Raw genomic sequence first — 54,452 nt, 5'->3', positions numbered from 1 at the left:
CGGGCGGACTTTATCTCGTCTGGATCGCGTGGAAGATCGGCACGTCCCGCAGCCTGAACGAGGGTGCTGCCGCATCGGTGCCGATGAGCTTTCTTGCCGCCGCAGCCTTTCAGTGGGTCAATCCCAAGGCTTGGGTAATGGCCGTGACCGCGATGGCGACCTATACGGATGAGGGGCAATATCTCGTCACCGTTTTGATCGTCGGCGTGGTTTTCGCCGCAGTCAATCTTCCCAGCGTTTCGACCTGGGCGGGCTTCGGCTCGGCCCTGCGCGACTGGCTTTCCGTTCCCGTGCGGCTCAAATGGTTCAACATCACCATGGCCGTCCTTCTCGTCGTCAGCCTCTGGCCGATGTTGAAATAGGGGGTCTCCCTTCATCCCTGTGCCTGGCGCATGGATGTGGGGTGGGGGTATAGGTTATTCTACGCAGGGAACTGGCGGTAACATTCCTCGGCGATCTTCTGCACCTCGGCGCGCGTCAGTTCGGCAGAAACCGCATAGCCGAGTTCGTTGTCGATCCAGTAAAAGGTCTCGACGCCATCGGCGCTCGCCATGCGGAAGCTGGTGGTGCGGTTTTCCTCGTTGTGGCCGACCAGCACCGTTACCCGACGGCCGGTCTTGTCCTGATACATCAGCATCGCCCCTGGCTTGCCGCTGACGGGGATCAGGCGCCCGCCGACGAGATCATATCCGATCTTGGAAAGATCGGGGATGGCGAAGGGATAACCGAGCCTTTTGCCGAGCCATGTTGCAAGGTGCTGCTGCTGTTCGGCTCCAACTTCAACGGGGTGGCGCACCTCGCTTGCATAGATGAGATAGGCCGATTTCGCCTGCGCGGGAATGTCAGTTGTCACCGATGCCAGAACCACGTCCTGCGGCGTGGCGAGCGGCGGCGGCACAAGCCTTCCGGCTGCGGCACCTGCCGCGAAGATCAGCAACACAGCTGCCGTTCGCAGAAGAACCGGTTTCAGCCGCCACGCGGGTGCCTGTTTTCTTTCGGCAAGCATCGCGGTGTCGTGCGGATGTTCGGCGGCATAGGCGGCGAATGCGGCTCGCAGGGTTTCAGCCTGTTTTTTCCAGTCTTCCACACGCTCCCGCTCCTGCGGCCTTTCGGTCAGCCAGGCCTCGACAGCCGCGCGGTCGTCGTCGGACAAAAGCCCATCGACATAAGCGTGCAGATCGTCTTCGGTAATGGCATCGGGCCTTTTCATCGTGGTCTCCGCAGGGGAATGATATTGTCCGCCGCCAGGTGCTGGCGCAGGGTTTCGCGGGCGCGGGAAAGTCTGGACATGACGGTACCCACCGGGATCGACAATGTCTCGGCTGCCTCCTGATAGCTGTAGCCTTCTACAGTCACCAGCATCAGCACCGCCCGCATCTCTGGCGAAAGCAGCCCGAGCGCGACGTGCAGCCTATCGTTTTCCAGCGTGTCGCCGAGTGTGTCGGCAACGGCCAAGCTTTCATGGCCGTCGAGACTTTCGGACGGGTGACGTTTCGCGGCGCGGTGGCGGTTGCGATAAAGATTCGTCATTATCGCATAAGCCCATGATTTCAAAGCCGTTCCGTGCCATTGCCTCTTGTTGGTCAGCGCCTTTTCCACGCAGTCCTGCAAAAGGTCCTCGCCATCGGCGTCGGAGCGGGAAAGGCTGCGGGAATAACGCCGCAGCATGGGTATCAGCGCCAGCATCTCCGCCTCGAAGGAGCCGGCTGCGGGGGAGAGGCTCCCCCGCGTCTTGCCATTCATGCCATCATGGTTTTGCGGCATCCCATACACCGTTCATACCGTCGCCGGTTGCATCGCCTTTTTTCATGTCCTTGGCCCAGTAGTAGAGCGGCATGCCGTCCTTTGCCCACTGCATCTTGCCGTCCTTGCGCGTCACGACGGAATAGGCGCCTTCGGCCTTGTCGCCAGTGGCCGCGAAGAACGGCGGCCAGTTGGTGGCGCACTTGTCATAACAATTGGATACGCCCTTCTTGTCGTTCTTGAAAGTGTAGAGCGTCATGCCTTTTTCGCCTGCGAGCACATTGCCTTTGGCGGTCTTGACCGTTTCGACCGCGGGTGCCGCATAGGCCGTTCCGGCAAATGCCAGAACGAGGGCGGGAACGATAAAGCGGATTTTCATGGACATATCCTCCTTGGTTCGGGCGGCTTCTGCCGCCAGCACATCAAAAGACACCGCAGGTCACTGCTTTATTCCCTCCGCCGGTGCGATTTTTTAAACTTATCCGTTGAGCTAAGTTTTTCGCTGTGATAGTTAGTCTTATGGATAACTATTCAGTGCCACTTGACGATATCTTCCAGTCCCTTGCCGATCCGACACGACGGGCCGTGCTTTTGCGGTTGGGCAGCGGGGATGCGAGCGTCGGCACGCTTGCCGAACCTTTCGCCATGGCCCTGCCGTCGTTCATGAAACATATCCGCCAGCTGGAAGGAGCGGGGTTGATCGTGACGCGCAAGCAGGGCCGGGTGCGGTTCTGCTCGCTGGAGAAACAACGGTTTTCGATGATCGAGGGCTGGCTTTCGCAACAGCATGCCATCTGGGAAGGCCGGACGGACCGGCTTGAACAGTTCGTCATGGCGCAACAGGACAGAACCTCCGATAAAGGGGAGAATAACAAATGACCGACACTTTCAATCCCGATCTCGACCTGAAGATTTCAAGGATCATCAGGGCGCCGCGCCGGCTCGTCTGGAACGCCTGGGTCGACAAAAACAGCCTCGAACAGTGGTGGGTGCCGCATCCCGGCCAATGCCGTGTCGAGAAAATGGAGCTTTTCCCCGGCGGCGCTTTCGAGACCCGCTACAGCGAAGACGGGAAGGCATTTGGCGATCACATAAGTGGATGTTTCCTGGCGGTGGATGATGAGGAGCGGCTGATCTTCACCGACGCGTTGACGGCAGGCTTTCGGCCGTCCGCCCGCCCATTCCTCACCGCCGTCATGACGTTTCGCGACCATCCCGAAGGCATGGAATATGTGGCCTATGCCATGCACAGAAACCCTGAAGATCGCGACAGGCATGCGGAGATGGGCTTTTTCGACGGCTGGAACACGGTTGCCGAGCAACTGGCGCAGCTTGTCGAAAGACAGGCGGTCAATTGAGGCGCATCAACCGAACAGGGCAATATCCGGCTTGGTCAGCATCAGCCAGATGATGCCGAGAACCGCGAAGAAAGCCGGAAAACCGCAGGCAAACCAGATGCGGTAGAGACGGAACCATTGCGGCGGCAGGGCCTCGTCCGCAGCGACACAATCGCGGGCGATGTCGCGCAGTTTGATCTGGATCCACACCACCGGCAGCCAGAAAATGCCGGTGAAGACATAGAGGCAGAGCGAAAGGGCGATCCAGCCTTCGCTCAGCGGCCAGCCGATGATGCGCGCCAGAAAATAACCGGTGACCGGCTGGATGATCGCCGCCGTGGCGGTGAAGATGGTGTCGGCGATGACGACCGTGCCCGAAACATGGGCGATCAGGGCCGGGTTTGCCGTCCGCCGCGCCATCACCATGAAAAACGCTATGCCAGCCCCGGTGCCGAACAGCACGGTTGCGCCGATGACATGGGCGAGCCGCAGAAGGTCTTCAGGTGTCATCAGCGTTCATCCAATGTGGCAAGGGCGACAAGTGTAAGCGCGATGGAGGGCAGGACCTTGACGAGGGGGCCGAGCGGATCGAGCCACAGACCCGGCTCCAGCAGACTGCCACCAGTCAGATAGGCGGCGGTGACCAGGAGCATGGCGATGAGCGCTTTTCTGGCAAGTGGTCTTATCAGGACGGTGACGCCCAGGGCGATATCGATGAGGCAGGTGGTGAGTGTGAGGGTGACGGCCGGCACTTGCGGCATGAAGGGCAGGAAATGCGCCGCCGAGCTGTCGATATCAAGCAGCGGTACGAGGCCAGACAATAGCCAGAACAGCGACAGGCAGAGAATGAGGACGGGTTTGAGCAGATATGATCTGGCAAACCACAGGTCCTGCACGCCGGAAGGGTGAGCTGCCAGCGTGTCCCTCAAGCTCTTGAGCGACGTCGTCGCTTTTGGCGCGCTGTTCTCCGTCACGATACCTTCCGACATCACCCTCATGGCGGTTGAGCGCAACGGCGACCGCCAGCCGAGCTTTCCCGCAATATCCGCCGTGAGGGCGACGGGGCGCATGAAGGCAGCCGGAAGATTTAGCGCGGGAGCAGGGGCGAGGCCGAGCCATTGCCGGTGCGCAGCGACCACGCCTTGCAATGTCAGCGTTTCGTTTGCTGCCCACTCGATATCGCTACCTGACGGGATTTCGCCATCTATTGCCGCGCTGACTGCCAACGCGACATCTTCGACTGCGACGGCCTGTACAGGCATCTTGCCGTTTACGAGCGGCACAGCGAAAGGGAAGCTTGCAAGCGCGCGCACGAGTGCTGTGCCGCCATGGGCGTTGCGGCCGACAACCAGTGCGGGGCGGAGAATGACAAAGCGCAGACCGCTTGCGGCAAGTGCCACATCGGCGCGGCGTTTGGTGGCGAGGAAGGGCAGTTGGGAAGCGGCTCCGGAAGTGCGAGCCGATATCTGGATCACCAGTTTGCCGCCCGCATTTACCGCTGCCCGGTAGAGCGCCAGCATCGCCTTTTCCTGCGTCGCGGCAAGATCATCCGACAGGCCGTCCTGAAGCGCACCTGCGCAATTGACGATGGCGTCATGGTCGCTAACCAGTGCCGCCCAGTCGGCAGCGCTGGTCATACGCGAGAGATCGGCCGGAACCCAGCTGGCGAAAGGCCATTTATCTTTGGCGCGCGCAATGGTGCGAGCCAGCCCAGTAACGGTGTGACCTTTGCCGTGAAGGCTGCGGATCACTTCGGAACCGATGAAACCCGTTGCGCCCAGAATCAATATCTTCATGGGCGGCATGATACCCGCCATGGTTTAAAAACCAGCCGTGTTTTATTGCCGCATTCTGATAGTGTGATTCATCTTTCGTTCTTTTTCTGTTGCGCACGGTGCTCGAATCCTGCGATGAGGGCGCATGTTATTTTCACCGCAACAGGACGAAGCGCTCAAGGCTGTTTCCCGCTGGCTGAAGGAAGGCCGGACGCCGGTTTTTCGGTTGTTCGGTTATGCCGGAACCGGCAAGACGACGCTTGCCAAACATTTCGCGGAAAATGTTGATGGTGAAGTGCTGTTTGCGGCCTTCACCGGCAAGGCGGCGCAGGTGCTGCGCTCGCGCGGGGCGACCAATGCCCGCACCATCCATTCGCTGATCTACCGCCCGCGCGGCGAAGAGACCGTGGAAGACGAGGAGACGGGCAAGACCTCGGTCGCGCCAATGTTTTCCATCAACCGCCAGAGCCCGCTCGCCAAGGCGGCACTCATCATCATCGATGAATGTTCGATGGTGGATGAGCAGCTCGGCAAGGATCTGATGAGCTTCGGCACGCCGATTCTCGTGCTCGGCGATCCCGGACAGTTGCCGCCGGTTTCAGGCGGTGGCTTCTTCACGGAGCAGGAGCCTGATTACCTGCTCTCCGAAATCCATCGGCAGGCCAAGGACAATCCCATCATCCACCTTGCCATGGATGTGCGGGAAGGCCGCGAGATCATGCGTGGCGATTACGGTGCCGCGCAGGTGATTTCCAAGTCCGAGGTGACACAGTCGCTCGTGCTCGATGCCGATCAGGTGCTCGTCGGCACAAATCGCACGCGCCGTCGTTATAACCAGCGGCTTCGCGAGCTGAAGGGATTTACGGCCGATTATCCGCAATCCGGCGACAAGCTGGTTTGCTTGAGGAACGATCCGGCCAAGGGCCTGCTGAACGGCTCTCTCTGGCAGGTCATGAGTTCGTCGCGCGAGACGGTGAAACCCGGCATCAACCTCATGATCCGGCCTGAAGACGACGATATGGATCGCGGCGCGGCCAAGATCAAATTGCTGAAGGCGGCTTTCGAGGATGTGGAAACGGAAATTCCGTGGACCACCCGCAAGCGTTATGACGAGTTCGATTTCGGCTATGCTCTGACCGTGCATAAGGCGCAGGGTTCGCAGTGGAACAATGTGGTTCTCTTTGACGAGAGCTATGCCTTCCGCGATTCGCGCGAGCGGTGGCTTTACACCGCCATCACCCGCGCCGCAGAAACACTCACAATCGTTCGCTGAGATAGAGCATTTCCGGTGAATAGCGGGACACCTTCAATGCTCCATTTCTTTTGTCTGCGCATTGTCCGGACGGAAAACCGCTGTGTAGTTTTCGTGGAAATGCTTTGTTAGGCGCGGATGACACCGAGCAGAACCGCTTTGGCGACCGCCTGAAAGCGGTTGCTGGCACTGAACTTGCCGATGATCTTCGCCTCCAGTTCGTTGAGGTCGTTACCTGAAAGGCCGAGAGCGCGCGCGAGCCTTACCGGGGCGTACCCCTCCGCCATCAGTTCCAGGCATTTTCGCTCGTTGTCTGTCAGCGCGATATCCTTGCCCGGTGCCCGCTCAGCCGCGTCGAGGCCATCAGCATCGTTATCGGTGGCGAGCAGTTCCTCGATCTGCTGGGCCTGGCGCTGAAGCGTGGAGCGTTCCGCGGTCAGTTCTCTTTTTCGCTGCCGCAGCGCGGAGTGGAATATCTCGTCCGCTTCTTCCTGCGAGAGAGAGCGGGCAAGTTTTTCCATGATGTCTGTAATGGCTGCGACGGAAATGCCGACTTCGCGACAGACATTTATCACCGCCATGCGTTGCACGTTGCGATGGGAATAAACCCGCATCTGGCCGATGCGTTTTGAGGTCAGCAGCGCCTTTTCTTCGTAAAAATGCAGGGTCCGGTGCGTTACGCCGAAAATGTTGGCCATGTCGGCGATGGGAACCGGTTCGGCGGGCAGGGAGGAGGGCAGGCTTATATCCGGTAAAAAGCTGCTGATCCTTAGATTGGGTTTGTCCTCGTCGCCGTGTTCAAACGGCATCCTGCCATTCTGCATCGTTTCCCCCTTCGCGCGTTTTGACAGTGTGCCTGCTTTTTATGGCATTCGTTACTTGTTCCCCACCGCAGATCTGTCTTCTGATCAAGACATTTTGCCGATGCTGCATGAGAACCGTAACCTGTATTGCCTGCTTTCGTTCCCGTATCCTTAAAAAATTTTATCGGCCTCCTTGCGGTCGGCGTCAACCTGCGTGAAACAGGATGTCAATTCCGAACCGGAGCCTCGATGTCATGCCCGCAAAACTTTCCGTCAATCTGAACGCAATTGCCATGCTGCGCAACCGTCGCGATCTCCCATGGCCGGATGTCGCGCATTTCGGGCATATTGCACTTGCTGCGGGTGCTAGCGGGCTGACTGTACACCCTCGGCCGGACCAGCGCCATATCCGCTTTTCGGACCTGCCGGTGCTGCGTGCGCTCATCGATGACAGTTTCCCAAGCGCGGAATTCAACATCGAAGGTTATCCGACCGAGGATTTTCTCGTTCTGTGCGAACAGACACAGCCTGAGCAGGTGACGCTGGTGCCCGACGATCCGTCGCAGGCGACATCAGACCATGGCTGGGATTTCCGCAAGCACGCGGTTTTCCTGAGAGAAGCCGTTGGGCGCCTCAAGGCCGGCGGTATGCGGGTTTCGCTTTTTGCCGATGGTGACGGCGAGCGCGAAGCGGTGGAGCTGGCGGCTGAGACGGGTGCTGCCCGCATCGAGCTCTATACCGGTCCCTATGGCGGCTGTTTTGACGATCCGCAAAAGGGTGACGCGCTTCTGGAAAAACTCGGACAGACGGCGGATTACGCCGCAGCGCTCGGGCTTGCCGTCAATGCCGGGCACGACCTGACTGTAGCAAACCTGCCCAAGCTTATGAAACGCATACCTTATCTTGCAGAGGTCTCCATCGGTCACGGGTTGACGGCGGATGCGCTGGAATATGGCATGGCTGAAACAGTCCGGCGTTTTTGTCGCGCCTGCGGTCAGGCTATTTCATAACCAAAGTCAATTTTTTTGCCTATAATCTGCTTGCGCATGCTCCGTGCGCGAGCTTTTAAAGGCAGAGACACATGCAAGAACATCACGTTGTCGTCGTGGGTGGAGGCTTCGGCGGCTTACAAATGGTACACGGGCTGGAGGGGGCCCCTGTCCGCATCACATTGATTGACCGCCGCAACCATCATCTATTTCAGCCATTGCTTTATCAGGTTGCGACGACGGCTCTTGCGACATCCGAAATCGCCTGGCCGATCCGCCATCTTTACCGCGACCGCAAGGAAGTGACGACGCTGCTTGCGGAAGTGAACGGCGTAGACCGTGACGCGCGCACCGTGCATCTGAGTTCCGGTCAGGTCATCGGCTTCGATACGCTGGTGCTGGCCACCGGCGCCCGTCATGCCTATTTCGGCCGTGACGAATGGGAGCGTGCCGCTCCCGGCCTCAAGACGCTCGAGGATGCAACGACGATCCGCCGCCGCCTGCTTCTGGCTTTCGAGCGCGCGGAACTTGCCACCAGCGAAGAGGAACGGCAGGCGCAGCTGACCTTCGTCATCATCGGGGCAGGCCCGACGGGTGTGGAAATGGCGGGCATGATCGCCGAGCTTGCCCACAAGGCGCTGCCGCCGGAATTCCGCAATGTGGATACCAGAAAGAGCCGCGTGCTGCTTGTCGAGGCAGGTCCGCGCGTTCTGCCGGTTTTTACGGACGATCTTTCGGCCTATGCCAAGCAGGCGCTTGAAAAGCTCGGCGTCGAGGTTCTGCTCGGCACACCGGTGACGGCCTGCACCGATGAGGGTGTGACGGTGGGTGAGACCTTTTATCCGTGCCGCACGGTGGTCTGGGCCGCCGGCGTGCAGGCGTCTCCCGCTGCAAAGTGGCTGAATGCTGCTGCCGACAGGGCGGGACGCGCTATCGTCGGGCCGCATCTCAATCTGGAAGACGACCCCAATATCTTCGTCATCGGCGATACGGCCGCCGTCAATCAGGAAAACGGCAAACCGGTGCCGGGCATTGCACCTGCAGCCAAGCAGCAGGGCGCCCATGTGGCAAAGGTCATCAAGGCGCGGCTATCCGGAGAGCCGGAGCCCGCGCCGTTCCGCTACAGCCATCAGGGTAATCTGGCGACCATCGGCAAACGCGCGGCGGTGATCGATTTCGGCAGGTTCAAGCTCAAGGGCGTGCTTGCTTGGTGGATCTGGGGGCTTGCCCACATCTACTTCCTGATCGGAACGCGCTCGCGGCTGGCCGTGGCGTGGAGCTGGCTGTGGATTTACCTCAGCGGCCAGCACAGCGCGCGGCTTATCACCCAGAAAGAGACGTTGAAGGACGAGGCCTGAGGGCAGGGCGGGTAAAGGAAAGCGCGGGAAGCATTGGCTTCCCGCGCTCGCATTTACGGTCAGTGCGCCAAACCATTCCTCCGTCACGCCGTATTAAGTCCGGGGTGACGGAGTGCGGATGTGGCGAGCTTGTGCCAATCCAAGGCTCAAGCGTCGAGCGATGCCATGTCGATGACGAAGCGGTAGCGAACGTCGCTCTTCAGCACGCGCTCATAGGCTTCGTTGACATCCTGGATGTTGATCGTTTCGATCTCCGAGACGATGTCATGCTCACCGCAGAAATCCAGCATTTCCTGGGTTTCCTTGATCGAGCCGATCATCGAGCCGGAGAGGCTCTTCGCACCGATGATGAGCGAGAAGGCGTGGACCGGGATCGCATGTTCCGGTGCGCCGACCACGACCATGCTGCCCTTGGGCTTCAGGAGGCCGAGATAGGCGTTCCAGTCGATTGCGACACCTGCCGTGCAGATGATCAGGTCGAAGGTGCCGGCCAGCTTTTCGAAGGTCGAGGCGTCGCTGGTGGCGTAATATTCCTTCGCGCCGAGCTTCAGTCCGTCTTCCTTCTTCGACAGGGTCTGGGAAAGAACTGTGACATCCGCGCCCATGGCAGCGCCGAGCTTGACGCCCATGTGGCCAAGACCACCCATGCCGACGATTGCGACCTTCTGACCGGGACCGGCGTTCCAGCGGCGCAGCGGCGAGTAGAGCGTGATGCCTGCGCATAGAAGCGGCGCGGAAGCGTCGAGCGGCAGGTTGTCCGGGATCGACAGGACATAACCTTCCTTGACGACGATCGAGTCGGAATAACCGCCATGGGTGGCTGTCTTCGTATTCGGATCGACATCGTTATAGGTCTGGACGAGGCCGGGCATGTAGTGTTCGTTGTCGAGGTCGCGGGTGGCGCAACCGACGCAGGAATCGACGAAGCAGCCAACGCCGACATGATCGCCGACCTTGAATTTCGTGACCTTGGAGCCAACGGCTTTCACGACACCGGCAATCTCATGGCCGGGAACGATCGGGAAGACGGCATTCTTCCATTCGTTGCGGACGGTGTGGATGTCCGAGTGGCAGATGCCGGCATATTTGATATCGATGACAACGTCGTCATCGTTAGGCTCGCGGCGTTCGAAGGTGAACGGGGTAAGCGGCTTCGACGCATCGGTCGCAGCATAACCTCTTGCAATGGCCATCTGAATATCCTTTCGGGAGTTGGGGACGGCGGAATATGCAATGGATGGGTGCCGGGGCGTTAGAGCGATCCTCCGAGCTTCTTGCACGATCCTGCAAAAAATTGCGGTGGGCTATTTGCGGAAACTGGCCCGGCTTTCTAGATAATGCAAACAGACACGCTGCTTCCTTCCCTAAAGGGTTTCCCAGATGACCATGCCGTTCAATCTCTATCAGGAGATCGCCTCCATCGCCGCACGGCATGCCACCCGCGATGGCGAGGTCCAGACGGCAATCGAAACCCTCGGCATCAGCCGGCGGTCCACACCCAGCGCGCCGTGCCACGGCAGCTATCGTCCCTGTTTGGCAATGGTGATCCAGGGGTCGAAAAGCGTGCAGCTGGGAACGGACACCATCAATTACGGGGCCGGCGACTATCTTCTGACCTCGCTCGACCTGCCGGTTGCCTGGCGTGTGGTGGAAGCGAGCGAGGAAGTACCGCATTTTTGCATCGGGCTTGCGATCGACAGCGAAAAGCTGCTCGACCTTATGAGCCGCATGCCGATCGAGCGCCCTCAGGAGCCGGTAAGCGGCCAGCGCGGCATCGTGGTGAACGCCGCCACACCGGAGCTGCTTGATGCGGCCATCAGGCTGATGCGCCTGCTTGACCGCCCGGCGGATATTGCGGCCATGGCGCCGCTGATCGAGCAGGAAATCCTCTATCGAATCCTGACGGGACCAGCGGGTGGGCAGCTGATGAACATCGTCGCTGCCGGAAGCCATGGCAATCGGATCGCCCGCGCCATCTCCTGGCTGCGCGAGAATTTCGCGCGCCAGCTGCGTATCGAGGAACTTGCGGAGCATATCGGCATGAGCGTGTCGTCTTTCCATCACCATTTCAAGACGATCACGGCCATGACCCCCATTCAGTACCAGAAGCAGTTGCGGCTGCATGAGGCGCGCCGGCTGATGCTGCTGGAGCGCCTGGATGCAGGCACGGCCGGCCATCGCGTCGGTTACCAGAGCCCTTCGCAGTTCAGCCGGGAATACAGCCGCTTTTACGGGATGTCGCCCTCACGCGACATCGACGCCTCGCGTGAGATAAGCGCGGCCGGATAAAGCGGCATTATGGTGCGGCGCATCCTGCTGCCGCATCGCGTCAATTCGTACATCACTGTGAAGAAAGCGCTTGACGGGCAAGCTGCCTCCGCTTAAATGGCGCTCGAACCGTACCGTACGGTACATTAATCGAGCCTCTGGAGTGGAAATAAGTGGCCTCCGACCCGATCACAGCGCAGGAATTTTCGCCGCGCCAGAACGCCGTTCTGGATCAGGCATTGCGTCTTCTGGTCGAGGGTGGCGAGAAAGCGCTGACGACCTCCGGTCTTGCGCGTGCGGCCAACTGTTCCAAGGAAAGCCTCTACAAATGGTTTGGCGACCGGGACGGCCTGCTGGCTGCGATGATCACCTTCCAGCAGAGCAAGGTTCGCACTTTCGAGAAGGCGGGCGATCGCGTGTCTGCGCCGCAGCTTGCCGATCATCTCGAGGTTTTCGCACATGATCTGCTTGATGTGCTGGCGGGCGATGTGTCGCTGGCGCTCAACCGTCTGGCGATAGGGCAGGCGAGCCGTGATGGTTCCAAGCTTGGCGATCTTCTTCTGGAACGTGGCCGTCGCCAGATCGACCGCCGCGCCCGCGGGTTGATCGAGGCGGGTCGCCGTTCGGGTTACCTGCGTTTCGATGACGCCGAAGAGGCGTATCGCAGTTTTTACGGCCTCATCGTTTCGGATCTGCATGTGCGCATGCTGCTGGGCGAGGCGCCTGACAAGGATTTTTCCGCCCGGGCAAAGAAGGCGGTGGTCGCCTTTCTAACACTCTACGGCACGGAAAAGGTACATTCGGAACTGGGCGGCAAGGTCGCCTGAGGTTCCGGTTCACACAGAGACAAGCATTAGGGAAGGACCATAAAATGCGCGTTTATTATGATCGTGATGCGGATCTCAATCTCATCAAGTCCAAGAATGTCGTCATCGTCGGCTACGGTTCCCAAGGCCGCGCCCATGCGCTGAACCTCAAGGATTCCGGCGCCAAGAACGTCGTCATTGCTCTGAAGGCCGGTTCGCCGACCGTCAAGAAGGCGGAAGCCGACGGCTTCAAGGTCATGACCGTTGCCGAAGCCGCCAAGTGGGGCGACCTTTTGATGATGGCGACGCCTGACGAATTGCAGGCCGACATCTACAAGGCCGACATTGCCGGCAACATCCGTGACGGTGCGGCGATTGCTTTCGCACACGGCCTCAACGTTCACTTCGGCCTCATCGAGCCGAAGGCTTCGCTCGACGTCGTCATGATCGCACCGAAGGGCCCCGGCCACACGGTTCGCGGCGAATACCAGAAGGGCGGCGGCGTGCCCTGCCTCGTTGCCGTTCACCAGAACGCTTCCGGCAACGCACTTGAACTCGCTCTCTCCTACGCCTGCGGCGTTGGCGGTGGCCGTTCTGGCATCATCGAAACCAACTTCAAGGAAGAGTGCGAAACCGACCTCTTCGGCGAACAGGTCGTTCTGTGCGGCGGTCTCGTAGAACTCATCCGCGCCGGTTTCGAAACCCTGGTCGAAGCCGGTTACGCACCGGAAATGGCCTATTTCGAATGCCTGCACGAAGTGAAGCTGATCGTTGACCTGATCTATGAAGGCGGCATCGCCAACATGAACTACTCGATCTCCAACACGGCCGAGTGGGGCGAATACGTGACCGGTCCTCGCATCATCACCGCTGACACCAAGGCTGAAATGAAGCGCGTTCTTCACGACATCCAGACCGGCAAGTTCACGACCGAGTGGATGCAGGAATGGAAGGCCGGCGGCGCACGCTTCAAGGGCATCCGTCGCAACAACGACGCCCACCAGATCGAAGAAGTCGGCGCAAAGCTGCGCGGCATGATGCCCTGGATCGGCAAGAACAAGCTGGTTGACAAGGCCGTCAACTAAACTTCATTGCTTGACAGAATATTGGAAGGCCGGGGCGGGAGCTCCGGCCTTTCTGCATTGGGCCTGGCTAGGATCACACGATGGCGTCGGCTTCCTCGATAATGACCGATACGGGAAAGTGATCGGAGAAACCACCGAGATTGACGTTTTTGACTGCATCGCCTTTCGACAGGCCGAAGCGGATCGGCCCCTCATTCTTGCTGTGGCTGACCATGGCGGCAATGGCTTCAATTTTCGCGGTTTCCTCGCGCACCGCGAAGCCGCTGCTCCCGTTCAGAAGCGATCTTGAGACGAGGATCTGGTCGAAGATATTGGCGTCGCCGTTGAAATAGAGCGTGCCATAGATCGTTCTTGCCGAACCGACTGAATCCACTACCTGCTGGCGCAGGTAGTTCCAGGTGAGATTGTAGAACATAGCCGATTGCGAGCTTTCGACATCGTCGCGCTCGCGGGTGGAATTGGCGTGATAGCGCAGCGATGCATCGGAAGGGTCGTCGTTGAAATCGCCGAAGGCGACGACGGCGATGTCGTTTCCTTTTTCTTCCCTGATCCGCTGGTGCCAGTAGCCAAGCGTCTCACCGGCGGTCATGCGAAAACCGGCGCTTTCCACCGCGCCGCCGGAGCGCGACGGCCAGTGATTGGAAAGGGCGATAAGCTGGCGTCCGCCCTTGGTGATGAAGGTGCATTGGGTAATGTCGCGGGTACCGGTGCGGCGCATCACGAAATGGCTGAAAATCTCGGTTTCGTTGATCAGTAGCTTCTTGCTGTCATAGATGAAGGCCGTATCGATGCCGCGCTGGTCCTTGCTGGAATCTGCATGCACCACACGGTAGGCGCGCTCAGGCATGAGGTCGTTCAGATGTTCCGCAAGCGTCTCCAGAACGAAACGGTTCTCGACTTCGCACACGCCGAGAAGATCCGGCCCGGCGCCGCCGATCTGCCTTATGATCAAACCGAGTTGCCTGAGCTTGGTCTTGAACAGATCTTCGGTCCAGCCTTTCAGATCGTTCTTCAGCCGCTCGGCAATCCAAGGTTCGCGCGCCGGATACCCTTCCGGCGCAAACAGGTTTTCGACATTCCAGAACGCCAGGACATATTGGGTCATGATACCTCACACCTCCGGTTGGTTTTACAAAACCTAGTGGAAGTTTTTGCCACAACAACTTGAAATTGTCATGACGGGTTTAGCACGCGACCCAATTTGCCGTTCGATCTTATTTGCCCGGCGGGATGACGCCCTTCGTCAGCAGGAAGCAACCGTAAAAACGGGTCTCGCCTGTTGTGATGACGCAATATGCTTTTTTGGCCTGTTCATAGAAGGCGAAGCGTTCGATACCATACATGGGGGCGGATTTTCCCTCCGCCGCGTCTATTTCCTTCTGCACTTCGACCTGTACGGGTTCCAGCTGGTCCGGCGCGCCCATCACTTCCATGCGTCCGACCGAAGGCTGCAGCGGCGTGTCGAGTGGCAGCACCGAGAGGATCGCCTGCATGGCGCGGGCGGCGGAAATGTTGTCCATGCGCAGCACCTTGCCGACCGTTGTCTGGCGAGCCACCGAATCGGAAGGGAAGTTGGTGTCGGAAATCACCAGCGTATCGCCGTGACCCATGGCGCGTAGGGCGTGAAGAACATCGGCATTCAGCGCCGGGTCGATATTTTTCAGCATGTCGTCAAACTCCCATGATGCTTTCGCCGTGTCGCGGCGCGTGGCCGCAATCCAGCCGGAAAACCTTGCCGCGTCAATCGCAAACGGAAGATTGTGAAGCTTTGCGCAAGGGTGTATTTGGCTTTGTCCGCCAAAGGCGGGCCCAAATGCGGGTAACATGCAGGGAGGCAGAAATAATTCGAAAAACTGATAAGTCAGTATTGCTGACGTATCGACATTTCTGTAAAGATGCACGCATAAAAACGACACAAGAGGAAACGTACCCATGCTTGATTGGGAACAAATTTTCGCCACGCGCTCTTCGCGCATGAAAGCGTCTGAAATCCGCGAGCTGCTGAAGCTGCTCGAGCAGCCCGATATCATTTCCTTTGCCGGTGGCATCCCGGACCCGGCTCTTTTCCCCGCAGAGGAGTTTCAGCAGGCTTATGCGGAAATTTTTTCGGGTTCGCAGGTTAACTCGGCGCTGCAATATTCGGTGAGCGAAGGTTACAAGCCGCTGCGCGAATGGCTGGCGGGCGAAATGGCCGAGATCGGCATTGAATGCACTGCCGACAACGTCTTCATCGTTTCCGGTTCGCAGCAGGGTCTCGACTACCTCGGCAAGCTGTTCCTGTCGCCGAAGGATACCGCGCTGGTAACCTGGCCGACCTATCTCGGCGCACTTTCCGCCTTCAATGCCTATGAGCCGAATTACGACCAGCTCAATCCCGGCGGTAACCGCACGCCCGAAGCTTACCGCGAAACCGCGGCAAAGCTCGGCGGCGCGGTGAAGTTCGCTTATCTCTCTGCCGATTTCTCCAATCCGACCGGGGAAACCGTTGATCTTGCCGGTCGCGAAAAGGTTCTGGCGCTGGCCGACGAGCTGGATATCGCCGTCATCGAAGACGCCGCCTATCAGTCACTGCGTTATGATGGTGAAGCGGTTCCGCCGATCATGGCGCTGGATATTGCCCGCTCGGGCGGCATCGAGAACACCCGCACCATCTATTGCGGCAGCTTCTCCAAGACGCTCGCACCCGGCCTTCGCGTCGGTTACATCGTTGCGTCTGCGCCTGTTATCCGCAAGCTGGTGCTGATGAAGCAGGCCGCAGACCTGCATTCCTCGACGATCAACCAGATCGCCATCGAACGTGTCGCTTCGCGCGGCTTCGACAAACAGGTCGCCAAGATCAAGGCTGCCTACAGCGCCCGCCGCGATGCGATGCTGGCTGCGCTCGACAAATACATGCCGAAGGGCACGCGCTGGACCAAGCCGGAAGGCGGCATGTTCATCTGGGTCACCCTGCCGGAAGGCATGGATGGTGCCGCACTGCTGGCAAAATCCATCGCAACGGAGAAGGTCGCCTTCGTTCCGGGTCGCGCCTTCTTTGCGGATGGCTCGGGCACGAACACGCTGCGCATCAGCTTCTCCTGCGCCAATGAGGCGATGATCGAGGAAGGCATGAAGCGGCTTGGCCGGTTGATCGCGACGGCGCAGGCGGAGACGACCGAAGTGGTTCCGGCGATTTGAGGGTTGCGAGGTTTTCGGCAGCGACGGGGAGGCGGCTTACCCCCCTCTGTCCTGCCGGACATCTCCCCCACAGGTGGGGAGATCGACCCGTGGTGAGGTTTCGCCCATCTCAACGTTCGAAAATTAAGTGACGAAAGAGCGTCTTGCCGATCTCCCTCCTTGTGGGGGAGATGCCCGGCAGGGCAGAGGGGGGTAGGCCCCGGTCTCCACCTTGGCCACCGAGATCACCCCCCCCTAAAATCCTGCCTGTCACATACATGTTATGCAATCATGTTTTAGCGGTCCCACGAAACAACAGGGACTGGACCTATGAAAACGCTGCTTTCCGCTTTTACCGCCATCGTATCGCTCGGCTTCATCGCCACCGCTGCCAATGCTGCCGACCTGGTGCTTTATACCAGCCAGCCGAACGAGGACGCGCAGGCGACCGTTGATGGTTTCAAGGCCGCCAATCCCGGTATCGAAGTCGAATGGGTGCGTGACGGAACGCCGAAGATCATGGCCAAGCTGATGGCTGAGATCAGCGCCGGCAATCCGGTTGCCGACGTGCTCTTGATCGCCGACACCGTCACACTCGAGCGCATGAAGCAGGCTGGCCAGCTTATGGCCCACAAGTCCCCGGAAGCGAAGAACATCGACGCCTCGCTCTACGATGCGGACGGCTATTATTATTCCACCAAGCTCATCACCACCGGCATCATGTATAACACTGCCGCTGCGATGAAGCCGACGAGCTGGAAGGATCTTGCCAAGGCGGAAGCCAAGGGTCTCGTGACCATGCCGAGCCCGCTGACCTCTGGTGCGGCGCTGATCCACGCGCAGACGCTGGCCGCTGCCAACGGCCTCGGCTGGGACTATTACAAGCAGCTGAAGGCCAATGAAGCCATTTCCGGCGGCGGTAACGGCGCGGTGCTGAAGTCGGTTGCATCAGGTGAGAAGGCTTACGGCGTTGTCGTCGACTACATGCCGATCCGCGAAAAGGCGAAGGGCGCCCCGGTGGAGTTCGTCTTCCCGGAAGAGGGCGTTTCGGCCGTGACCGAACCGGTCGCGATCCTCAAGGGTACCAAGCATGAGGAAGCCGCTAAGAAGTTCGTCGACTACGTGCTTTCGGAAAAAGGCCAGCAGGGCTTCGTCAAGCTCGGTTACATCCCCGCGCGCGCTGACGCTGGCATGCCGGAAGGTTTCCCCGCCCGCGACAAGCTCAAGGTCCTGCCGCTGAACGCCGCGGACGCGCTGAAGAATTCCGAGCAGGATCTGAAGACCTTCTCCGATATTTTCGGCTCCAAGGGCTGATATAGCGGCATGTCCCGATCAAGTGCCTATGGAAACAGCCAGCCGCGCTGGCTGTTTCCTTTTGTGGTGAGCGTCGTTTTTGCGCTGAGCGCCCTGCCGCTCGGGCGGCTCGCCTATGCCGGCATTGTTTCGTCACTCAATGGTGACATATGGCGATTGCTGGCTGATCCCGCCCTTTGGGATGCGGCGCTGAACACGCTCTCGACCTCGTTTTTCGGCATGCTGATTTCACTCATGATCGGCGGGGGCTTCGCGCTGGCGCTGACGCTCTGCGACATACGCGGCAAGTCGATCTTAAGCTTCCTCTTCATGCTGCCTATGATGATCCCGCCGCAGGTGACGGCGCTGTCGTGGATCGGCATGACCGGCCCGTCGAGCACGCTTTTAAAGGCCATCGGCCTTGCGCCGCCCATGGGCTCGCCGCAGCCGCTCTATTCCATTGCCGGTATCGCGCTTTTGCTCGGCGTGCAGCATGCGCCGCTTGTCTATCTGTCGCTGCGCGCTGGTTTGCTGGCCTTGCCGCAGGATGGCATCGAGGCGGCCAAGCTTTCCGGTGCTTTGCCTCGCCGCGTGCTGTTCGATATCATCCTGCCGCTTTCGACGCCGGGATTGATCGCCGGGGCGGCGATCTCGTTCGTATCGAATGTCGGTAATTTCGGTATTCCGGCGATCCTCGGTATTCCGGCCTCGATCTTCACCCTGCCGACGCTGATCTACGGCCGCTTCGCCAGTTTTGGTGCGAGCACCTTCGGCGATATCGCCATTCTCTCGACCATGATCGCCATCATCTCCGTGGCCGGTCTTGCGCTGCAAGAGCGGGCAATGAAGGGCAGGGACTATCGCATCATCGGTCTTTCCGGCAAGGCCGCGACTTTCAAGCTGTCGCGCTGGCGTGTAGTTGCTGAGCTTGTCCTTTGGCTCGTGCTGTTCTTCATGCTGGTTGCACCACTTGCTGCGCTGGTGGCAAGCTCGCTTGCCCCCGCCTATGGCGTGCCGCTCAGTCTCAAGACCGCTACGATGCACGCCTATGAGGAGCTGCTCTACCGGCAGAGCGTAACCCGAACAGCCTTCCGCAACTCGCTGTTTCTGGCGACGGTCACATCCCTTTGCCTGCTTGCGGTGACGGTGTTGACCGCCTATTTCCTGGTGCGCGGCAAAAGCCGCTTCATGTTCCTGCTGTCGGCGCTGGTGGATATTCCCTATGCGCTGCCGGGTGTGGTGATTTCCGTATCCTTCGTCCTGTTGTTCGCGGCCCCCATTCCGCTGCTCGGCATCACGCTTTACGGCACGATCTGGATCATTCTGCTCGCCTATTTTTCCTCATTTTTCGCCGTCAGCCTCAAACCGATGGTCAGCGCCTTCCTGCAATTCGATCCGTCGCTGGAAGAGGCGGCAAGGCTTTCGGGCGCCGGTTTCTGGCGGCGGTTGAAGGACATCATCCTGCCGCTGGTCGGGCCTGCGGCTGGCGCTTCCGTCATCCTCGTTTTCCTGATCGCCTGCAATGAGCTGACGGTTTCGGCGCTCCTTTGGTCCGCCGGCACGCAGACGCTCGGTGTGCTCATCTATAACCTCGATGACAGCGGCAGCTTCGATCTTGCCTCCGCACTTTCGGTGCTTGTCGTCATCATGGTGATTTTCCTCATGCTGCTGCTCGAAATTCTGGGGCGCTATCTGCCGAAAGGAGTGGTCCCTTGGCGAAACTGATCCTCAATCGTCTGACGAAAAGCTTTGGGGCCGGGTCGAAACCCGCCGTTGACGACGTCTCGCTCACGGTGCGTGAGGGAGGTTTCCTCGCGTTGCTTGGGCCTTCCGGCTGCGGCAAGACGACGGTGTTGCGCATGATCGCCGGTTTCGAGCAACCGACTGATGGCTCCATCCTGCTCGGCGAGCGGGTGCTGGCCGATGCAGGCAGCATGGTGCCGCCGGAGCGGCGCAACATGGCGATGGTGTTCCAGTCCTATGCGCTCTGGCCGCACATGTCGGTTGCTGACAATGCCGGCTATCCCCTGAAAGTTCGCGGAATTTCCGGAGAGAAATATCGCGAGAAGGTGGCCCAAGCGCTGGCAGCCGTACGCCTTGAAGGCTTTGCGGACCGCCGTCCCGCCGAGCTTTCCGGTGGCCAGCGGCAGCGCGTCGCTTTGGCCCGCTGCCTCGTCACCGAACCCGATGTGGTGCTGCTCGACGAGCCACTCGCCAATCTCGACCGGCATTTGCGGCAGGAGATGGAGGAGACCTTTCGCGAGTTCCACATCCGCTCCGGCGCGACGATGATCTATGTCACCCACGATCAGGCGGAAGCCATGGCGCTGGCAACCGATGTCGCCGTCATGTCTCATGGCAAGCTGCTTCAGGTCGCGCCGCCCGCCGAGCTTTATGCACGACCCGAGGGGCGTCTTGTCGGCTCGCTGGTGGGGCAGGGCGCCATTCTCTCCGTGCCGATGCCGGAAGGTTCTTCGCGGGATGTTGACTGGGACGCGCTCCGCACAGCAATGGATAACGGTGGGCAATTACCATGGGCGGATATTCTCGTGCGGCCGCAGGACGTGGTGCGGGATGCGGATGGAATCACCTGCACCGTGACCTCGGTTCTCTACGAGGGCGAGCGTTATGCCCTGCGTCTCGACCTGCCGGACGGGCAGGCGCTTCGGGCTTATTCTCGAGAATCGGTTGCGGTCGGTGACCAGCTGCCGGTTGCGATTCGTGCGGCGTGGCGTCTTTAGCATTTGCTTGCTCCCTCATCCCTGGGCTCGTCACAGGAATGAGGGTGGGGAATATCCCCGCACATAAAATCCGACATCGTGAATAGGGAATCTGATCGACGCGACTGGCCACTGGCGAGACCGAACGGGAGCGGCTAAGCTTCCATTCCAGCAACAGGAATGAAACATGTCGCTTCGGCTCGCCACCTTCAATATCGAAAATCTTCTCACTCGTTTCGACTTTACCGGTTTTCGCAACCAGACGCGGCGCGACAGGGCGATCCAGCTTTTCGATATCAGGGACGAGGCGACCTATCAGGCGCTGGAAAGTGCGCGGGCAGTCTCTTCCACAGACGATACGCGGCAACTTTCGGCGCTGGCCATTGCGGATGCGGATGCCGACATTCTCTGCCTGCAGGAAGTCGACAACATGGCGGCCCTGCAGGCTTTCGAATATGGCTATCTCTACCGCATGGTCGGCAACGGCTATCTGCAGAAATATCTGGTCGAGGGCAATGACAGCCGCGGCATCGATGTCGCGGTCGTCATGCGCGAGCAGACCCGAGACGGCGACAAGATCGAGGTCATCGACATCAAGAGCCACGCCGCGCTAACCTACCGCAATCTCGATCTCTTCAATCCCGCACTTGCCGCGACCAACCAGATAGACGACAAGATTTTCAAACGCGATTGTCTGGAAATCGATCTGAGGATCGGCGGCAAACCGCTGACGCTTTACGTCACGCATTTCAAATCCATGACCAATGCCCGTGACGCCATAGATGCCCGACTCGCCACCATGCCGATTCGCGAGGCGGAAGCCATGGCCGTTCGCCGCATCATCGAGAACCGCTGGGGCGCAAACAATACCCGCAACAAGAATTTTGCCATCTGCGGCGACATGAATGATTATCAGGAACGCATTTCGATTTCCGGCGACCGGCGCAACGGCTACAGCTTTACGCCGGTGGAAGAGGAGCGGAGCGCGCTCGATATCTTCACGGCGGATGATTTTGTGACCAATCCGATGTCGCGCCGTGACGTCATGGATCGCTGGACGCTCTATCATTCGCGCGGGCCACAGGAACAGCATCTCTGCCAGCTCGATTATATCTGGCTTTCCCCGCATCTCGGGCAGATCAATGCGACAAGGGTTCCCGAAATCATCCGCGCTGGCCAGCCTTACAGGACGGTCTTTCCGCCGGGGCAGGAGGTGGATCGTTATCCTCGCACCGGCTGGGACCGCCCCAAGGCTTCTGACCATTGCCCTGTCGTTATGACGCTCGATCTGATCTGATCTACCGCTCCGGGCCGCCTAGCCGTTGGCAACCTTGGGGAAGTAGGTCGCCCATACCCGGTTGCGGCCCGCACGCTTGGCCTCATAAAGCCGGTCGTCGGCAATTGCGATCAGCTCGTCCCAGCTGTTGATCGCCCGTGCCTCCTGCCAGACCACGCCGAAACTTGCCGTCAGTGACAGCCCGCTTTGTTCATCAATGATCTGGGCTTCAATCAGCCGGCGCAGGCGGTCGGCGGTGGCGGTCGCCGTCGCGTGGCTGACATCCTGCAACACGACCACGAATTCCTCGCCGCCATAGCGCGCCAGAATATCGTTTTTACGGAGGGCGGCTCTTAAAAGAGTCGCTGTCTTCTGTAGCGCGAGGTCGCCCATGGCATGGCCATAGCGGTCGTTGATGGATTTGAAGTGGTCGATGTCGACAATCATCACGCCAAGCGCCTGCAACTGCTCCTCGCCGCTCAATATGGCACGAACGGTCTTTTCCAGCGCACGGCGATTGGACACACCGGTCAAGGCATCTGTTTCTGAAAGCGTGCGTAATTGTTCGGCCAGCGCAGACTGCTGCTTTTCCATTTCTTCCTTCTGGCGAAGCTGCTCGCGCAGGAAATCCAGTTCCTTGAACATTTTCTTCACTTCCGGAGCAGCCTTGTCCTGATACAGGGCTCCTGAAAGATCGCCAGCGGCGATTGCGGCGATCTGCGTCTGGACGGATTGCATGGGGCGGAACAGTGCCGTTCTGTAAACCGATGCAAGCCGCAGCAATACCAGAACCGCGATGAGAGCGAGGAGGAGAGACGTTCCACCATAGATCAACGCCTGTTCCTTGTTCCTTTCTATCCTTGCCCGTGTTTCGGCGAGAATAAGGTCGCGCAATGTGCTCGAGGAACGCATGCCCTTGATGTAGTTTTCGGAGAATTCGCGAACGCTTGGCTGCGCGGACGGCACCACCATCGCAATCGTATTCTGGGCATAGGGAAGCGCCTGGCCGAAATAGAAGATTTCAATATCGCGAAACGCTGCATCGACGCGTGGTGTGGACAGGTAAGCGGCGGTGTAGTTCGTCAGCGACGATTTCAGCAGTGTGAGGCTCTGTATTTCCGTGTCGAATTTGGCGCGGAGGCTCAGCTTGTCCTGCCTGTTCGCCCGCAGGCTCATGACCACGTAGGAACCGAGGCGACCGATCCGGTCCCGCATCACTCCGGCAGTGCCGGTCATGGCGATGTCGATCGCCACATTGGGCGTTACCTTGATGATCGCGCGGGCGGTCTTGCCACGCAGCATGTTGACGCTGTCCGCCGCCTTGAACATCGCAAAAATTGCGTTGGACATTGCCGTGTAGCTGCGCGCGGATTCCGGAAGTGCAGCAACCTGATCGACCGCTTCTCGGGATTGCGCCAGTTTTCGGCGTGTATCGACCAGCGATTTTGCCAATTCTGGCTGCGCCCTGATTTCCGCTGCAAAAGAGTTTTCGAGTTCCACCAGCTTGTCGTCCGTCGCCTTGCGCGCTGCGGCAAGCTCCTGGACCAGTTTTGCATCGGGGGAAGACGCGCCCATCAAATTATTGGCAGGACCACGCTCGGCCGATACCAGCCATGCGGACTGGAGGGCCGTTTCGAAGCGGCTGAGTTGCTGCGCATTGGTCCGGTAGCGTAAGTAACTGGAAACGCTCGGCAGGGCGGCAAGGGTTGCCAACAAGATGGAACTTACCGCTATGACGATCGTACCGGTTAGTTGGATTTTCTGTATGCTTGCGCGCATGCGATGCGTTATTCCCGGTGGGATGGTTATGAATTATCGCCATTTTAGCTACATCGCGTAAATACTTCGCTTATTTTGCAGGCCTTTTGCCGCGACCTGGTGATTGAAACCCACAGGTACGGTGTGGAAAAGAGGTCTCCCAACGGCGCGCAATCAATTTTTGCTTTACACGAAGTGAGAATCTGATAGTTGGCAAGGCACTGGATTGCCCTTGTAGCTCAGTTGGTAGAGCACCTGATTTGTAATCAGGGGGTCACGAGTTCGAACCTTGTCGGGGGCACCAGTATTTTCAATGTCTTGGCCATTTCCCCGCTATTATTCCTGCATTCGCATAACGCCTATGGCTTGATGTGATATAGCTTGTGCACGATTGCCCAGTTGCCGTCGCGCTCCAGCAAGGACAAGTATTCGCTAAAATCCATTCCGTCGAAACTCGTCGTCAGCTTCACGGACGCGCTGTCGCCTTCCTTGTCGATGCCGAGGATTTCGAAGACGGGGTCGTGATCGGGCAGGCCGCGTTCGCTTTTCCGTATCTGCTCGGCAAAGTCCTCCAGTGAGAGCCATTCCGTTTCACCCTGAAACGTCCCGACGATGCTGGCGCGCGGATCGAAAACATCACGCATCAGGCCCTCATCCGCATAGGCCATGGCGTGCACATAATCCGTCACTGTCTGGGTAATGGTTTGCGGCATCGGATCGTCCCTCCCTTCAGATCCAAAAGCCAAGCTTACACCCGTTGGAGCCGTTCCACCATAAGCACCGTAAAACCTGCGGGTTGCACGGTTTTCCGCATGGGTAGACAGCTTGGCCGGGCGTGTTTTGCCATGACTTTCCACAATTTTGTCCCGCCCGTGATTATAGTCGCCATGGGTCCGACAAATTTGAGGATCAAGGGCTTTTGCGCCGGCGCGGGGGTGCCGCGCGGGCGGAATTCGCTTATGATCTGTGCGCGAGCCGCACGGGGGTGGCGTATGGCATGCGGTAACAGTTTGCGTTTGAAGGTGTTTTAGTGATCGATCCCTATGTTTTGCTTGGCGTGGAGCGTGATGCCGACGAGGCGGCGATCAAGTCCGCTTACCGGAAGGTGGCGAAAGCCGCCCATCCCGACAGCGGGGGCGATACCGACCAATTCGCACGCCTGCAAACCGCTTACGAGCTTTTGAAGGATCCGGTGCGCCGCAAGGTGTTCGACGATACCGGTTACGATCCGCAGCTTGCCGACGCCAAGGACCTCAAAGGCCTGCTGATGCTGGAAACTCTGGTCAACGAATTCATTCTGGATGAGCGCGAGCCCGGCAGCTTCGACCCAGTGGCCGCCATGCGCCGCAAGCTGACCGACGATATCCTGAAAAGCCGCTTTCACATTCTGGAACTGGAGCGTCACCGCACGCGGGTGCGCAAACATATGGACCGGCTGGGCAGAAAGCCGGAGACCGATGTTTTGAGTTCCATGTTGCGTGCGCGCAGCCAGTCCATCGCCGAAGCCATCCGCAATGCGGAAGCGCAGATAGAGGCGATCGAGCAGGCCTATACGATGCTGGAAGGCTATTCCTACGAGCTGGAAAGCATATCGCTCTCCGAACCGCTGCTGAAAGGCGAGGCGGCGGAATAGCCGTTTCCCCCTGGAGTTCTCAGGGACCGTTGACGAGCGCCAGAATGAGCTGATGCACGCGGCCGCCGGGGGAAAGCTCGTCCCGGTCGAAATCGCGTCCGCGCTGGCGCTGCTCGTTGGATAGCTCACCAAGCCGCTGTTGCAGGACAACGCGCACTTTCTGGCATTTCGGATCGTTTTCCGCTCTCAGACCGGTGCTGAATGCCTCGATCTTCTGCACCATGTCGAGAATGTGCTCGCCGTGAACGCGCTCATGGGTTTCCACACCGGAAATGAAGGTTTTCCAGCTGGCGGCGACCGCGGGCGGCAATCTGGCCGGCGCTTTCGGCCAGGTATAGATGATTGTGAGATTGGGCTTGGCGGTGGCCAGTACGCAGGCACCGTCCGGTTGCGGACGATAATCGCGCCGCCATGTCAGCTTGAAGGTGGTGTGGGCGATGGCCTGCACACCGGCGGTCGGGCCGCGCTCGCCTATGGACTGGTAAAGCGCTCCACCCGTATCACCGCTGATCGCATAGGTTTTTATCTGCTCGGCTGGTTTCCAGCCGGCTGACTGTGCTGATAGCGGAAGGGTGCTCAGCAATATCGCCACAGCGCTGATGGTGAGGGAAGAGAGAGTTTTGGCGGGCACGCATCGATCCTTGGTGTCTTGCGCGCCAAAGATAGGCGAGAGCTGGGCTGCTAGGCAAGCGCCGTGAGAGAGGGATTGTCGGATACTGCGCCGAAATTCCACACACGAAAAACCCCCGCGACGGATCGCGGGGGTCAAGCTTGCGACTGCAGGGGAATCAGTCGTCCAGCTTGTCGTAGTCGAGCTTCGGTGCGTTCTGCAGCGCTTCCTTGGTGGTATCGACATAGGCCTTCCAGGTGCCGTTGTCGTTGTGGACTGCAACCGAGGCCGGGTCGAGCACCACATAGCTCTTATCGATGCCGAGGAAACCGCCGACGCTGGCAACGAGGCCGATCACCGATTTGCCATCACCGATGACGACGTCCTCGATTTCGCCGATGTTTTCGTTCTGGGCGTTATAGATATCCAGACCGTCGAGCTGGGAGGCGGTGAGGTCGGTTTTCTGAACATTGACGAACTTCAGCGGGCCGTTAGCCTTGGTGCCCATGGTGATGCCGGGACCGGACAAAGTCGCATCGGCGCCAACAGCAGGCGCAGTCGCAGCCGTCTGGGCAAAAGCCACGGAAGAGGAGAGGGCTGCTGCGGCAGCGAGAGCGATGACGTTGATTTTCATGATGTTTCTTCCCTTTGTATGCTGAACGTTTCGTTCGGGGAAGAAACGGTGAAGGTCGGATTTGGTTCCGCGTGGGAGCGCAGGAAATTTTGGTTTATGCTGGTAGCGGGAGCACTGGCACGCCAAATCCGGAGGACGTTATGGCAAAAAACACTGACAGCAAGGAAGCGGAGGAGAATGCACCGTCGGTTCTCATCGATCGAAAGATCGCGGAGCTTGGCGACTGGCGTGGCGAGACGCTTGCGCGCATCCGGGCGCTGATAAGGAAGGCCGATCCGGAGGTGACGGAGGAGGTTAAATGGCGCGGCGTGCCCGTCTGGGAGCATGTCGGTATCATCTGCACGGGCGAAACCTACAAGACAGCCGTGAAGACGACGTTTGCGAAGGGCGCATCGCTTGAAGACCCGGCCGGCCTGTTCAATTCGAGCCTTGAGGGCAATACGCGGCGCGCCATCGACTTTCACGAGGGAGATGAGATCGACGAGGAGGCACTGGTGGCGCTGATCCGCGCGGCGGTGGCGTTAAATGTGGCGGGGAAGGCTGGAAAGAAACGCACGGGGAATAAGGCTGGGTAATCGAGTAGGCGGTCAATCTTTCGCAACGTCCGTTGCCTTGTCCCATTCCCCATCGATGAACTTCAGCGCGTCGATAATTGACACCTTCCACACTGACCAGACGTGATCACCGTCGGTCACTCGTAATTCGGATTTGCGATTGTCGGCCTGAAGCGTTTCGTGCAGGGCGATGGCGCCGCGCCAGAGGAAGAAGCCGTCGTCGTCGCCAACTGTCAGATAGGTGGCGGGCAAGTCTTGGCTTTCGGCGACGTGCTGTGCAACAAGGGTGAAGACGTTCTTCTCATTGAAAGGTCTGGCATCGAAGGGCGTGCCGAAGGCGCCGGAGAAGTGATCGCCGGTGGAGGGCAGCACGATGCCGCTGGTGACGGTGGTGCGGTCGACGCGGTGGAAGAAGGCGCTGTCCTGAATGAGCTTGAGTTCCGCGGGCGTTTTGTCGAGATCGGAGGCGGGCACGTTCTGCCAGATCGCGCCGGACAGGCTGGCGACTGCGCCATAGAGGTCTTCGTGGCCATAAGCCAGATGCAATGCGCCGAAACCGCCCATGGACAGCCCGGCGATGGCACGCCCTTCGCGATCTTTTCGCACCGGCAGCGTTTTTTCCACTTGATGGCGCAGATCGCCAGTCAGGGCCGTCTCGTAATCGCCGGGACCACCGACAGCGGCCGAATCCACGTACCAACTGTTTTAGCGCCTGGCATGACGACAACCAGCGGGCGGATGGCGCCAGCCGCAATCAGCGTGTCCAGCGTCTTTTTGATATTGCCGAGGTCTCGCCAGCTGTTCTGGTCACCATCATGGCCGTGCAGGAGATAAAGCACCGGCCAGCCGTTTTCCGGCGGCGTACCATCCGGTCGGTAGATGTTGACGGGCAGCGGTGCGTTCAGGGCGGCGCTGTGGAAGGTGGCGTACTCAATCTGCCCGGCAAGGACTGGGCTTGAGAAAAAGACGAGGCATAAGGCCGCCAGATTTTTTCGATGCATGCGGTGTCTATCCAGATTGCGCCGTTGCGCGTCAGCGACCGGGACGCCCCGTCTTCCCCTTCGTCCGGCTTTTGCGCTTCTGTTCGCCGGCGTCTTCATAGGAACCCGCTCCGATCTTGCCGCGCACGAGGGGGCGGGGATCGTCCTTGTTTCGCTCAGGCTGGCCTTCCATGAGCGGTGAGAAACGTTTGCCGGTTTCTGTCTCGGGTTTGCCGGGAACTTCGCCACGCACCGGCTTCTCGGTGCGGCCAACGGTCATCTCGTCCAGCGTGTTCCTGCGGAACAGCGGCTTGCCCGTGTCCGAGCCGGGACCCATTTCGTCCAGCGAAGGTTTGGCGAAGAGAGATTTTCCACTTTCGTTTGCGGAAGCGGCAACGTCCTCTGTCCCGCCGGATATATCTTCCGCAAGAGGGGAGATCGACCCGTTGCGGGCGCTCGTTTCTTTTTTCTTGCTTCTGCCGCCACCCTCAAGCGATTTCGCCTCTTCCTTCGCCATCGGGTCGTCCATGACGGCGAGTTCGGTGGCCTTGAGGCGCTTGATTTCGTCTCGCAGGCGGGCGGCTTTTTCGAAGTCCAGATCGGCTGCGGCATCGCGCATGGATTTTTCCAGCGCGTTGAGATGGGACTGCAGATTGTTGCCGACCAGATGGCCGCCATCGGCGAAGCCTTTGCCGGAAACGCCTGAAATATCGGCCCTTACGTGATCACGCTCATAAACTGAATCAAGAATATCGGAGATCTTCGCCTTGACCGATTCCGGCGTGATGCCGTGTTCGGCGTTATAGGCCATCTGCTTTTCGCGGCGGCGGGAGGTTTCCTCCATCGCCCGCTTCATCGAGCCGGTGATATTGTCGGCATAAAGGATGACCTTGCCGTCGACGTTACGGGCGGCGCGGCCGATGGTCTGGATCAGCGAAGTTTCCGAACGCAGGAAGCCTTCCTTGTCGGCATCGAGGATCGCGACGAAACCGCATTCGGGAATATCGAGGCCTTCGCGCAGAAGGTTGATACCGACAAGCACGTCGAACGCACCAAGGCGCAGGTCGCGGATGATCTCGATGCGTTCCAGCGTGTCGATATCCGAGTGCATGTAACGCACGCGAACGCCCTGTTCGTGCAGATATTCGGTCAGGTCTTCAGCCATGCGCTTCGTCAGCACGGTGCAGAGCGTGCGGTAACCCTTAGCGGCGGTCTCGCGAATTTCGCCGAGAACATCGTCCACCTGGCTGCGGGCGGAGCGCACCTCGACCGGCGGATCGATGAGTCCTGTCGGGCGGATGACCTGTTCGGCGAAGACGCCGCCGGCCTGTTCCATTTCCCACGAGCCGGGGGTGGCCGAAACTGCGACCGTCAGCGGCCGCATCGCATCCCATTCCTCAAAGCGCAACGGGCGGTTATCCATGCAGGAGGGAAGGCGGAAGCCATATTCGGCCAGCGTCGCCTTGCGCCTGAAGTCGCCGCGATACATGCCACCGATCTGGCTAACCGAGACGTGGCTTTCGTCAATAAAAAGCAGCGCATTATCAGGGATATATTCAAACAGCGTCGGCGGCGGCTCACCGGGATTGCGGCCGGTTAGATAACGCGAATAGTTTTCGATACCGGCGCAGGAGCCGGTCGCCTCCAGCATTTCGATGTCGTAACGCGTGCGCTGTTCCAGCCGCTGGGCTTCCAGCAGACGTCCCGCCTTTTCCAGCTCGGCGAGGCGGACCCTTAGCTCTTCCTTGATCGACTTGATCGCGCCGTTCAGCGTCGGGCGCGGGGTGACATAGTGCGAATTGGCGTAGATCTTGACGGATTGCAGATCGCCGGTTTTCTGGCCGGTCAGCGGGTCGAATTCGGTAATGGAATCGATTTCGTCGCCGAACATCGAGATGCGCCAGGCGGCATCCTCAAGGTGGGCGGGGAAGATTTCGATGGTATCGCCGCGCACGCGGAAGGAGCCGCGCTGGAAATCCATGTCGCGGCGCTTGTATTGCTGGGCCACAAGGTCGGCCAGAAGCTGGCGCTGGTCCAGCCGGTCGCCCACCTGCATCTGGAAGGTCATGGCTGTATAGGTTTCCACCGAGCCGATACCATAGATGCAGGAAACCGAAGCGACGATGATGCAGTCGTCGCGTTCCAGCAGCGAGCGGGTCGCGGAGTGACGCATCCGGTCGATCTGTTCGTTGATCGAGGATTCCTTCTCGATGAAGGTGTCGGAGCGCGGCACATAGGCTTCCGGCTGATAATAATCGTAATATGAGACGAAGTACTCTACCGCATTGTCGGGGAAGAAGTTCTTGAACTCGGAATAGAGCTGTGCGGCCAGCGTCTTGTTGGGCGCAAGGATGACGGCCGGGCGCTGGGTTGCCTCGATCACCTTGGCCATGGTGAAGGTTTTGCCGGAGCCGGTGACACCGAGCAGGACCTGGCTGCGCTCGCCGGAATTGATGCCTTCCACGAGATCGGCAATCGCCGTTGGCTGGTCGCCTGCCGGTTGATACTCCGAGTCCATGCGGATTGTAACGCCGCCTTCGGATTTAGGCGGACGGGCCGGCCGGTGCGGCGTCCACATCTTGCCGTCCTTGAACAGCGGATTGCCGCTCTCGATAAGCGCCGATAGCGCCTCGACGGTGGCGGTGACGGCACCCGGTGCGAGATTGGCCGCCTCCTCCAGGGAAACGTCCATGCCAGCCACTGGATTGAGACCGGCGGCGGCGCGGGTTTTTGGATCGCTCGACGCGCCGATGGAAACGCCGCGCGCTGTCTTGGAAGCCGTGGTGTTTTTAGCCGTTTTGTTGGCCGCTTTTTCCGCTTCCTTGCGCGCTTCGATCTCGATCTTCTTGCGGTGCTTGCCAGCTTTCGAGGCGACTTCGCGCTGGGTTTCCACCGAGCCGGCTTCGGCTTCCGCCTCGAGCTGCTTTACCCAATCGGCAACGCTGCCGCTGAGCGGCGCGCCTTCGAACGACGATTGCGGAGCTTCCTCGAAGCCGGAATTCGAGGGTTTGGAATTTTTGGGTGATCTGGCCATGCGCGAAATATGGAGGGAGTCACGCGCAAAGGGAAGGGGAGGCCAAGAAAAAATGAGTACAAAAAGGAAACGAAGCGCGGGGAACAAAATTTGGCCGGATACGTTGCATAGCGGCCGAATACGCTTTGATAGAAACCGGTTCCGTTTCATACGGCGGTAAGTTAAAGCAAAGACAAAAATGACGGTTGCGTTTTCAAACTGCCTTTCGTGACATCCCTCCCTTCTTCATTCAGGAACAATCATGCCGTTCTCGATCAGCCCTGCCCACATCTGGCCTGTCCTGATGCTCATCGTCTCCAATGTTTTCATGACTTTCGCCTGGTATGGGCATCTCAAGCACAAGGGCAGCGCACTCTTCCTTGCGATTGTCGCAAGCTGGGGCATCGCTTTCTTCGAATACATGCTCGCAGTCCCCGCGAACCGCATGGGATCGGAGGTCTATTCGACCGCGCAGCTCAAGACCATTCAGGAAGTTATCACGCTTGCGGTCTTTGCTCTGTTCTCGGTGTTCTGGCTGAAGGAAAGCATCACGATCAACCACGTGATCGGTTTTGCGCTCATCGCTTTCGGCGCTTCCTTCATCTTCCGCTCCTGATCGCCACAGGGCCTTTCTATTGCCGTGGCGGACAGGTTTCGCCACGGCACGAGGAACGGTATTACGATCCCGTTCCACCATTGGCATAGTCCAACCGTGCCGTACAAATGCGGACGTGGTTCTCGTCCGCCCACTGCACCAGCAATTGCATCGGCACCAGAAACGAACGGCCGAGATTGGTCAGTTCGTATTCCACGCGCGGCGGCACCTGCGCATAGAGCGTGCGGCGAATGAAACCGTCTTCCTCCAGCCGTTTCAGCGTGCGTGACAACATCTGCTTGGAAATATCGTCGATCTTGCGGTTCAGTTCGTTGAAACGCAGAACCCCGCCCTGAAGCGCTTCCAGAACCAGCAGGCTCCATTGATCACCGATGCGATCCAGCACGTCGCGGATGGGGCAGGGCTGGTCGAAGGCGAAGATTTCCTTGGTTTGCGTATCCGGCATTTTCCCTGCTCTTTCCATTTTTGTGCCCTTTCAGGTCATCGCCGTGTGACCTGATCAGCGTCGGCTGACTTCTTGCAGCCGGGGCTGCGATACCATAGCTTCCCCTGACGGTCTATTATCTAGACCTACAACGATGCCTATAAAGGAAAAAGCCATGGCTAAAATCGCGCTCATCGGAGCCTCCGGCAATGCCGGATCCCGTATTCTGAAGGAACTTTCCGACCGGGGGCACCAGGTGACGGCGATCGCCCGCAACCCTGAAAAGATCGCCAGCCTGCCGAACGTAGTGGCAAAAAAGGGCGATGTCTTCGATCAGGCAGGGCTTTCGGAACTGCTTAAGGGTCACGATGCCGTGATCAGCGCCGTGCACTTCACTGCGAGCGATCCGGTGACGCTGATCGAGGCCGTCCGTGCCTCGGGCGTTTCCCGTTATCTCGTCGTGGGTGGCGCCGGCAGCCTTGAAATTGCGCCGGGCCAGCGCGTGGTTGACCTGCCGGACTTCCCGGCCGCCTACAAGGCAGAGGCGACCAAGGGAGCGGAGTTTCTGGACCGTCTGAAAGGGGAAAAGCAGCTCGACTGGACCTTCCTGTCGCCATCGGCCGAATTTGTGCCGGGGGAAAGAACGGGCAAATTCCGTATCGGCAAGGACAGCCTTTTGAGCAACGAAGCTGGCAGCCGCATTTCTTTCGAGGATTACGCCATCGCGCTTGTCGATGAAATCGAAAAGCCGCAGCATTCCCGCCAGCGTTTCACCGTCGGTTACTGAGAGGTCTCATCCATGAATTTCATGACACGTCGTCTTGCCATCGCTGCTCTTGCCCTCGCGCCCGCGCTGATGGCCGCGCCCGTTCTGGCGGAAACCGCAAAGCGCGATCTGGTTCAGGAAGAAGCCAACCGCAAGCTGGTGATCGATTTTTACGACACCGTCTTCAACAAGCACGAGGTGGCGAAGGGCGCTGCCGTCATCGTCGACAGCTACAAACAGCACAATCCGATGGTGCCTGATGGCAAGAAGCCATTCGTCGACTATTTCACCGGCTTCTTCAAGGAAAACCCGCAGGCGAAATCCCGGATCGTGCGTAGCGCCACGGATGGAGATCTGGTTTATCTGCACATCCATTCCACGGATAAAGAGGGTGCGCGCGGAGCCGCCATCGTCGATATTTTCAGGGTCACCGACGGCAAGATCACCGAACATTGGGACGTGATCCAGCCGGTTCCGGAAAAGGCTGCAAACAATAATACGATGTTCTAGAACATTTCCAGTAAAAGTGCGTAGCGGTTTTACGTCTGGAAAATTCGTAGAAACAAACAGTTAGAGCACGTCAAACGATTCTGTTTAAACAGGACGTGCTCTAAGGCCGAGCTTCTGCCAACCGCCCGGAATTCAGAAGGACACGGCCGGGGGATATCTCCCGGCCGTGTTTTTTGTCAGGCAGCGCGTTGCTTTTCGCGGGACTGCACGATCAGATCGAGAACAAGCATCACCAGCAGGCTTGCGCCAACCAGCGGGAACAGGATGCCGCCGATGGCCAGCAGCGCCAGCAGGCCGCGCAAGACGCGTTTATCCTGCGGCAATGGTGGCACGCCGAGCGAACCTCTGGGGCGTCGTTTCCACCACATGATGCCGGCGGAAACGGCAAGCAGGACGATGCCGACACAGGCTGCCAGCAACACGATCTGGTTGGCGAGGCCGAATTGCTGGCCCATATGCACGTTGATCCCCCATTCCAGCACCTTTCCAAGTGGACCGTAGTCGGAATAGCTCATGTCGATCAGCGGTTTGCCGCTATATTGATCGAGATGGACGACGCGCTGCTTTGAAAGGTCGTCGGGATAGACGGAGCCGCTATAGACGCCTGTCGGTTTGGTCGGCAGCACGACGGTATAACCAGTGGCAAGACCGAGCCCGTCGAAACGCGCGATGGCTGCATCTATGCCGATTGGTTGCCCGGTGGCGGATGCGGTGGATTCCGGTACTTTCGCCTGCTCCAGCGACCAGCTGGTCTTGGCCATGTGATCGAGATGCTCGCCGGACATTGGAACATCGGTCCGCACGCCTGCCGGATATCCGAAATTGCTGCCGTTTGCCCATTCGTTGACCTTGGCGCCCCACACGCCCGACCAGGGCATTCCGGTGACTGCTAGAAATACGATGAAAAAGCCGACGAAAATGCCGGTGACGGCATGGGTATCGCGCCAGAAGACGCGGTTTTTCGGCGTGCCGCGCACGGTCAAGACACCGCCGCTCTGCTTCCTAGGCCACCACAGATAGATGCCGGTGGCGACGAGCAGGATGGACCAGCCGGCGGCAATCTCGATCAGATAGCGGGTATAGGTGCCGAAATATTTCAGGCTGTGGATGTATCGGATCGTCCACATGATGGTGCCACGATCCGGCAGTGAACCGGCAACCTGCCCGGTATAGGTGTTGACGTAGACGGCGCGTTTCCCTTCGCTCGTACTGACGGTAATTTCCGTCGAGGCACCCGGATCGCCTGGCGTGGTGTATTTCACCGCAGTGCCGGGAACGGCCGCAACGGCTGCGGCGAGAATATCGGAGGGGAGTGCTTTCGGCACGTTCTGCGCCACTTCGATGCGCTTCAGGTCCGAATGAATGAGATTGTCGAATTCGTCCCGGAACAGATAGAGCGCACCGGTGACGGCCAGCGATATCAGAAAGGGCAGTACAAAAAGGCCAGCGTAGAAGTGCCAGCGCCATACGGCGCGGTACAGGTTGACGGACGAGGATTGCGCAGGCGCGCGCTCGCCCTCGAAAGAGGTCGTAACGGACATGGATGTCTCCGCAGAAAAGTTGATTATCCGGCAGGGCCGGATCGCTCTTTACATTTGCAGAGAGGGAGGCGGTGCGCGTGGGCGCGATTCCAGATTGGGTGGTGGCGGCGGCAATGCCGTGTCGCGGTCGAGAAAGTCGACTTCGACGACCCGGACGATGCCGTCCGCACGCTCCACGGGAGTAACGGGAAGAGCGGCGATGGTAACGGAGGCCAGACGGCAGAGCGTGCCGCAGCAATTGTCGGCGAGCTTGCCCGCAGGGTTGGAGGCCGGGTTCGGTTTGCCCGAACCGCCTTCGGGCATGTGGCTGGAACAGATGATCTCACCGGTCGCCAGCGCGGCTGAGGCCATATTGCCGCTGGTCAGGCCATTCACGAGCCCTTGCAGGAGAAAAAGCAGGACCGCCAGCGTGGCGATGGCGCCAGCCGAACTTCTGTCCTGCATTATCCTGCGAATGAATCCCATTGCAGCGAAATGCCATATTTATCGGGCCGTGTCACCGCGACACGATGGCGAAAGACGAGGCCTGTTTTCAATTATCACCCGGCGTAGGGATGGGAATGTTCAGGCCAGCAGGTCGTAGGTCCTGAATATCCAGACTACCTGATAAATCAGGGCGAAAATGACGAGAAACCTGTGAAAGCGTCGGTTGCCGATGAAAGCTGCCAGTGTGAACAGAACGACGTAAATAGCGGTGCGGATGAGATATTCAGCGCCCAGCGAGGAGAGGTAGTCCTGTCCCTTCAGCAGCGTATCGCCTATATCCGTGACGAAAAGTGCGGCGAGAAACGCGAAGAACCAGCTTTTACGGGAAAAGAAATAGTCCTCGTATCCCTTGTATTCCTTCATGTCTGAGGGGAACAGCAACACGCACAGGAAATAGAACAGCGAGCAGAACAGGATCAGGAACAGGAACGCGCCGAAGCCGAGGACGTGGCTGGTGGCGGAAAGCCGGTGTTCCCACCACCAGAAATGCACGAGCATCAGAAACAGGAACGCCACCCAGCCGATATGCAGGGGATAGATGCGCTCCTTCTTGGGATGCTGCACGAAACCGGCAAGGCCGGTCAGCAAGCGGGCGAGGCTGAGGCCGACCACCATGCCCATGACGGCGCGGATATGCGCATAGGCTTCCGCGGCGTTGACGGCGGCCTCCATCGCACCCTACTCCGTCGGAGGGATGGGCGTCGGCTGCCCGTTTTCGTCCATCGCCACCATGATAAAGGTTCCGGCGGTGACTTTTTCCAGCTTGTCGTAACGGGAGCGCTGCGCCCAGGCCTCGACCGTCAGCGTGATGGAGGTGCGGCCGAGCCGGGCGATATCGGTGTAGATGGACAGCGTGTCGCCGATCTTCACCGGCAACTCGAAAGCCATTTCCTTGACCGCCGCAGTGACCACGCGACAGCGAGACCGCTCCGCGGCGCGGATGCCGCTGGCCAAGTCCATCTGGGACATGACCCAGCCGCCGAAAATATCACCGGCCGGATTGGCGTCGGCCGGCATTGCGAGCGTCCGCAGCGTCAGCTCGCCGGTCGGTTTGATGGGCAGGTCGGTCATGTCGAGATTTGCTCCTTGCGAATGTCAAAGGCGCAGCATGCGTTGCGCTTTGTGATTTCGCAAGGAAGGGTAAGCGTCAGGACGACGCTTTGCCCAGAAATTGCTGCGTTGCATAAAGGGCGATGGCTGCCGCATTCGATACGTTGAGCGATTTGATCTCGCCCGGCATATCGAGACGGGCGAGCGCCGAAACGGTTTCGCGGGTCTTCTGGCGCAGCCCCTTGCCTTCGGCTCCCAGCACCAGGGCGATCTTTGCGCCGGTGAAGGTTTGCTCGATGGGGGCGGGGCCTTCCGAATCCAGACCGACCGAGAAGAAGCCAAGCTTGTGCAGCTCGCCCAATGTATCGGCAAGGTTGGTGATCTGGATATAGGGAATGAGTTCCAGTGCGCCGGACGCAGACTTCGCAAGCACGCCAGACTCCGTCGGGCTATGGCGAATGGTAGTGATGACGGCGCCGGCGTTGAAGGCGACCGCCGAGCGCATGATGGCGCCGACATTGTGCGGGTCGGTAACCTGATCGAGCACGAGGATCAACGGGCTTTTCTTCAGCGCATCGAGTTTCTTGACCGGAAGCGGCCTGGTTTCCAGCATCACGCCCTGATGGATCGCCTCGGGGCCGAGCACCTTGTCGATATCCTGCGGTGAGACAATCTCTACCGGGAAGGGCTGCGCATCCGCTTCGCCGATATCCAGACGCGCAAAGGCATTCAGGGTAACCGACAGCTTGATGAGTTGCCGTTCGGGATTGGAAAGCGCCGCACGCACGGTATGCAGGCCGTAAAGGTGGACCTGATCCGGCGCAAGCTGCGGCGGCTTCCAGTCTTCCGCGCCACGATTCCGGCGCTTCGGCTGCTGCGGGGTCGGAATTTCGCCCCTCTCGCGTTTGGCATCGCGCACAGCACGGCGCAGGGTGGCGTAGTGCGTGTCGCGGGTGGATTTGTCGTTTGGATCGTCTTTGCTCATGGCGCCTTATATCTCCGGGATGCGACGCACACCAGCCCCCGCGATAATCCACAGGCCTGCAAAGAGGTTTGAATTTTTTCCCGAAAATTCGTGAAACGGCGTGTTGACAGAAGCGAACGAGGCCGTCATATACGCGCCACAGACGACGCAACGGCGCTTCGCCGGAGAGAAATCTGAAGAGCTTGGTTGCTCGATCCTAGCAGATAGCTGGAGGGATGCCCGAGTGGTTAAAGGGGACGGACTGTAAATCCGTTGGCTACGCCTACGTTGGTTCAAATCCAACTCCCTCCACCATTCTGCGCAGGATCAAAATCACCACCGCGGGTATAGCTCAATGGTAGAGCAGCAGCCTTCCAAGCTGAATACGCGGGTTCGATTCCCGCTACCCGCTCCAAAACTTCTCAAAAAGATCGATAATTTTGCCTCGCGCCGATGTGCAGACTCCAATCAGCGTTGGCTGTTTTCAGCTCGCCTCCAAGGCCGACTGAATCCGCATTTTCTCTGCGTCGAGCTCGCTTAACCTCACCATATGCGCCGTAATTTTCTCAAAGATCGAGGTGCGATCTGCGGTCGACAGGCGTTCAGTGTGGCGCAGGGCAGTAATGACCTCGATCAGATCAAGTCGCTCTTGCTCAAGTTTTTCAAGATTCCACATCATCGCGTTTCCTCGCTGGCACGCGCTTCAAACGGCCAACCCGGACAAAGGTTCAGGTCAATAGAATTTAAAGTAAATTTTATCTTATTGGCTGGGACGCGGTGCGCTGGGGCACGGCTGAATCAATCCGGTGAACGACATTGCGTCCGTATGCCGGCGGCTGCCATATAGCTGTTGTCGGTTGGATGGTATGATGCGTAACGCGCTGCACACCATTTTACGTGGTTTATTTCCGATTCTGAGAGGGCGTAACCGTTGGATGACGCCTCTTCACCCTTGCCCGCGGCAAAGGCGGATGCGGGATAGCCGCGACCGTCGGAATTCTGCGCCTGCTCCTGTTGTTCGTAGGCCGGCTGTATGAGGCTCAGCGCACTGGCGGGCAAGGTTGAAGCGGTAGATATTGCGACGCCAAGAGCGAGCGCGGAGATAGTCTTCGGCATCCTCAACATCGATAAATCCTCGTTATTCGTTCGAGATGCTAACGAAAATTAAGGAATTTCGTTCCGATGCATGGTTGACGTCACACGAATACGTGATTCGTTGGGCGGTGCTGCCGTCGTTCGCGTGGCAAGGCGGAGATGCCTCTGGCGGCGGGCTGATTGTGGATATCCGTGGTCACTGAGTGATGCCGTCCTCACCGCGAAAACGCCACGCCCGATGAGCACATTTTGCTCCCCGCCAATTCGACTTTGAGTGCTTGTTGCACTGCTCGTTGACAAGCGGAAAGTCCGGTCGGATAGTCTTCCGGCAATCATGCACACGGGAGTCTTCGATGATCAACAGGGTTGTAATTCTCTCATCCTTAGCGCTGCTCGCATCGGCGGCGTTTGTCTCCCCCGCAGCGGCGCTCACCATGAAAGAGTGCAGCGTGAAATACCAGGCGGCGAAAGCCGACGGGTCGGCGAAGGACGTCAAGTGGAACGACTATCGCGCCAAGTTCTGCGGTAGCGACGCTGCTGCCGAGAGCGCGGCCGACGACAAGCAAGTTGCGGCTACCACCGACAAAGAACCCGAAAAGGCGACGATAAAGGCTCCTAAGAGCGTCGTATTTCCGAGTGCTGTCGATAAGAAATATTCAAGCGAGACTCCTGGCAAGGCCCGCCTGAAGACCTGCGTCGATTCTTATCGTAAGAACAAGGATGACGGCACGCTCGGCGATCTCAAGTGGATTCAGAAGGGTGGCGGTTACTGGAGCCTGTGCAATACGGCTTTGAAGAGCTGACGCGCTTTTTTGGGGCGGCGGCTGATCGCCGTTGCCCCAGCAATGACGAGTCATCAGACATCATACCGAAGGACTTAATTTGTCGATTCGGTTGACCGGAGCGTGTCTGAGCCACGTCCAGAACGACGTGCGGTTTTTCCTGTGCCCTGCAAATCCTGCGGCGAGCGTGGCCCAGCGTTTTCACGCTTACCGGCGGGTTGATATTCACATGGTCAGGCAACCCCGGTTTCGGGCGGGTAAAATCTGCGAATGGTTTGCGATTCAGCATCTTGATAGAAAGAGTTGATCTTGCGGCTTGATCCGCATCCAGCAATCAAACGGTTACGGCTGTCCCTTGGCGGCTGGCCGGCAATGTGGGCGGATGACCAGACGATTTCGAAACTACCTCGCCGTACTAGCCATATCATTACTGATGTGGACGTTGGTGCTTGGCGTCATTTATTGGCTGTTTCGATAGGTCTTGCCGCAGCTTCCGCGCCGAAATGAACCCGCTTCAATCGGCGGCATAACCAGGACATGCCTTCGCGGCTGATATTCGGCAAAACTTGCCAACAAAGAATGGACGTTGCCCCCGAAGGAGCGGCGGCAGGGCGGTTTTGGGAAACCTTGCCATGCCGCCGGTCAGCGTTGAATTGCGCGCAGCGCGTTCAGCCTAGAACGAGCGCTGTTAAGAGCGCCAGCAGGATTAGTGAGCTTGCAACAGCGCCCAGCTTCATCCTGCGAAGGCGGCGGGTGCGACCGCCGGTCCAGTCATAAGCCATTGGCAGCTTTACCTTTCTTTTTATTTTTATGACTTATTAACTAGCTCACTAGGCTTGCCCGTGGCTGACCTCAATTGCCAAAATCCATAGGCAAAAAATCACGATTTCCCTGTCTTATCCGAATGTTGCAGCGGACGCGGAGACCGATTCCCCTGTGCGCCGATTTCACCTGCGCGTGCGCTTGCAATGCTGCGCAGGCAAGGGTGCATTTGTGTGGGTATGAAAAGAAAAGGCCTGGAAACTCTCGTTTCCAGGCCTTTCGGGACGAATATGTGACTGCCAGTCTCAGCCGAAATAAGGCTTGATGTAGGGTAGGACTTCGATCACGCCGTGATACAGCATGTTGAGCGCCACATAGATGATGACCATCAGGCCAAGATACGAAATCCAGCGGTAGCGGTGCAGCAACTTGGCGACGAAATTGGCGGCCAGTCCCATGAGGGCAATCGAGACGACGAGGCCGATGATCAGCACCGTGACATGGTCCTGCGCGGCACCGGCGACGGCAAGCACGTTGTCCAGCGACATGGACACATCGGCGATGACGATCTGGGTTGCGGCCTGAAAGAAGGTCTTGTGACCTTTGGTCAGGTCAGCCTCTTCGTCCGTCACCTCGTCTTCGATGGAGCCTGCGGCTTCGCGCAGTTCGGACCACATCTTCCAGCAAACCCAGGCAAGCAGAAGCCCGCCGAAGAGCTGAAGCCCGACAATGGAGAGAAGCTGCACGGTGACGGCGGCAAAGCCGATGCGCAATACGGTGGCGGCGATGATGCCGACCAGGATCGCCTTGCGGCGAAGATGGGCGGGAAGACCGGCGGCGGCAAGGCCGATGACGATGGCATTGTCGCCTGCGAGAACGAGATCGATCGCAATGACTTGCATGAATGCCGTGAAGCCGGCGGCTGTGAAGATTTCCATTGAGCGGTCCTGAAACGGATGTAATTTCGCGCCGGAAAGCGCGGCTGATCAATATGTGGCATAGAGGTTTTGCGCCTGGGCGCATCGTCCCGCTCGCCCGTCTCCCCCCGGAGATGAAATTTCCTTAAGCCATGATGAGGGTCCAGGTAAAGAAGTTGTGATAAAGAAAAAGCTTATTTAACGATCCGATTGTGCGAAGAGGGGTACAGGCAGGGTCCCGTCCGTGCGTCCCGTCTGCCCGCCGCGTGGGAAGGCTGAGCCAGCTTTGAATATCGCGCGGAACGCACCATATATGCACCTTGAGGCGCGCCTTAGGCGTGCGCGACCGTGCTTTGACAATTAAGTCTTGCGCATTCGCTTACAAAGCCTTAAACGGCGACACCAAACCGGTTCGCCGGGAAAACTACTTCACGTTCACAGGAAGCAATTCACATGGCAAAGAGCAAGTTTGAGCGCAATAAGCCGCACGTCAACATTGGCACGATCGGTCACGTCGACCACGGCAAGACGTCGTTGACTGCTGCGATCACGAAGTATTTCGGCGAGTTCAAGGCGTACGACCAGATCGACGCTGCTCCTGAAGAAAAGGCTCGCGGCATCACGATCTCGACGGCGCACGTCGAATACGAAACGCCGAACCGTCACTACGCACACGTCGACTGCCCCGGCCACGCCGACTACGTGAAGAACATGATCACCGGTGCTGCCCAGATGGACGGCGCGATCCTGGTTTGCTCTGCAGCTGACGGCCCGATGCCGCAGACGCGCGAGCACATCCTGCTTGCTCGCCAGGTTGGCGTTCCGGCGATCGTCGTGTTCCTCAACAAGGTCGACCAGGTTGACGACGCCGAGCTTCTCGAGCTCGTCGAACTGGAAGTTCGCGAACTTCTGTCGTCCTACGACTTCCCGGGCGACGATATCCCGATCGTCAAGGGTTCGGCACTTGCTGCTCTTGAAGATTCCGACAAGAAGATCGGTGAAGACGCAATCCGCGAGCTGATGGCTGCTGTTGACGCCTACATCCCGACGCCTGAGCGTCCGATCGACCAGCCGTTCCTGATGCCGATCGAAGACGTGTTCTCGATCTCTGGCCGTGGTACGGTTGTGACGGGTCGCGTTGAGCGCGGTATCGTCAAGGTTGGTGAAGAAGTCGAAATCGTCGGCATTCGTCCGACGTCGAAGACGACGGTTACCGGCGTTGAAATGTTCCGCAAGCTGCTCGACCAGGGCCAGGCTGGCGACAACATCGGTGCTCTCGTTCGCGGCGTTACCCGTGACGGCGTTGAGCGTGGTCAGATCCTGTGCAAGCCGGGTTCGGTCAAGCCGCACAAGAAGTTCATGGCAGAAGCCTACATCCTGACGAAGGAAGAAGGCGGCCGTCATACGCCGTTCTTTACGAACTACCGTCCGCAGTTCTACTTCCGTACGACTGACGTTACCGGTATCGTTTCGCTTCCAGAAGGCACGGAAATGGTTATGCCTGGCGACAACGTGACTGTTGAAGTCGAGCTGATCGTTCCGATCGCGATGGAAGAAAAGCTGCGCTTCGCTATCCGCGAAGGCGGCCGTACCGTCGGCGCCGGCATCGTCGCTTCTATCGTCGAGTAATTTTCGACAGACGGCGGTTTCGCCGGATTTAAAAATCTAGTTCTAAAACGGCGGTGTCTTCGGCACCGCCGTTTTTTTATGTAAAAATCGAATTTTGTAAATTTATATAGTTGAAAGATTCGTATACTTTTATTATGTGAGTATAAATTCTGATGTTTTACTCATTTTATGCGTGTATTATGCGCTATATTTAAGATAATTGTAATTTATAATTTATTTTCATGTAATTCTCTTTTTTTTTATCGACGTAATTCGCCTGTAACTCGTTTGACGTAGATGAAAATATATCAATTAGCGCTTGTCTGGCTTGATTTCATCGGCCAGTTTTCTTCCGAGACGACTTCATGTCCGATTTAACTGTTGTGCTCACCAGCTGCCGCCGTCCTGATCTTCTCATCGGAACTCTCGATAGCTTCTTCTCTACTAATGATTACCCGCTACGGGAATTTATCATTATCGAGGACTCCGACGAAGAATCGGTGTGGGCGATTCCGGCGCGGTATCCAGAGCAACCGATCCGCGTCATTTTGAACGGCGTCAACATTGGGCAGCACCGCTCTATCGACCGGGCATATTCGGAAGTGCAAACCCCTTACATCCTGCATCTCGAAGACGACTGGGCATTTCCTGTTTCTAAGGTTGTGGGCAGGGGCATCGAAATACTGAAGCGGGACCCGCAAGTGGCGCTCGTTCAACTCAGAACCGATGACGACATGCCCCGTGACATTCGGCGTAAGGCGCAGGCAGTTGAAGATTTAGGGTATTGGCGAATACCGCCGACCGCGCATCGTGTCTGGCATAGCTTCACCTTCAATCCGACCGTCAAGCGGTTGTCCTGCTATAAAAAACTACCGCAAGGTTATGCCGGTTTCCGGACAGAGGCGGAAATTAGTATCTTTTATAAGGATCAGGGCGCGATCATCGCGTGGTTGGCCGAAACCGGCGTCAGCCATTCGGGATTTGGCCGCAGCAATTATGGCTTTAAGAAACGCCGTGGTTGGCGCGATGTGGCGCAAGAACTCGACAGATTCTTTTCGCTGGCGACAATCCGTAAATGGCGGCGTTCGGTGACGCGCAACGTCGCACACTTCAAGCGCAAGTATCGGGAGCGTCAGTTGATCAGGTCCAATCGCAGTGCGCTTGAGCCGTAATAGATTAAAGGTCGGTTGCGAAAGGTATCAAACCAGCGCATTTGGATGTCGCAGAGGGGTTCGTTGAAGTGACGGGCTTGGGGGTAACCGGTTAAGCGGCCGAGGAAAAAACGTGGCGGGGAGGGCGTCAACAGTTTCTTCCGAAAGCGAATAAAAAGCGCTTGCCATTCTTTTCCGTGCGCCTTAAAGGGAACGCATACCGAAGCGGCCAAGTGATTTTCGTGGTCGGCTAAGGTGTTAAAGGGGTATAGCTCAGTTGGTAGAGCGGCGGTCTCCAAAACCGCAGGTCGTAAGTTCGAGCCTTACTGCCCCTGCCACTTTCCATCCGCAAGCGCGGTCTTCGCTGCATGGCAGATGGGTGCCGGTTTTCCGGCGAATTTCGCCGAATGTCGATTTCCTCTTGTTAAAACTGGAATCGGTGTTTATGTAAGGTCAAAACAGACACGCGGTGCGTGGGGCTGATTAGTTCGGCTTTACGCGCCGTAATTGCGTGGGCAGTCAATGGCATCCAAAACCAATCCGTTTACGTTTCTGCAGCAGGTTCGCGCTGAAGCGTCAAAAATCACTTGGCCGTCGCGCCGCGAGACCATGATTTCGACGGCTATGGTGCTTGTGATGGTCATTTTTGCGGCTCTGTTCTTTTTTGCTGCTGACCAGCTCATCGGCTGGGTGCTTAGCCTCGTGCTGAACGTCGGCCGGTAACGGATTGAACGGAGAATAAAAATGGCAGCGCGCTGGTATATCGTTCACGCATATTCGAATTTCGAAAAGAAGGTCGCTGAGTCGATCGAAGAGAAGGCTCGTCAGAAGGGTCTTGATCATCTTTTCGAGAAAATCCTCGTTCCGACCGAAAAGGTTGTCGAGGTGCGTCGTGGCCGCAAGGTCGACAGCGAGCGCAAGTTCTTTCCAGGTTACGTGCTTGTGCGCGCCAACCTGACGGATGAGGCCTATCATCTCATCAAGAACACGCCGAAGGTGACCGGTTTCCTCGGTTCGGACAATAAGCCTGTTCCGATTCCGGATTATGAAGCCGATCGTATCCTCGGTCAGGTTCAGGAAGGTGTCGAGCGTCCGAAGTCTTCGGTTTCGTTCGAGGTCGGCGAGCAGGTTCGCGTTTCCGATGGTCCGTTCGCGTCGTTCAACGGCGTTGTTCAGGATGTCGACGAAGAGCGTTCGCGCCTGAAGGTGGAAGTTTCGATTTTCGGCCGCGCTACGCCGGTCGAGCTGGAATACAGTCAGGTCGAGAAGGTCTGACTGGAGGGGTGAAACCCCAATCGCGTGGAAGGCAAACGGGCTCCCATAGCCGGGGCAGGGCGCCGCACCACGCAACCGCAGCCGCCGGAGCGATCCGGCTAGAGAGAAGCCGGGAAACCGGTTTGAATTGAAAGGCAGAGAGATATGGCTAAGAAAGTTATGGGCCAGCTCAAGCTGCAGGTGAAGGCAGGGTCGGCCAATCCGTCCCCGCCGATCGGTCCTGCACTTGGTCAGCGCGGCATCAACATCATGGAATTCTGCAAGGCGTTCAATGCCGCCACGCAGGAAATGGAAAAGGGTATGCCGATTCCGGTCGTCATCACCTATTACCAGGACAAGTCCTTCACCTTCGTCATGAAGCAGCCGCCGATGACCTATTGGCTGAAGAAGGAAGCGAAGATCACCTCCGGCTCCAAGACGCCTGGTAAGGGCGCCAAGGTTGGCTCCATCACCAAGGCTCAGGTCAAGACGATCGCTGAAGCCAAGATGAAGGATCTGAATGCTGCCGATATCGAAGGCGCAATGGCAATGGTTGAGGGCTCTGCCCGCGCCATGGGCCTGGAAGTAGTAGGTTGATCATGGCCAAGGTAGCAAAGCGTATTCAGAAGATCCGCGAAGGTGTGGATCCTAACAAGCTCTACGTTCTCACCGACGCCATTTCGATGGTCAAGGAACGTGCAGTCGCCAAGTTCGACGAAACCGTTGAAGTTTCGATGAACCTCGGCGTTGACCCGCGCCATGCGGACCAGATGGTTCGCGGCGTTGTCAACCTGCCGAACGGCACGGGCCGTGACGTTCGCGTCGCCGTTTTTGCACGTGGCGCCAAGGCTGATGAAGCCACGGCTGCTGGTGCTGACGTTGTTGGCGCAGAAGAGCTGGTTGAAATCGTTCAGGGCGGCAAGATCGACTTCGATCGTTGCATCGCGACCCCGGACATGATGCCGCTCGTCGGCCGTCTCGGCAAGGTACTCGGCCCGCGTGGCATGATGCCGAACCCGAAGGTCGGTACGGTGACGATGGATGTTGCCGGCGCCGTCAAGGCGTCCAAGGGCGGTGCTGTTGAGTTCCGCGTCGAAAAGGCCGGTATCGTACACGCTGGTATTGGCAAGGCTTCGTTCGACGCCAAGGCTCTTGAAGAAAACATCAAGGCTTTCGCCGATGCGGTCATCAAGGCAAAGCCGACGGGTGCCAAGGGCAACTACGTCAAGCGCGTTGCCATCTCCTCGACCATGGGTCCGGGCGTCAAGATCGAACCTTCGTCGGTTACGGCTTAATCAATTCTCGTGCTTCCCTGTCGGGGAGCGTGATTAGAAGAATTTCCGGCTCTCAGGGAGCCGGAGATTTCCGGGGAAACCCGGAACTCCTGTCCGAGATTGCGGGTGGCCATGTCCTTCGGGGTTTGGCCTTAATCATTCAACCTGCATGAGACGGGTGAGGCTGGATTTGAGGCATCGCAGATGCCTGACTGTCCGGTTCGAACCTGGTGTGCCTGTGCCTGAAGCCGTTTGCGGCGACAGAGCGGGGGACAGGATCCTCGAGCGTCGCTCGGGATCTTTGTAAAAAGGTCCCTTGGGGCAAAGGCAAACCCGACGGGTTCACACTTATGTGGCCCCGTCTACTGGAGACAGACAGTGGAAAGAGCGGAAAAACGCGAATTCGTCACGGAGCTGAACGAAGTCTTCAAGGCTTCCGGTTCGGTTGTCGTGGCCCACTATGCTGGTGTCACCGTTGCGCAAATGAACGACTTCCGTTCGAAAATGCGCGCTGCCGGAGGCACCGTCAAGGTCGCGAAGAACCGCCTGGCCAAGATCGCTCTTCAGGGCACGGAGTCGGAAGGGATGACAGATCTCTTCAAGGGCCAGACGCTGATTGCATACAGCGTCGACCCTATGATTGCTCCGAAAGTCGTCATGGATTTCGCAAAGACCAACGATAAAGTCGTTGTTCTCGGCGGTTCCATGGGCGCAACCACGCTCAACGCCGAAGCAGTCAAGTCGCTTGCGACCCTGCCTTCGCTGGACGAGCTGCGCGCAAAGCTGCTGGGCCTACTCAACGCCCCGGCAACTCGCGTCGCCACGGTTGTCGCAGCACCTGCAAGCCAGCTTGCACGGGTGTTCTCGGCTTACGCCAAGAAGGACGAAGCCGCTTAAGGCGGTTTTTCGCTGTAATTATTCAAACTGGTTCGAACTGAACAAAAGGAACTATCAAAATGGCTGATCTCGCAAAGATCGTTGAAGACCTCTCCACCCTGACCGTTCTGGAAGCTGCAGAACTGTCGAAGCTTCTCGAAGAAAAGTGGGGCGTTTCCGCCGCTGCTCCGGTAGCTGTTGCTGCTGCTGGCGGTGCTGGCGCTGCTGCTGTCGTTGAAGAAGAAAAGACCGAATTCGACGTGATCCTGGTTGACGCTGGCGCCAACAAGATCAACGTCATCAAGGAAGTCCGCGCTATCACGGGTCTCGGCCTGAAGGAAGCTAAGGACCTCGTTGAAGGCGCTCCGAAGGCTGTCAAGGAAGCTGTTTCCAAGGCTGAAGCTGCTGACCTCAAGAAGAAGCTTGAAGACGCTGGCGCCAAGGTCGACGTTAAGTAATCTTGCGATTGCTGGCGGGAAGGGGCTTCATGCCCCTTTCCGTCGTCATCGTTTTAAAACTTATTACCCAAAAGCCGCGTGAAAATGGCTTTTGGGTAATGGGTTCTTCAAGAGAATGGTTCCGAACCGGCTCATCTAGGCAATCCGGCCTGATCGATCCGGGATGTGGAACGAGATTGATGACACCCATTGCTTGACGGGATCGACTGGCCATCGGTTCCCGTCCGTTGCAGGCCCGGATGCAATTTTAAAGGAGCGACGATGGCTCAGACCCTTTCGTTTAACGGTCGCAGGCGCGTACGCAAGTTTTTCGGCAAAATTCCAGAAGTAGCGGAAATGCCGAACCTCATCGAGGTTCAGAAGGCTTCGTATGACCAGTTTCTCATGGTTGACGAGCCCAAGGGTGGCCGTCCCGACGAGGGATTGAATGCCGTATTCAAATCCGTATTCCCGATCACCGATTTTTCCGGCGCATCCATGCTCGAATTCGTGTCTTACGAATTCGAAGCGCCGAAGTTTGACGTCGAGGAATGCCGTCAGCGCGATCTGACCTATGCAGCGCCGCTGAAAGTGACGCTGCGCCTCATCGTGTTCGATATCGACGAGGATACAGGCGCGAAGTCCATCAAGGACATCAAGGAACAGTCCGTATACATGGGCGACATGCCGCTCATGACCAATAACGGCACGTTCATCGTCAACGGTACAGAGCGCGTCATCGTTTCGCAGATGCACCGTTCGCCGGGCGTATTCTTCGACCACGACAAGGGCAAGAGCCATTCTTCCGGCAAGCTTTTGTTCGCTGCCCGCGTCATCCCATATCGCGGTTCCTGGCTCGACATCGAGTTCGACGCCAAGGACATCGTCTATGCGCGTATCGACCGTCGCCGCAAGCTGCCCGTGACCTCGCTCCTGATGGCGCTTGGCATGGATGGTGAAGAAATCCTGTCGACCTTCTACAGCAAGGCTTCCTACGAGCGCTCCGGCGATGGCTGGCGCATTCCGTTCCAGCCGGAAACGCTGAAGAATGCCAAGGTCATCACCGACATGATCGACGCCGACACCGGCGAAGTCGTTGTCGAAGGTGGCAAGAAGCTCACTCCGCGTCTTATCCGCCAGCTCGTCGACAAGGGCCTGAAGGCACTTAAGGCGACTGACGAAGACCTCTACGGCAACTTCCTTGCCGAAGACATCGTCAACTACTCGACGGGTGAGATCTATCTCGAAGCCGGCGACGAAATCGACGAAAAGACGCTTGGCCTCATTCTTCAGTCCGGCTTTGACGAGATTCCGGTCCTCAACATCGACCACGTCAATGTTGGCGCCTATATCCGCAACACGCTGCATGCGGACAAGAACCAGAACCGCCAGGAAGCGCTGTTCGATATCTACCGCGTCATGCGTCCGGGTGAGCCGCCGACCATGGATTCGGCAGAAGCGATGTTCAACTCGCTGTTCTTCGATGCAGAACGTTATGATCTCTCGGCTGTTGGCCGCGTGAAGATGAACATGCGTCTCGACCTCGACGCGGAAGACACCGTGCGCACGCTGCGCAAGGAAGACATCCTCGCTGTCGTCAAGATGCTGGTCGAACTGCGCGACGGCAAGGGCGAAATCGACGACATCGACAACCTCGGCAACCGCCGTGTGCGTTCGGTCGGCGAGCTGATGGAAAACCAGTACCGCCTCGGCCTTCTGCGCATGGAACGTGCGATCAAGGAACGTATGTCCTCGATCGAAATCGACACCGTGATGCCGCAGGACCTGATCAATGCGAAGCCGGCAGCTGCCGCCGTTCGCGAATTCTTCGGTTCCTCGCAGCTTTCGCAGTTCATGGACCAGGTGAACCCGCTTTCGGAAATCACCCACAAGCGCCGTCTTTCGGCTCTTGGACCGGGTGGTCTGACCCGTGAGCGCGCCGGCTTCGAAGTCCGCGACGTTCATCCGACCCACTACGGCCGTATTTGCCCGATCGAAACGCCGGAAGGCCCGAACATCGGTCTGATCAACTCGCTTGCCACCTTTGCCCGCGTCAACAAGTACGGCTTCATCGAAAGCCCGTACCGCAAGATCATCGACGGCAAGGTGACGACCGACGTTATCTACCTCTCCGCCATGGAAGAGGCCAAGTACTACGTCGCACAGGCCAATGCCGAGCTCGATGGCGAAGGCGCCTTCACTGAAGAGTTCGTTGTTTGCCGTCACTCGGGCGAAGTTATGCTCGCACCGCGCGACAACATTAACCTGATGGACGTTTCGCCGAAGCAGCTCGTTTCGGTCGCAGCGGCTCTCATTCCGTTCCTGGAAAACGACGACGCCAACCGCGCTCTCATGGGCTCGAACATGCAGCGTCAGGCCGTTCCGCTTCTGCGGGCGGAAGCGCCGTTCGTCGGCACAGGCATGGAACCGATCGTCGCCCGTGACTCCGGCGCTGCCATCGCGGCTCGCCGCGGCGGTGTCGTCGACCAGGTGGATGCGACCCGTATCGTTATCCGCGCTACGGAAGAACTCGATGCCGGCAAGTCGGGCGTCGATATCTACCGTCTGCAGAAGTTCCAGCGTTCGAACCAGAACACCTGCGTCAACCAGCGTCCGCTGGTCGCTGTCGGTGACATCATCTCCAAGGGTGACATCATCGCTGATGGTCCGTCGACCGACCTCGGCGATCTGGCGCTCGGCCGTAACGCGCTCGTCGCGTTCATGCCCTGGAACGGCTACAACTACGAAGACTCGATCCTGATGTCGGAACGTATCGTTTCCGACGACGTGTTCACCTCCATCCACATCGAAGAATTCGAAGTGATGGCGCGTGACACGAAGCTTGGTCCGGAAGAAATCACGCGTGACATTCCGAACGTTTCGGAAGAAGCGCTGAAGAACCTCGACGAAGCCGGTATCGTTTACATCGGTGCGGAAGTTCAGCCGGGCGATATCCTCGTCGGCAAGATCACGCCGAAGGGCGAAAGCCCGATGACGCCGGAAGAAAAGCTTCTGCGCGCCATCTTCGGTGAAAAGGCTTCCGACGTTCGCGACACCTCCATGCGCATGCCTCCGGGCACGTTTGGTACCGTTGTGGAAGTCCGCGTCTTCAACCGTCACGGTGTGGAGAAGGATGAGCGCGCGATGGCAATCGAGCGCGAAGAGATCGAACGTCTGGCAAAGGACCGCGACGACGAACAGGCAATTCTCGACCGTAACGTCTACGGCCGCCTGATCGACATGCTGCGTGGTCACGTTTCCATCGCCGGTCCGAAGGGCTTCAAGAAGGGCGTCGAGCTTTCCAACGCCGTCGTCTCCGAATATCCCCGCTCGCAGTGGTGGATGTTTGCAGTCGAAGACGAGAAGGCCCAGTCCGAACTGGAAGCACTTCGCGGCCAGTACGACGAATCCAAGTCGCGCCTTGAACAGCGCTTCATGGACAAGGTCGAGAAGGTCCAGCGCGGCGATGAAATGCCTCCTGGCGTCATGAAGATGGTCAAGGTCTTCGTCGCTGTGAAGCGCAAGATCCAGCCGGGCGACAAGATGGCCGGCCGTCACGGTAACAAGGGCGTCGTCTCGCGTATCGTTCCTGTCGAGGACATGCCGTTCCTCGAAGACGGCACGCATGTCGACATCTGCTTGAACCCGCTCGGCGTGCCTTCGCGCATGAACGTCGGCCAGATCCTCGAAACCCACCTCGCATGGGCATGCGCCGGTATGGGCAAGAAGATCGGCGAGATGCTCGAAGAGTATCGCAAGACGATGGACATCAGCGAGCTTCGCACGGAGCTTACCGAAATCTATGCGAGTGAATCGCATGACGAGGTAAAGCGCTTCGACGACGAGTCGCTGGTCAAGCTTGCCGAAGAAGCCAAGCGCGGTGTTTCCATCGCGACCCCGGTCTTCGACGGTGCGCATGAACCCGACGTTGCCGCGATGCTGAAGAAGGCAGGTCTGCATGAATCCGGTCAGTCCGTTCTTTATGACGGTCGTACCGGCGAGCCTTTCGACCGCAAGGTCACCGTCGGCTACATGTACATGATCAAGCTGAACCACCTTGTTGACGACAAGATCCACGCTCGCTCGATCGGTCCTTACTCGCTCGTTACCCAGCAGCCGCTGGGCGGCAAGGCGCAGTTCGGCGGACAGCGCTTCGGGGAAATGGAAGTCTGGGCTCTGGAAGCATACGGTGCGGCTTACACGCTGCAGGAAATGCTCACCGTCAAGTCGGACGACGTGGCGGGCCGCACCAAGGTCTACGAGGCGATCGTCCGTGGCGACGATACCTTCGAGGCCGGTATCCCCGAGAGCTTCAACGTTCTCGTCAAGGAAATGCGGTCGCTCGGTCTTTCGGTCGAACTGGAGAACTCGAAGGTCGAGACCCAGCCCGAGGATCAGCTGCCCGACGCAGCGGAATAAAGATGAGAGAGGCGGGCGCCGTGTTGGCGCCTGCCGGTTCCCCGGCGACCAATGGTTGCCGCGGGACACTTTCGCCGCATTGTGCGGTTAATCCGTATTTAAAGCTCTGGACGGTGACCCGGGAAGAAGCCGGTCCAGATGCAAACAGGGGCAGCAGCTAGCCTCTCAAGGAGACAAGGCATGAACCAAGAGGTCATGAATCTTTTCAATCCTCAGGTGCCTGCGCAGCATTTCGATTCCATCCGGATTTCGATCGCTTCGCCGGAAAAAATCCTGTCGTGGTCCTACGGCGAGATCAAGAAGCCGGAAACCATCAACTATCGTACGTTCAAGCCGGAACGCGATGGTCTCTTCTGCGCGCGCATTTTCGGACCTATCAAGGACTACGAATGCCTGTGCGGCAAGTACAAGCGCATGAAGTACAAGGGCATCATCTGCGAAAAGTGCGGCGTTGAAGTTACGCTGTCGCGCGTTCGCCGTGAGCGCATGGGCCATATCGAGCTCGCAGCGCCCGTTGCCCATATCTGGTTCCTGAAGTCGCTTCCCTCGCGTATCTCGACCTTGCTCGACATGACGCTGAAGGATGTCGAACGCGTTCTCTATTTCGAGAACTACATCGTCACCGAACCCGGCCTCACCTCGATGAAGCAGAACCAGCTTCTGTCCGAGGAAGAGTACATGATCGCCGTTGACGAGTTTGGCGAAGACCAGTTCACCGCCATGATCGGCGCTGAAGCCATCTACGAAATGCTGGCTTCGATGAACCTCGAAAAGATCGCTGGCGACCTGCGGGCCGAGCTTGCCGAGACCACCTCGGATCTCAAGCAGAAGAAGTTCATGAAGCGTCTCAAGATCGTTGAGAACTTCATGGAATCCGGCAATCGTCCTGAGTGGATGATCATGAAGGTCGTTCCGGTTATTCCGCCGGACCTTCGTCCGCTGGTTCCGCTGGATGGTGGCCGTTTCGCGACGTCCGACCTCAACGATCTCTATCGCCGCGTCATCAACCGTAACAACCGTCTGAAGCGCCTGATCGAGCTTCGCGCGCCTGGTATCATCATCCGCAACGAAAAGCGCATGTTGCAGGAATCCGTCGATGCGCTGTTCGATAACGGCCGTCGCGGTCGCGTCATCACGGGTGCGAACAAGCGTCCGTTGAAGTCGCTTTCCGACATGCTCAAGGGCAAGCAGGGCCGCTTCCGCCAGAACCTTCTCGGCAAGCGCGTCGACTATTCAGGCCGTTCGGTCATCGTGACCGGTCCGGAGCTGAAGCTGCACCAGTGCGGCCTGCCGAAGAAGATGGCGCTCGAGCTGTTCAAGCCGTTCATCTATGCCCGCCTCGACGCCAAGGGTTACTCCTCGACCGTCAAGCAGGCCAAGAAGCTGGTTGAAAAGGAAAAGCCTGAAGTTTGGGATATCCTCGACGAGGTCATCCGCGAGCATCCGGTCCTTCTGAACCGCGCACCGACGCTGCACCGTCTGGGTATCCAGGCCTTCGAACCCATGCTGGTTGAAGGCAAGGCCATTCAGCTGCATCCGCTCGTCTGCACGGCTTTCAACGCCGACTTCGACGGCGACCAGATGGCCGTTCACGTGCCGCTGTCGCTTGAAGCCCAGCTTGAAGCCCGCGTGCTGATGATGTCGACCAACAACATCCTGCATCCGGCAAACGGCCATCCGATCATCGTTCCTTCGCAGGACATGGTTCTCGGCCTGTATTACCTGTCGATCATGAACCAGAACGAGCCCGGCGAAGGCATGGCCTTCTCGGACATCGGCGAATTGCATCACGCGCTTGAAAACAAGGTCGTGACACTGCATGCCAAGATCCGTGGTCGCTTCAAGACCGTGGATGCTGATGGCAAGCCGGTTTCCAAGATCCATGAAACGACGCCTGGCCGTATGCTGATTGGCGAACTTCTGCCGAAGAACGTCAACGTGCCGTTCGACGTCTGCAACCAGGAAATGACCAAGAAGAACATCTCCAAGATGATCGACACGGTCTACCGTCATTGCGGCCAGAAAGACACGGTCATCTTCTGCGACCGGATCATGCAGCTCGGCTTTGCTCACGCTTGCCGCGCCGGTATTTCGTTCGGCAAGGACGACATGGTCATTCCGGACAGCAAGGTTAAGATCGTCGGTGACACCGAAGCCTTGGTGAAGGAATACGAACAGCAGTATAACGACGGTCTCATCACTCAGGGCGAAAAGTACAACAAGGTTGTCGACGCCTGGGGTAAGGCAACCGAAAAGGTCGCCGAAGAAATGATGGCGCGCATCAAGGCTGTGGAATTCGACCCGGAAACGGGCCGCCAGAAGCCGATGAACTCCATCTACATGATGAGCCATTCGGGCGCCCGCGGTTCACCGAACCAGATGCGTCAGCTGGGCGGCATGCGCGGCCTGATGGCCAAGCCCTCGGGTGAAATCATCGAGACGCCGATCATCTCGAACTTCAAGGAAGGCCTGACCGT

At 58.4% G+C, this 54,452-nt stretch carries 54 protein-coding genes, 4 tRNA genes and 1 pseudogene (2 of these 59 cut by a window edge); 35 read left to right on the top strand and 24 right to left on the bottom strand.

Annotated features, from left to right (window positions below):
• Positions 1 to 362, top strand: partial view of a LysE family translocator gene (locus AC5SEO_RS10250; protein WP_065659219.1) — the 3' portion only. It extends 232 nt beyond the left edge of the window; only the last 362 of its 594 coding nucleotides appear in the window; its start codon lies off the left edge, out of view; its stop codon occupies positions 360 to 362.
• Between the two features lie 59 nt (positions 363 to 421).
• Here AC5SEO_RS10250 and AC5SEO_RS10245 read toward each other — a convergent pair whose 3' ends face one another.
• From AC5SEO_RS10245 to AC5SEO_RS10235, 3 genes are read right to left on the bottom strand one after another with little or no spacing between them, the layout of a single operon-like run.
• Positions 422 to 1,210, bottom strand: coding sequence for an anti-sigma factor family protein (locus tag AC5SEO_RS10245; RefSeq protein ID WP_174068508.1), 789 nt, complete (start codon positions 1,208 to 1,210; stop codon positions 422 to 424).
• A complete protein-coding gene (locus AC5SEO_RS10240) occupies positions 1,207 to 1,764 on the bottom strand; it encodes an RNA polymerase sigma factor (RefSeq protein ID WP_003513086.1) in 558 nt (185 codons plus the stop codon). Before AC5SEO_RS10240 ends, AC5SEO_RS10245 begins: the two co-directional genes overlap by 4 nt.
• Entirely contained in the window at positions 1,748 to 2,128 is a 381-nt protein-coding gene (locus tag AC5SEO_RS10235) for a COG4315 family predicted lipoprotein (protein ID WP_080580913.1), read from the bottom strand. Before AC5SEO_RS10235 ends, AC5SEO_RS10240 begins: the two co-directional genes overlap by 17 nt.
• A 134-nt stretch (positions 2,129 to 2,262) precedes the next feature.
• Between AC5SEO_RS10235 and AC5SEO_RS10230 the strand changes: the two genes are divergently transcribed.
• Together AC5SEO_RS10230 and AC5SEO_RS10225 are read left to right on the top strand one after the other, a co-directional pair.
• Positions 2,263 to 2,622, top strand: a complete 360-nt coding sequence (locus AC5SEO_RS10230) for an ArsR/SmtB family transcription factor (RefSeq protein ID WP_174068507.1) — start codon at positions 2,263 to 2,265, stop codon at positions 2,620 to 2,622.
• Positions 2,619 to 3,101: an SRPBCC family protein gene (locus AC5SEO_RS10225; RefSeq protein ID WP_149909971.1), complete on the top strand. Its 483-nt coding sequence runs from the start codon at positions 2,619 to 2,621 to the stop codon at positions 3,099 to 3,101. Before AC5SEO_RS10230 ends, AC5SEO_RS10225 begins: the two co-directional genes overlap by 4 nt.
• 6 nt (positions 3,102 to 3,107) lie before the next feature.
• Here AC5SEO_RS10225 and AC5SEO_RS10220 read toward each other — a convergent pair whose 3' ends face one another.
• Together AC5SEO_RS10220 and AC5SEO_RS10215 are read right to left on the bottom strand one after the other, a co-directional pair.
• Positions 3,108 to 3,590, bottom strand: coding sequence for a DUF2269 family protein (locus AC5SEO_RS10220; RefSeq protein ID WP_003513079.1), 483 nt, complete (start codon positions 3,588 to 3,590; stop codon positions 3,108 to 3,110).
• On the bottom strand, positions 3,590 to 4,876 hold the full coding sequence (locus AC5SEO_RS10215) for an SDR family oxidoreductase (protein ID WP_174068506.1): 1,287 nt from the start codon (positions 4,874 to 4,876) through the stop codon (positions 3,590 to 3,592). The genes AC5SEO_RS10220 and AC5SEO_RS10215 overlap by 1 nt, the downstream gene beginning before the upstream one ends.
• Before the next feature lie 124 nt (positions 4,877 to 5,000).
• On the opposite strand from AC5SEO_RS10215, the gene AC5SEO_RS10210 reads away from it, so the two are divergent.
• The gene (locus AC5SEO_RS10210) at positions 5,001 to 6,128 is read left to right on the top strand and encodes an ATP-dependent DNA helicase (RefSeq protein WP_003513075.1); all 1,128 of its coding nucleotides are present in this window, start codon (positions 5,001 to 5,003) and stop codon (positions 6,126 to 6,128) included.
• Positions 6,129 to 6,235: 107 nt separating this feature from the next.
• Here AC5SEO_RS10210 and AC5SEO_RS10205 read toward each other — a convergent pair whose 3' ends face one another.
• Positions 6,236 to 6,931 (bottom strand): MerR family transcriptional regulator, encoded by a 696-nt coding sequence (locus AC5SEO_RS10205; RefSeq protein WP_013636463.1) that lies wholly within the window; start codon positions 6,929 to 6,931, stop codon positions 6,236 to 6,238.
• A gap of 233 nt (positions 6,932 to 7,164) precedes the next feature.
• Here AC5SEO_RS10205 and AC5SEO_RS10200 point away from each other — a divergent pair, with 233 nt between their 5' ends.
• Complete coding sequence (locus tag AC5SEO_RS10200; protein ID WP_003513071.1) at positions 7,165 to 7,920, top strand: pyridoxine 5'-phosphate synthase; 756 nt, start codon at positions 7,165 to 7,167, stop codon at positions 7,918 to 7,920.
• 71 nt (positions 7,921 to 7,991) lie between these two features.
• Positions 7,992 to 9,257, top strand: a complete 1,266-nt coding sequence (locus AC5SEO_RS10195) for an NAD(P)/FAD-dependent oxidoreductase (RefSeq protein ID WP_003513069.1) — start codon at positions 7,992 to 7,994, stop codon at positions 9,255 to 9,257.
• 146 nt (positions 9,258 to 9,403) lie between these two features.
• Here AC5SEO_RS10195 and AC5SEO_RS10190 read toward each other — a convergent pair whose 3' ends face one another.
• Positions 9,404 to 10,450 (bottom strand): NAD(P)-dependent alcohol dehydrogenase, encoded by a 1,047-nt coding sequence (locus tag AC5SEO_RS10190; RefSeq protein WP_003513067.1) that lies wholly within the window; start codon positions 10,448 to 10,450, stop codon positions 9,404 to 9,406.
• 187 nt (positions 10,451 to 10,637) lie between these two features.
• Between AC5SEO_RS10190 and AC5SEO_RS10185 the strand changes: the two genes are divergently transcribed.
• The 3 genes from AC5SEO_RS10185 to ilvC all read left to right on the top strand — a co-directional run bounded on the left by AC5SEO_RS10185 (position 10,638) and on the right by ilvC (position 13,416).
• Positions 10,638 to 11,546 carry an AraC family transcriptional regulator gene (locus tag AC5SEO_RS10185; protein ID WP_174061077.1) on the top strand — a complete coding sequence of 303 codons (909 nt, stop codon included), beginning with the start codon at positions 10,638 to 10,640 and terminating at the stop codon, positions 11,544 to 11,546.
• Between the two features lie 152 nt (positions 11,547 to 11,698).
• Positions 11,699 to 12,352, top strand: coding sequence for a TetR/AcrR family transcriptional regulator (locus tag AC5SEO_RS10180; protein WP_003513063.1), 654 nt, complete (start codon positions 11,699 to 11,701; stop codon positions 12,350 to 12,352).
• Between the two features lie 44 nt (positions 12,353 to 12,396).
• Positions 12,397 to 13,416, top strand: a complete 1,020-nt coding sequence (gene ilvC / locus AC5SEO_RS10175; RefSeq protein ID WP_003507583.1) for a ketol-acid reductoisomerase — start codon at positions 12,397 to 12,399, stop codon at positions 13,414 to 13,416.
• Between the two features lie 73 nt (positions 13,417 to 13,489).
• Here ilvC and AC5SEO_RS10170 read toward each other — a convergent pair whose 3' ends face one another.
• Together AC5SEO_RS10170 and AC5SEO_RS10165 are read right to left on the bottom strand one after the other, a co-directional pair.
• The gene (locus AC5SEO_RS10170) at positions 13,490 to 14,521 is read right to left on the bottom strand and encodes an endonuclease/exonuclease/phosphatase family protein (protein ID WP_013636461.1); all 1,032 of its coding nucleotides are present in this window, start codon (positions 14,519 to 14,521) and stop codon (positions 13,490 to 13,492) included.
• Positions 14,522 to 14,630: 109 nt separating this feature from the next.
• Entirely contained in the window at positions 14,631 to 15,083 is a 453-nt protein-coding gene (locus tag AC5SEO_RS10165; protein WP_003513061.1) for an RbsD/FucU family protein, read from the bottom strand.
• Positions 15,084 to 15,348: 265 nt separating this feature from the next.
• Between AC5SEO_RS10165 and AC5SEO_RS10160 the strand changes: the two genes are divergently transcribed.
• The 5 genes from AC5SEO_RS10160 to AC5SEO_RS10140 all read left to right on the top strand — a co-directional run bounded on the left by AC5SEO_RS10160 (position 15,349) and on the right by AC5SEO_RS10140 (position 21,882).
• Complete coding sequence (locus tag AC5SEO_RS10160; RefSeq protein WP_013636460.1) at positions 15,349 to 16,593, top strand: aminotransferase-like domain-containing protein; 1,245 nt, start codon at positions 15,349 to 15,351, stop codon at positions 16,591 to 16,593.
• Positions 16,594 to 16,902: 309 nt separating this feature from the next.
• Positions 16,903 to 17,886, top strand: a complete 984-nt coding sequence (locus AC5SEO_RS10155; protein WP_013636459.1) for an ABC transporter substrate-binding protein — start codon at positions 16,903 to 16,905, stop codon at positions 17,884 to 17,886.
• Between the two features lie 9 nt (positions 17,887 to 17,895).
• Positions 17,896 to 19,590: an ABC transporter permease gene (locus AC5SEO_RS10150; protein WP_174068505.1), complete on the top strand. Its 1,695-nt coding sequence runs from the start codon at positions 17,896 to 17,898 to the stop codon at positions 19,588 to 19,590.
• Complete coding sequence (locus AC5SEO_RS10145) at positions 19,578 to 20,606, top strand: ABC transporter ATP-binding protein (RefSeq protein WP_421460057.1); 1,029 nt, start codon at positions 19,578 to 19,580, stop codon at positions 20,604 to 20,606. Before AC5SEO_RS10150 ends, AC5SEO_RS10145 begins: the two co-directional genes overlap by 13 nt.
• Positions 20,607 to 20,772: 166 nt before the next feature.
• The gene (locus AC5SEO_RS10140) at positions 20,773 to 21,882 is read left to right on the top strand and encodes an endonuclease/exonuclease/phosphatase family protein (protein ID WP_174068503.1); all 1,110 of its coding nucleotides are present in this window, start codon (positions 20,773 to 20,775) and stop codon (positions 21,880 to 21,882) included.
• An 18-nt stretch (positions 21,883 to 21,900) separates the two neighbouring features.
• Here AC5SEO_RS10140 and AC5SEO_RS10135 read toward each other — a convergent pair whose 3' ends face one another.
• Positions 21,901 to 23,640, bottom strand: a complete 1,740-nt coding sequence (locus tag AC5SEO_RS10135; RefSeq protein ID WP_174068502.1) for a GGDEF domain-containing protein — start codon at positions 23,638 to 23,640, stop codon at positions 21,901 to 21,903.
• 207 nt (positions 23,641 to 23,847) lie between these two features.
• On the opposite strand from AC5SEO_RS10135, the gene AC5SEO_RS10130 reads away from it, so the two are divergent.
• A tRNA-Thr gene (locus tag AC5SEO_RS10130) sits at positions 23,848 to 23,923 on the top strand.
• A gap of 55 nt (positions 23,924 to 23,978) precedes the next feature.
• Here the strand turns inward: AC5SEO_RS10130 and AC5SEO_RS10125 are convergent.
• Positions 23,979 to 24,332, bottom strand: coding sequence for a nuclear transport factor 2 family protein (locus AC5SEO_RS10125; RefSeq protein ID WP_003513050.1), 354 nt, complete (start codon positions 24,330 to 24,332; stop codon positions 23,979 to 23,981).
• Between the two features lie 317 nt (positions 24,333 to 24,649).
• Between AC5SEO_RS10125 and AC5SEO_RS10120 the strand changes: the two genes are divergently transcribed.
• Positions 24,650 to 25,252, top strand: coding sequence for a J domain-containing protein (locus tag AC5SEO_RS10120; RefSeq protein WP_003513049.1), 603 nt, complete (start codon positions 24,650 to 24,652; stop codon positions 25,250 to 25,252).
• Positions 25,253 to 25,271: 19 nt separating this feature from the next.
• Here AC5SEO_RS10120 and AC5SEO_RS10115 read toward each other — a convergent pair whose 3' ends face one another.
• On the bottom strand, positions 25,272 to 25,883 hold the full coding sequence (locus tag AC5SEO_RS10115) for a DUF922 domain-containing Zn-dependent protease (protein WP_038491490.1): 612 nt from the start codon (positions 25,881 to 25,883) through the stop codon (positions 25,272 to 25,274).
• Positions 25,884 to 26,040: 157 nt separating this feature from the next.
• Complete coding sequence (locus tag AC5SEO_RS10110) at positions 26,041 to 26,496, bottom strand: PRC-barrel domain-containing protein (protein ID WP_003513045.1); 456 nt, start codon at positions 26,494 to 26,496, stop codon at positions 26,041 to 26,043.
• Between the two features lie 140 nt (positions 26,497 to 26,636).
• Here AC5SEO_RS10110 and AC5SEO_RS10105 point away from each other — a divergent pair, with 140 nt between their 5' ends.
• Positions 26,637 to 27,071, top strand: coding sequence for a DUF1801 domain-containing protein (locus tag AC5SEO_RS10105; RefSeq protein WP_174068501.1), 435 nt, complete (start codon positions 26,637 to 26,639; stop codon positions 27,069 to 27,071).
• A 12-nt stretch (positions 27,072 to 27,083) separates the two neighbouring features.
• On the opposite strand, the pseudogene AC5SEO_RS10100 reads toward AC5SEO_RS10105, so the two are convergent.
• Together AC5SEO_RS10100 and uvrB are read right to left on the bottom strand one after the other, a co-directional pair.
• Positions 27,084 to 28,051: pseudogene (locus tag AC5SEO_RS10100) on the bottom strand (alpha/beta hydrolase).
• A gap of 31 nt (positions 28,052 to 28,082) precedes the next feature.
• Positions 28,083 to 31,064, bottom strand: a complete 2,982-nt coding sequence (gene uvrB, locus AC5SEO_RS10095; RefSeq protein ID WP_174068499.1) for an excinuclease ABC subunit UvrB — start codon at positions 31,062 to 31,064, stop codon at positions 28,083 to 28,085.
• A 241-nt stretch (positions 31,065 to 31,305) separates the two neighbouring features.
• Between uvrB and AC5SEO_RS10090 the strand changes: the two genes are divergently transcribed.
• Positions 31,306 to 31,659, top strand: coding sequence for a DMT family protein (locus AC5SEO_RS10090; protein ID WP_003513041.1), 354 nt, complete (start codon positions 31,306 to 31,308; stop codon positions 31,657 to 31,659).
• Positions 31,660 to 31,720: 61 nt separating this feature from the next.
• Here the strand turns inward: AC5SEO_RS10090 and AC5SEO_RS10085 are convergent, their stop codons facing one another.
• Positions 31,721 to 32,104 carry a winged helix-turn-helix transcriptional regulator gene (locus tag AC5SEO_RS10085; protein WP_003513040.1) on the bottom strand — a complete coding sequence of 128 codons (384 nt, stop codon included), beginning with the start codon at positions 32,102 to 32,104 and terminating at the stop codon, positions 31,721 to 31,723.
• A gap of 154 nt (positions 32,105 to 32,258) precedes the next feature.
• On the opposite strand from AC5SEO_RS10085, the gene AC5SEO_RS10080 reads away from it, so the two are divergent.
• Positions 32,259 to 32,870: an NAD(P)-dependent oxidoreductase gene (locus tag AC5SEO_RS10080; RefSeq protein WP_013636447.1), complete on the top strand. Its 612-nt coding sequence runs from the start codon at positions 32,259 to 32,261 to the stop codon at positions 32,868 to 32,870.
• 12 nt (positions 32,871 to 32,882) lie between these two features.
• Entirely contained in the window at positions 32,883 to 33,359 is a 477-nt protein-coding gene (locus AC5SEO_RS10075) for a nuclear transport factor 2 family protein (RefSeq protein ID WP_065659230.1), read from the top strand.
• A 176-nt stretch (positions 33,360 to 33,535) separates the two neighbouring features.
• On the opposite strand, the gene AC5SEO_RS10070 is transcribed toward AC5SEO_RS10075, so the two are convergent.
• The 5 genes from AC5SEO_RS10070 to rlmB all read right to left on the bottom strand — a co-directional run bounded on the left by AC5SEO_RS10070 (position 33,536) and on the right by rlmB (position 37,421).
• Positions 33,536 to 34,900, bottom strand: coding sequence for a PepSY-associated TM helix domain-containing protein (locus AC5SEO_RS10070; protein WP_174068498.1), 1,365 nt, complete (start codon positions 34,898 to 34,900; stop codon positions 33,536 to 33,538).
• Positions 34,901 to 34,948: 48 nt separating this feature from the next.
• The gene (locus AC5SEO_RS10065; RefSeq protein WP_003513036.1) at positions 34,949 to 35,365 is read right to left on the bottom strand and encodes a DUF2946 family protein; all 417 of its coding nucleotides are present in this window, start codon (positions 35,363 to 35,365) and stop codon (positions 34,949 to 34,951) included.
• A 99-nt stretch (positions 35,366 to 35,464) separates the two neighbouring features.
• Complete coding sequence (locus AC5SEO_RS10060) at positions 35,465 to 36,058, bottom strand: hypothetical protein (protein ID WP_003513035.1); 594 nt, start codon at positions 36,056 to 36,058, stop codon at positions 35,465 to 35,467.
• 6 nt (positions 36,059 to 36,064) lie between these two features.
• Positions 36,065 to 36,457, bottom strand: a complete 393-nt coding sequence (locus AC5SEO_RS10055; RefSeq protein ID WP_003513034.1) for an acyl-CoA thioesterase — start codon at positions 36,455 to 36,457, stop codon at positions 36,065 to 36,067.
• Positions 36,458 to 36,533: 76 nt separating this feature from the next.
• A complete protein-coding gene (gene rlmB / locus AC5SEO_RS10050; protein ID WP_003513033.1) occupies positions 36,534 to 37,421 on the bottom strand; it encodes a 23S rRNA (guanosine(2251)-2'-O)-methyltransferase RlmB in 888 nt (295 codons plus the stop codon).
• 209 nt (positions 37,422 to 37,630) lie between these two features.
• Between rlmB and AC5SEO_RS10045 the strand changes: the two genes are divergently transcribed.
• Positions 37,631 to 37,715, top strand: a tRNA-Tyr gene (locus tag AC5SEO_RS10045).
• Positions 37,716 to 37,741: 26 nt separating this feature from the next.
• Positions 37,742 to 37,815: transfer RNA gene (locus AC5SEO_RS10040), tRNA-Gly, on the top strand.
• Between the two features lie 69 nt (positions 37,816 to 37,884).
• Here AC5SEO_RS10040 and AC5SEO_RS10035 read toward each other — a convergent pair.
• Positions 37,885 to 38,079 (bottom strand): hypothetical protein, encoded by a 195-nt coding sequence (locus AC5SEO_RS10035; RefSeq protein ID WP_013636443.1) that lies wholly within the window; start codon positions 38,077 to 38,079, stop codon positions 37,885 to 37,887.
• A 119-nt stretch (positions 38,080 to 38,198) separates the two neighbouring features.
• Positions 38,199 to 38,525, bottom strand: coding sequence for a BA14K family protein (locus AC5SEO_RS10030; RefSeq protein ID WP_035251814.1), 327 nt, complete (start codon positions 38,523 to 38,525; stop codon positions 38,199 to 38,201).
• 323 nt (positions 38,526 to 38,848) lie between these two features.
• Between AC5SEO_RS10030 and AC5SEO_RS10025 the strand changes: the two genes are divergently transcribed.
• The gene (locus AC5SEO_RS10025) at positions 38,849 to 39,298 is read left to right on the top strand and encodes a hypothetical protein (protein WP_003513030.1); all 450 of its coding nucleotides are present in this window, start codon (positions 38,849 to 38,851) and stop codon (positions 39,296 to 39,298) included.
• 1,046 nt (positions 39,299 to 40,344) lie between these two features.
• Here the strand turns inward: AC5SEO_RS10025 and AC5SEO_RS10020 are convergent.
• A complete protein-coding gene (locus AC5SEO_RS10020) occupies positions 40,345 to 40,977 on the bottom strand; it encodes a TerC family protein (RefSeq protein ID WP_003513029.1) in 633 nt (210 codons plus the stop codon).
• Between the two features lie 432 nt (positions 40,978 to 41,409).
• Here AC5SEO_RS10020 and tuf point away from each other — a divergent pair, with 432 nt between their 5' ends.
• The 12 genes from tuf to rpoC all read left to right on the top strand — a co-directional run.
• The gene (gene tuf / locus AC5SEO_RS10015) at positions 41,410 to 42,585 is read left to right on the top strand and encodes an elongation factor Tu (protein WP_013636434.1); all 1,176 of its coding nucleotides are present in this window, start codon (positions 41,410 to 41,412) and stop codon (positions 42,583 to 42,585) included.
• 344 nt (positions 42,586 to 42,929) lie between these two features.
• A complete protein-coding gene (locus AC5SEO_RS10010; protein WP_174068497.1) occupies positions 42,930 to 43,736 on the top strand; it encodes a glycosyltransferase family 2 protein in 807 nt (268 codons plus the stop codon).
• A gap of 241 nt (positions 43,737 to 43,977) precedes the next feature.
• Positions 43,978 to 44,053 (top strand) — tRNA-Trp (locus AC5SEO_RS10005).
• A gap of 184 nt (positions 44,054 to 44,237) precedes the next feature.
• Positions 44,238 to 44,438 (top strand): preprotein translocase subunit SecE, encoded by a 201-nt coding sequence (gene secE, locus AC5SEO_RS10000; protein WP_003507689.1) that lies wholly within the window; start codon positions 44,238 to 44,240, stop codon positions 44,436 to 44,438.
• A gap of 21 nt (positions 44,439 to 44,459) precedes the next feature.
• The gene (gene nusG, locus AC5SEO_RS09995) at positions 44,460 to 44,990 is read left to right on the top strand and encodes a transcription termination/antitermination protein NusG (protein ID WP_003519353.1); all 531 of its coding nucleotides are present in this window, start codon (positions 44,460 to 44,462) and stop codon (positions 44,988 to 44,990) included.
• A 144-nt stretch (positions 44,991 to 45,134) separates the two neighbouring features.
• The gene (rplK, locus tag AC5SEO_RS09990; RefSeq protein ID WP_003519352.1) at positions 45,135 to 45,566 is read left to right on the top strand and encodes a 50S ribosomal protein L11; all 432 of its coding nucleotides are present in this window, start codon (positions 45,135 to 45,137) and stop codon (positions 45,564 to 45,566) included.
• Between the two features lie 2 nt (positions 45,567 to 45,568).
• Entirely contained in the window at positions 45,569 to 46,264 is a 696-nt protein-coding gene (rplA, locus tag AC5SEO_RS09985; protein ID WP_003519350.1) for a 50S ribosomal protein L1, read from the top strand.
• A 357-nt stretch (positions 46,265 to 46,621) separates the two neighbouring features.
• Positions 46,622 to 47,140 (top strand): 50S ribosomal protein L10, encoded by a 519-nt coding sequence (rplJ, locus tag AC5SEO_RS09980; protein WP_003519348.1) that lies wholly within the window; start codon positions 46,622 to 46,624, stop codon positions 47,138 to 47,140.
• Positions 47,141 to 47,199: 59 nt separating this feature from the next.
• Positions 47,200 to 47,577 (top strand): 50S ribosomal protein L7/L12, encoded by a 378-nt coding sequence (gene rplL, locus AC5SEO_RS09975; RefSeq protein WP_003519347.1) that lies wholly within the window; start codon positions 47,200 to 47,202, stop codon positions 47,575 to 47,577.
• A 29-nt stretch (positions 47,578 to 47,606) separates the two neighbouring features.
• On the top strand, positions 47,607 to 47,774 hold the full coding sequence (locus tag AC5SEO_RS09970; protein ID WP_153793990.1) for a hypothetical protein: 168 nt from the start codon (positions 47,607 to 47,609) through the stop codon (positions 47,772 to 47,774).
• Between the two features lie 64 nt (positions 47,775 to 47,838).
• Positions 47,839 to 51,975, top strand: coding sequence for a DNA-directed RNA polymerase subunit beta (gene rpoB, locus AC5SEO_RS09965; RefSeq protein ID WP_013636439.1), 4,137 nt, complete (start codon positions 47,839 to 47,841; stop codon positions 51,973 to 51,975).
• A gap of 180 nt (positions 51,976 to 52,155) precedes the next feature.
• Positions 52,156 to 54,452, top strand: the 5' portion of a protein-coding gene (gene rpoC, locus AC5SEO_RS09960) for a DNA-directed RNA polymerase subunit beta' (protein ID WP_003519344.1). Its footprint extends 1,909 nt past the window's final position; only the first 2,297 of its 4,206 coding nucleotides appear in the window; it begins with the start codon at positions 52,156 to 52,158; its stop codon lies beyond the right edge, outside the window.

The sequence above is a fragment of the Agrobacterium sp. K11 genome, from assembly GCF_059429395.1.
The sequence above is the reverse complement of the archived record's forward strand: the minus strand, read 5'-3'. Positions and strand labels throughout refer to the sequence as shown.

What these genes read in the sequence shown, in the direction of transcription:
- rpoB (WP_013636439.1), top strand. Translation starts at nt 47,839, where the DNA reads ATGGCTCAGACCCTTTCGTTTAACGGTCGCAGGCGCGTACGCAAGTTT.
- AC5SEO_RS10155 (WP_013636459.1), top strand. Translation starts at nt 16,903, where the DNA reads ATGAAAACGCTGCTTTCCGCTTTTACCGCCATCGTATCGCTCGGCTTC.
- AC5SEO_RS10080 (WP_013636447.1), top strand. Translation starts at nt 32,259, where the DNA reads ATGGCTAAAATCGCGCTCATCGGAGCCTCCGGCAATGCCGGATCCCGT.
- AC5SEO_RS10010 (WP_174068497.1), top strand. Translation starts at nt 42,930, where the DNA reads ATGTCCGATTTAACTGTTGTGCTCACCAGCTGCCGCCGTCCTGATCTT.
- AC5SEO_RS10210 (WP_003513075.1), top strand. Translation starts at nt 5,001, where the DNA reads ATGTTATTTTCACCGCAACAGGACGAAGCGCTCAAGGCTGTTTCCCGC.
- AC5SEO_RS10165 (WP_003513061.1), bottom strand. Translation starts at nt 15,083, where the DNA reads ATGCTGAAAAATATCGACCCGGCGCTGAATGCCGATGTTCTTCACGCC.
- tuf (WP_013636434.1), top strand. Translation starts at nt 41,410, where the DNA reads ATGGCAAAGAGCAAGTTTGAGCGCAATAAGCCGCACGTCAACATTGGC.
- AC5SEO_RS10075 (WP_065659230.1), top strand. Translation starts at nt 32,883, where the DNA reads ATGAATTTCATGACACGTCGTCTTGCCATCGCTGCTCTTGCCCTCGCG.
- AC5SEO_RS10090 (WP_003513041.1), top strand. Translation starts at nt 31,306, where the DNA reads ATGCCGTTCTCGATCAGCCCTGCCCACATCTGGCCTGTCCTGATGCTC.
- AC5SEO_RS10135 (WP_174068502.1), bottom strand. Translation starts at nt 23,640, where the DNA reads ATGCGCGCAAGCATACAGAAAATCCAACTAACCGGTACGATCGTCATA.
- AC5SEO_RS10225 (WP_149909971.1), top strand. Translation starts at nt 2,619, where the DNA reads ATGACCGACACTTTCAATCCCGATCTCGACCTGAAGATTTCAAGGATC.
- AC5SEO_RS10025 (WP_003513030.1), top strand. Translation starts at nt 38,849, where the DNA reads ATGATCAACAGGGTTGTAATTCTCTCATCCTTAGCGCTGCTCGCATCG.
- nusG (WP_003519353.1), top strand. Translation starts at nt 44,460, where the DNA reads ATGGCAGCGCGCTGGTATATCGTTCACGCATATTCGAATTTCGAAAAG.
- ilvC (WP_003507583.1), top strand. Translation starts at nt 12,397, where the DNA reads ATGCGCGTTTATTATGATCGTGATGCGGATCTCAATCTCATCAAGTCC.
- AC5SEO_RS10205 (WP_013636463.1), bottom strand. Translation starts at nt 6,931, where the DNA reads ATGCAGAATGGCAGGATGCCGTTTGAACACGGCGACGAGGACAAACCC.
- rplL (WP_003519347.1), top strand. Translation starts at nt 47,200, where the DNA reads ATGGCTGATCTCGCAAAGATCGTTGAAGACCTCTCCACCCTGACCGTT.
- rplA (WP_003519350.1), top strand. Translation starts at nt 45,569, where the DNA reads ATGGCCAAGGTAGCAAAGCGTATTCAGAAGATCCGCGAAGGTGTGGAT.
- AC5SEO_RS10110 (WP_003513045.1), bottom strand. Translation starts at nt 26,496, where the DNA reads ATGAAAATCAACGTCATCGCTCTCGCTGCCGCAGCAGCCCTCTCCTCT.
- rlmB (WP_003513033.1), bottom strand. Translation starts at nt 37,421, where the DNA reads ATGAGCAAAGACGATCCAAACGACAAATCCACCCGCGACACGCACTAC.
- AC5SEO_RS10160 (WP_013636460.1), top strand. Translation starts at nt 15,349, where the DNA reads ATGCTTGATTGGGAACAAATTTTCGCCACGCGCTCTTCGCGCATGAAA.
- AC5SEO_RS10060 (WP_003513035.1), bottom strand. Translation starts at nt 36,058, where the DNA reads ATGGAGGCCGCCGTCAACGCCGCGGAAGCCTATGCGCATATCCGCGCC.
- AC5SEO_RS10215 (WP_174068506.1), bottom strand. Translation starts at nt 4,876, where the DNA reads ATGAAGATATTGATTCTGGGCGCAACGGGTTTCATCGGTTCCGAAGTG.
- AC5SEO_RS10020 (WP_003513029.1), bottom strand. Translation starts at nt 40,977, where the DNA reads ATGGAAATCTTCACAGCCGCCGGCTTCACGGCATTCATGCAAGTCATT.
- AC5SEO_RS09970 (WP_153793990.1), top strand. Translation starts at nt 47,607, where the DNA reads ATGCCCCTTTCCGTCGTCATCGTTTTAAAACTTATTACCCAAAAGCCG.
- AC5SEO_RS10230 (WP_174068507.1), top strand. Translation starts at nt 2,263, where the DNA reads ATGGATAACTATTCAGTGCCACTTGACGATATCTTCCAGTCCCTTGCC.
- AC5SEO_RS10085 (WP_003513040.1), bottom strand. Translation starts at nt 32,104, where the DNA reads ATGCCGGATACGCAAACCAAGGAAATCTTCGCCTTCGACCAGCCCTGC.
- rplK (WP_003519352.1), top strand. Translation starts at nt 45,135, where the DNA reads ATGGCTAAGAAAGTTATGGGCCAGCTCAAGCTGCAGGTGAAGGCAGGG.
- AC5SEO_RS10240 (WP_003513086.1), bottom strand. Translation starts at nt 1,764, where the DNA reads ATGCCGCAAAACCATGATGGCATGAATGGCAAGACGCGGGGGAGCCTC.
- uvrB (WP_174068499.1), bottom strand. Translation starts at nt 31,064, where the DNA reads ATGGCCAGATCACCCAAAAATTCCAAACCCTCGAATTCCGGCTTCGAG.
- AC5SEO_RS10170 (WP_013636461.1), bottom strand. Translation starts at nt 14,521, where the DNA reads ATGACCCAATATGTCCTGGCGTTCTGGAATGTCGAAAACCTGTTTGCG.
- AC5SEO_RS10150 (WP_174068505.1), top strand. Translation starts at nt 17,896, where the DNA reads ATGTCCCGATCAAGTGCCTATGGAAACAGCCAGCCGCGCTGGCTGTTT.
- AC5SEO_RS10200 (WP_003513071.1), top strand. Translation starts at nt 7,165, where the DNA reads ATGCCCGCAAAACTTTCCGTCAATCTGAACGCAATTGCCATGCTGCGC.
- AC5SEO_RS10125 (WP_003513050.1), bottom strand. Translation starts at nt 24,332, where the DNA reads ATGCCGCAAACCATTACCCAGACAGTGACGGATTATGTGCACGCCATG.
- AC5SEO_RS10055 (WP_003513034.1), bottom strand. Translation starts at nt 36,457, where the DNA reads ATGACCGACCTGCCCATCAAACCGACCGGCGAGCTGACGCTGCGGACG.
- AC5SEO_RS10030 (WP_035251814.1), bottom strand. Translation starts at nt 38,525, where the DNA reads ATGTTGAGGATGCCGAAGACTATCTCCGCGCTCGCTCTTGGCGTCGCA.
- AC5SEO_RS10245 (WP_174068508.1), bottom strand. Translation starts at nt 1,210, where the DNA reads ATGAAAAGGCCCGATGCCATTACCGAAGACGATCTGCACGCTTATGTC.
- AC5SEO_RS10065 (WP_003513036.1), bottom strand. Translation starts at nt 35,365, where the DNA reads ATGGGATTCATTCGCAGGATAATGCAGGACAGAAGTTCGGCTGGCGCC.
- AC5SEO_RS10140 (WP_174068503.1), top strand. Translation starts at nt 20,773, where the DNA reads ATGTCGCTTCGGCTCGCCACCTTCAATATCGAAAATCTTCTCACTCGT.
- AC5SEO_RS10070 (WP_174068498.1), bottom strand. Translation starts at nt 34,900, where the DNA reads ATGTCCGTTACGACCTCTTTCGAGGGCGAGCGCGCGCCTGCGCAATCC.
- AC5SEO_RS10035 (WP_013636443.1), bottom strand. Translation starts at nt 38,079, where the DNA reads ATGATGTGGAATCTTGAAAAACTTGAGCAAGAGCGACTTGATCTGATC.
- AC5SEO_RS10220 (WP_003513079.1), bottom strand. Translation starts at nt 3,590, where the DNA reads ATGACACCTGAAGACCTTCTGCGGCTCGCCCATGTCATCGGCGCAACC.
- AC5SEO_RS10190 (WP_003513067.1), bottom strand. Translation starts at nt 10,450, where the DNA reads ATGGCCATTGCAAGAGGTTATGCTGCGACCGATGCGTCGAAGCCGCTT.
- AC5SEO_RS10185 (WP_174061077.1), top strand. Translation starts at nt 10,638, where the DNA reads ATGACCATGCCGTTCAATCTCTATCAGGAGATCGCCTCCATCGCCGCA.
- secE (WP_003507689.1), top strand. Translation starts at nt 44,238, where the DNA reads ATGGCATCCAAAACCAATCCGTTTACGTTTCTGCAGCAGGTTCGCGCT.
- AC5SEO_RS10235 (WP_080580913.1), bottom strand. Translation starts at nt 2,128, where the DNA reads ATGTCCATGAAAATCCGCTTTATCGTTCCCGCCCTCGTTCTGGCATTT.
- AC5SEO_RS10105 (WP_174068501.1), top strand. Translation starts at nt 26,637, where the DNA reads ATGGCAAAAAACACTGACAGCAAGGAAGCGGAGGAGAATGCACCGTCG.
- AC5SEO_RS10195 (WP_003513069.1), top strand. Translation starts at nt 7,992, where the DNA reads ATGCAAGAACATCACGTTGTCGTCGTGGGTGGAGGCTTCGGCGGCTTA.